Origin of the sequence: Halogranum gelatinilyticum (assembly GCF_900103715.1) — an archaeon.
Taxonomy (GTDB): Archaea; Halobacteriota; Halobacteria; order Halobacteriales; family Haloferacaceae; genus Halogranum; species Halogranum gelatinilyticum.
Genome location: NZ_FNHL01000008.1, coordinates 57672 through 102506, shown reverse-complemented (window position 1 = coordinate 102506; position 44835 = coordinate 57672). Strand labels below are relative to the sequence as shown.

The 44835-nt window shown below is 64.1% G+C and carries 40 protein-coding genes (1 of these 40 cut by a window edge); 14 read left to right on the top strand and 26 right to left on the bottom strand.

Features of this window, described 5'->3' with window-relative positions; translation table 11 throughout:
- The coding region (locus BLR57_RS18170; protein ID WP_139173399.1) for an RNA-guided endonuclease InsQ/TnpB family protein at positions 1–815 on the top strand (815 nt) is incomplete at its 5' end.
- A gap of 19 nt (positions 816–834) precedes the next feature.
- Here the strand turns inward: BLR57_RS18170 and BLR57_RS18165 are convergent.
- The 4 genes from BLR57_RS18165 to BLR57_RS18150 form a co-directional block, all read right to left on the bottom strand.
- On the bottom strand, positions 835–1515 hold the full coding sequence (locus tag BLR57_RS18165; protein WP_089700010.1) for a DUF1028 domain-containing protein: 681 nt from the start codon (positions 1513–1515) through the stop codon (positions 835–837).
- Positions 1516–1860: 345 nt separating this feature from the next.
- The gene (locus BLR57_RS18160; RefSeq protein ID WP_089700008.1) at positions 1861–2901 is read right to left on the bottom strand and encodes an NAD(P)-dependent alcohol dehydrogenase; all 1041 of its coding nucleotides are present in this window, start codon (positions 2899–2901) and stop codon (positions 1861–1863) included.
- A gap of 162 nt (positions 2902–3063) precedes the next feature.
- Positions 3064–3834, bottom strand: coding sequence for an iron-sulfur cluster assembly protein (locus BLR57_RS18155; protein ID WP_089700006.1), 771 nt, complete (start codon positions 3832–3834; stop codon positions 3064–3066).
- Complete coding sequence (locus tag BLR57_RS18150) at positions 3834–4892, bottom strand: amidohydrolase family protein (RefSeq protein WP_089700004.1); 1059 nt, start codon at positions 4890–4892, stop codon at positions 3834–3836. Before BLR57_RS18150 ends, BLR57_RS18155 begins: the two co-directional genes overlap by 1 nt.
- Positions 4893–5418: 526 nt before the next feature.
- Between BLR57_RS18150 and BLR57_RS18145 the strand changes: the two genes are divergently transcribed.
- Positions 5419–6195 (top strand): IclR family transcriptional regulator, encoded by a 777-nt coding sequence (locus BLR57_RS18145; RefSeq protein WP_089700002.1) that lies wholly within the window; start codon positions 5419–5421, stop codon positions 6193–6195.
- Between the two features lie 104 nt (positions 6196–6299).
- Here the strand turns inward: BLR57_RS18145 and BLR57_RS18140 are convergent, their stop codons facing one another.
- On the bottom strand, positions 6300–7067 hold the full coding sequence (locus tag BLR57_RS18140) for an IclR family transcriptional regulator (protein ID WP_089700000.1): 768 nt from the start codon (positions 7065–7067) through the stop codon (positions 6300–6302).
- A gap of 512 nt (positions 7068–7579) precedes the next feature.
- Positions 7580–8434 carry a beta-keto acid cleavage family enzyme gene (locus BLR57_RS18135; RefSeq protein WP_089699997.1) on the bottom strand — a complete coding sequence of 285 codons (855 nt, stop codon included), beginning with the start codon at positions 8432–8434 and terminating at the stop codon, positions 7580–7582.
- Positions 8435–8673: 239 nt separating this feature from the next.
- On the opposite strand from BLR57_RS18135, the gene BLR57_RS18130 reads away from it, so the two are divergent.
- The 4 genes from BLR57_RS18130 to BLR57_RS18115 all read left to right on the top strand — a co-directional run bounded on the left by BLR57_RS18130 (position 8674) and on the right by BLR57_RS18115 (position 13533).
- Positions 8674–9450 (top strand): SDR family NAD(P)-dependent oxidoreductase, encoded by a 777-nt coding sequence (locus BLR57_RS18130; protein ID WP_089699995.1) that lies wholly within the window; start codon positions 8674–8676, stop codon positions 9448–9450.
- Between the two features lie 142 nt (positions 9451–9592).
- A complete protein-coding gene (locus BLR57_RS18125) occupies positions 9593–10948 on the top strand; it encodes a sugar ABC transporter substrate-binding protein (protein WP_089699993.1) in 1356 nt (451 codons plus the stop codon).
- Between the two features lie 15 nt (positions 10949–10963).
- Positions 10964–12538: a sugar ABC transporter ATP-binding protein gene (locus tag BLR57_RS18120; RefSeq protein WP_089699991.1), complete on the top strand. Its 1575-nt coding sequence runs from the start codon at positions 10964–10966 to the stop codon at positions 12536–12538.
- A 92-nt stretch (positions 12539–12630) separates the two neighbouring features.
- The gene (locus BLR57_RS18115) at positions 12631–13533 is read left to right on the top strand and encodes an ABC transporter permease (protein ID WP_089700027.1); all 903 of its coding nucleotides are present in this window, start codon (positions 12631–12633) and stop codon (positions 13531–13533) included.
- Positions 13534–13713: 180 nt separating this feature from the next.
- Here the strand turns inward: BLR57_RS18115 and BLR57_RS18110 are convergent, their stop codons facing one another.
- Both BLR57_RS18110 and BLR57_RS18105 read right to left on the bottom strand, forming a co-directional pair.
- Positions 13714–15393, bottom strand: coding sequence for an aldehyde ferredoxin oxidoreductase family protein (locus BLR57_RS18110; RefSeq protein WP_089699989.1), 1680 nt, complete (start codon positions 15391–15393; stop codon positions 13714–13716).
- Between the two features lie 73 nt (positions 15394–15466).
- Positions 15467–16222, bottom strand: a complete 756-nt coding sequence (locus BLR57_RS18105) for an SDR family NAD(P)-dependent oxidoreductase (protein WP_089699986.1) — start codon at positions 16220–16222, stop codon at positions 15467–15469.
- Positions 16223–16401: 179 nt separating this feature from the next.
- On the opposite strand from BLR57_RS18105, the gene BLR57_RS18100 reads away from it, so the two are divergent.
- Both BLR57_RS18100 and BLR57_RS18095 read left to right on the top strand, forming a co-directional pair.
- Positions 16402–17454 (top strand): amidohydrolase family protein, encoded by a 1053-nt coding sequence (locus tag BLR57_RS18100; protein WP_244510113.1) that lies wholly within the window; start codon positions 16402–16404, stop codon positions 17452–17454.
- Entirely contained in the window at positions 17451–17864 is a 414-nt protein-coding gene (locus tag BLR57_RS18095) for a metal-sulfur cluster assembly factor (RefSeq protein ID WP_089699983.1), read from the top strand. The genes BLR57_RS18100 and BLR57_RS18095 overlap by 4 nt, the downstream gene beginning before the upstream one ends.
- Before the next feature lie 116 nt (positions 17865–17980).
- On the opposite strand, the gene BLR57_RS18090 is transcribed toward BLR57_RS18095, so the two are convergent.
- The 5 genes from BLR57_RS18090 to BLR57_RS18070 all read right to left on the bottom strand — a co-directional run bounded on the left by BLR57_RS18090 (position 17981) and on the right by BLR57_RS18070 (position 23392).
- Positions 17981–19993 carry an AMP-binding protein gene (locus tag BLR57_RS18090; RefSeq protein WP_089699980.1) on the bottom strand — a complete coding sequence of 671 codons (2013 nt, stop codon included), beginning with the start codon at positions 19991–19993 and terminating at the stop codon, positions 17981–17983.
- An 81-nt stretch (positions 19994–20074) separates the two neighbouring features.
- On the bottom strand, positions 20075–20575 hold the full coding sequence (locus BLR57_RS18085; protein WP_089699978.1) for a gamma carbonic anhydrase family protein: 501 nt from the start codon (positions 20573–20575) through the stop codon (positions 20075–20077).
- A 31-nt stretch (positions 20576–20606) separates the two neighbouring features.
- Entirely contained in the window at positions 20607–20990 is a 384-nt protein-coding gene (locus BLR57_RS18080) for a Zn-ribbon domain-containing OB-fold protein (RefSeq protein WP_089699977.1), read from the bottom strand.
- Positions 20990–22156, bottom strand: a complete 1167-nt coding sequence (locus BLR57_RS18075) for a thiolase domain-containing protein (RefSeq protein WP_089699975.1) — start codon at positions 22154–22156, stop codon at positions 20990–20992. Before BLR57_RS18075 ends, BLR57_RS18080 begins: the two co-directional genes overlap by 1 nt.
- A 66-nt stretch (positions 22157–22222) precedes the next feature.
- Positions 22223–23392 (bottom strand): MFS transporter, encoded by a 1170-nt coding sequence (locus BLR57_RS18070; protein ID WP_089699973.1) that lies wholly within the window; start codon positions 23390–23392, stop codon positions 22223–22225.
- A 109-nt stretch (positions 23393–23501) separates the two neighbouring features.
- Here BLR57_RS18070 and BLR57_RS18065 point away from each other — a divergent pair, with 109 nt between their 5' ends.
- Positions 23502–23900: a universal stress protein gene (locus BLR57_RS18065; protein ID WP_089699971.1), complete on the top strand. Its 399-nt coding sequence runs from the start codon at positions 23502–23504 to the stop codon at positions 23898–23900.
- 605 nt (positions 23901–24505) lie between these two features.
- Here the strand turns inward: BLR57_RS18065 and BLR57_RS18060 are convergent.
- On the bottom strand, positions 24506–25360 hold the full coding sequence (locus BLR57_RS18060; protein ID WP_089699969.1) for a beta-keto acid cleavage family enzyme: 855 nt from the start codon (positions 25358–25360) through the stop codon (positions 24506–24508).
- A gap of 188 nt (positions 25361–25548) precedes the next feature.
- Here BLR57_RS18060 and BLR57_RS18055 point away from each other — a divergent pair, with 188 nt between their 5' ends.
- The gene (locus BLR57_RS18055) at positions 25549–25851 is read left to right on the top strand and encodes a protoglobin domain-containing protein (protein WP_089699968.1); all 303 of its coding nucleotides are present in this window, start codon (positions 25549–25551) and stop codon (positions 25849–25851) included.
- 48 nt (positions 25852–25899) lie between these two features.
- On the opposite strand, the gene BLR57_RS18050 is transcribed toward BLR57_RS18055, so the two are convergent.
- Positions 25900–26853, bottom strand: coding sequence for a VOC family protein (locus tag BLR57_RS18050; protein ID WP_089699966.1), 954 nt, complete (start codon positions 26851–26853; stop codon positions 25900–25902).
- 234 nt (positions 26854–27087) lie between these two features.
- Between BLR57_RS18050 and BLR57_RS18045 the strand changes: the two genes are divergently transcribed.
- From BLR57_RS18045 to BLR57_RS18035, 3 genes are all read left to right on the top strand, one after another.
- Positions 27088–27912: an alpha/beta fold hydrolase gene (locus tag BLR57_RS18045; protein ID WP_089699964.1), complete on the top strand. Its 825-nt coding sequence runs from the start codon at positions 27088–27090 to the stop codon at positions 27910–27912.
- Positions 27913–28039: 127 nt separating this feature from the next.
- Positions 28040–29053: a TatD family hydrolase gene (locus tag BLR57_RS18040; RefSeq protein WP_089699962.1), complete on the top strand. Its 1014-nt coding sequence runs from the start codon at positions 28040–28042 to the stop codon at positions 29051–29053.
- 82 nt (positions 29054–29135) lie between these two features.
- Positions 29136–30056, top strand: a complete 921-nt coding sequence (locus BLR57_RS18035; protein ID WP_089699960.1) for an AEC family transporter — start codon at positions 29136–29138, stop codon at positions 30054–30056.
- A 416-nt stretch (positions 30057–30472) separates the two neighbouring features.
- Here the strand turns inward: BLR57_RS18035 and BLR57_RS18030 are convergent, their stop codons facing one another.
- From BLR57_RS18030 to BLR57_RS18005, 6 genes are all read right to left on the bottom strand, one after another.
- Complete coding sequence (locus BLR57_RS18030) at positions 30473–31576, bottom strand: Gfo/Idh/MocA family protein (protein WP_089699959.1); 1104 nt, start codon at positions 31574–31576, stop codon at positions 30473–30475.
- A gap of 98 nt (positions 31577–31674) precedes the next feature.
- Positions 31675–32406: a sugar phosphate isomerase/epimerase family protein gene (locus BLR57_RS18025; protein WP_089699958.1), complete on the bottom strand. Its 732-nt coding sequence runs from the start codon at positions 32404–32406 to the stop codon at positions 31675–31677.
- A gap of 108 nt (positions 32407–32514) precedes the next feature.
- Positions 32515–33957 carry an MATE family efflux transporter gene (locus BLR57_RS18020; protein WP_089699956.1) on the bottom strand — a complete coding sequence of 481 codons (1443 nt, stop codon included), beginning with the start codon at positions 33955–33957 and terminating at the stop codon, positions 32515–32517.
- A gap of 99 nt (positions 33958–34056) precedes the next feature.
- A complete protein-coding gene (locus tag BLR57_RS18015; protein WP_089699954.1) occupies positions 34057–35100 on the bottom strand; it encodes a GDSL-type esterase/lipase family protein in 1044 nt (347 codons plus the stop codon).
- Between the two features lie 220 nt (positions 35101–35320).
- Positions 35321–37069, bottom strand: a complete 1749-nt coding sequence (locus BLR57_RS18010) for an ABC transporter substrate-binding protein (protein ID WP_089699953.1) — start codon at positions 37067–37069, stop codon at positions 35321–35323.
- Between the two features lie 196 nt (positions 37070–37265).
- Complete coding sequence (locus BLR57_RS18005; protein ID WP_089700025.1) at positions 37266–38195, bottom strand: NAD-dependent epimerase/dehydratase family protein; 930 nt, start codon at positions 38193–38195, stop codon at positions 37266–37268.
- A 175-nt stretch (positions 38196–38370) separates the two neighbouring features.
- Here BLR57_RS18005 and xacR point away from each other — a divergent pair, with 175 nt between their 5' ends.
- Positions 38371–39126 carry an HTH-type transcriptional regulator XacR gene (gene xacR / locus BLR57_RS18000; protein ID WP_089699951.1) on the top strand — a complete coding sequence of 252 codons (756 nt, stop codon included), beginning with the start codon at positions 38371–38373 and terminating at the stop codon, positions 39124–39126.
- A 342-nt stretch (positions 39127–39468) separates the two neighbouring features.
- On the opposite strand, the gene BLR57_RS17995 is transcribed toward xacR, so the two are convergent.
- The 5 genes from BLR57_RS17995 to xacF form a co-directional block, all read right to left on the bottom strand.
- The gene (locus tag BLR57_RS17995; protein WP_089699949.1) at positions 39469–40248 is read right to left on the bottom strand and encodes an SDR family NAD(P)-dependent oxidoreductase; all 780 of its coding nucleotides are present in this window, start codon (positions 40246–40248) and stop codon (positions 39469–39471) included.
- A gap of 93 nt (positions 40249–40341) precedes the next feature.
- Entirely contained in the window at positions 40342–41709 is a 1368-nt protein-coding gene (uxaC, locus tag BLR57_RS17990) for a glucuronate isomerase (RefSeq protein WP_089699946.1), read from the bottom strand.
- Positions 41710–41798: 89 nt separating this feature from the next.
- Positions 41799–42749 (bottom strand): mannonate dehydratase, encoded by a 951-nt coding sequence (locus BLR57_RS17985; RefSeq protein WP_170830704.1) that lies wholly within the window; start codon positions 42747–42749, stop codon positions 41799–41801.
- A gap of 49 nt (positions 42750–42798) precedes the next feature.
- Positions 42799–43254, bottom strand: coding sequence for a universal stress protein (locus BLR57_RS17980; RefSeq protein WP_089699944.1), 456 nt, complete (start codon positions 43252–43254; stop codon positions 42799–42801).
- A gap of 171 nt (positions 43255–43425) precedes the next feature.
- Positions 43426–44835, bottom strand: partial view of a 2,5-dioxovalerate dehydrogenase gene (gene xacF, locus BLR57_RS17975; protein WP_089699942.1) — the 3' portion only. Its footprint extends 39 nt past the window's final position; the window shows 1410 of its 1449 coding nt (coding positions 40–1449); its start codon lies beyond the right edge, outside the window — the gene reads right to left on this strand; it ends in the stop codon at positions 43426–43428.

Genomic DNA, 44835 nt, shown 5'->3' with positions numbered 1-44835 from the left:
AGTACGACCGCCAAACGGAGTCGTTCTACCTCCACGCACGGATGCGCCGAACCACAGACGAGCAAGAACAGTCCACAACTGATTCTCCCGACGCCAAGCACAGAACAGTCCTTGGTGTTGACCTGAACGTGGACGGCTCGCTCGCCGTGACTTCCACAGGCGCGTTCTTCGGGAACGCCGACGAGATGAACCACCGACGCCGAGAGTTTGAGAAGACTCGCGGGTCGATGCAACAGATAGGCACTCGGTCGGCACACCTGTCGATTCAGTCGATGAAAGACCGCGAACACCGCTGGATGCAGGACGAAATCCACCGTGTCTCGAACCAGATTCTCGAAGAAGCCTGCGACCACGGGTGTACGCATATCGCGTTCGAGAATCTTACCGATATTCGTGAGCGGATGGTTGGTGCAAAGCGATTCCATGCGTGGGCGTTCCGACGGCTCTACCAGTACGTCGACTATAAAGCCGAAATGTTCGGCGTCTCTGTTGAGCAGGTGAGTCCTGCGTACACGTCTCAGCGGTGTTCGTCATGTGGGTTTACGCATGAGTCGAATCGGCGGTCGAAACACCAGTTCGTGTGTCAGAAGTGCGAGTACGAACTGAACGCGGACTACAACGCGAGTAAGAACATCGCTCGCAAACTTCTCAAGAAACTCCGCTCGGGGCAGAAGTCTCCGAGTGGAGGCGCACCCTGTCAGTGTGCGCTCGCGTCAGGGACGCTGAACCTGAATGGTGATTTCCACACCTACTCCATTACGGAGTCAGAAGGGGAGTCCACTGACAAGCCCACGACTTCAGTCGTGGGTTACTGACACCGGCGAACCACCGCAGTCAGTGCTTGTGGCCGAACGCCAGGATTTCTTCGGGATACGCACCCGAACCCAACTGCTCGTCCGTCGACTCGACGAGTGACGCCTGTGCCTCGACGGCCTTCTCGTACGTCGTCCGGAGCCGGTCGACCGGCTCCTCGGCGTAGTCGACCCGGAGGTTGTGGAAGAGTTTCGGCTCGGGCGCGTGGACGAGCAGTGCCGCGCTCACCTTCCCGCGCTTGTCGCCACCGGCGGCCTGCCCGGCCTCCAGTGCCGCTACCAGCCGCTCTGAGAGCCTACCCTCGGCCGCCTCGAAGGCGTCGGCGACGCGCTCGACGACCGACTCGCCGACGAGCATGTTTCCGGCGACTGTGTAGTTCTCGCCCGTTCGCGAGCCAGCCCACTCGACGCAGTCGTCGCCGGTGAACGTGAACGCGCGCTCGCTGTCGACGCCGTGGACCTGCCGGTAGCTCGCGTGCTCGTCCGCGTTGAGGAGTGCGGTGCAGGCGTCGTCGACGGCGTCGCCCTCGGCGATTCGGCGGAGGGCGTCCGCCCCGTGTTCGGTCTTCGTGAACGACTGGGTGAGCACGGCAGCGTCGGCACTGACGTACGGACAGACCGCCCCGACGGCGACGATACCCGTCGTGACGGCGACACCGAACTCGTCCGCTTCGGGGTCACGCGCGGCGATGGAGAAGGTCATCGAGCGAGTGGACTCGGCGCGAGTGCAAATACGTATCGTGACTGTGGCTGCCCGCCCGCTGTCGACCATCGGTTACCACCGCACACAAATTTGGAAGTAATTGGACTCAATTAGGACACCGGCCACTCTGTCGTTCGGTCGTGTAGCAGCTATTCGATCTGAACTCCATCCAGTAATAGCGGTTAGATTCCTTTTGAAGCGAACTATTTGAGCGTTCTTCGATTCGAGACATATACTATGTACTTATTGTGTGAATATATGGCGTACTTACGATCACCGACTTCGTTGGCTGTGTGGTGGATTTCTTGCTCAAATATACAATAAATACTGATTCGGACCGGCCGGTCAGGGAGTGATGACCGCGCGGCCTTCGATCTCGCCGTGTTCGAGCTTCTCGGCGACGGTGTTGATGTCGTCGAGACCGTAGCGGGTCGTCCGCAGGTCGACGTCGCCGCGGTCGACGAGCGCGACGAGTTCCTGTAACTCGGCGTAGCGTCCCACGAGCGTCCCCTTGTAGGAGAACTCGCCGTCGACCAGCGACTGGGCGGGTTCGTGGATGTGACCGCCGTAGCCGACGATGTGATGGTCGCCCCCACCGGCGACGATGTCGGGTGCGAGTGCCGTCGTCTCGTCGCGGCCGACGAAGTCGACGACTTGCTGTGCGCCCGTCCCGTCGGTGATGTCGTCGATGACCGACGCGACGTCCTCCGCGGAGGGGTCGACGGTGTGGTGCGCGCCGAGTTCTTCCGCGAGATCGCGGGCAGCCGCTTTCGGGTCGATAGCGGTGATGGTCACGGCGCTCGTCGCGTCCAGACACTGAAGTCCGATGTGGCCGAGGCCGCCGACACCGATGACGACGGCATGGTCGCCGGGGTTGAGCTGTCGCGTCGCCTTCTTTACGGCGTGGTAAGCCGTGATGCCGGCGTCGGCGTGTGGCGCGATGTCGGTCGTATCGACGCCGTCGGGGAGCTTGATGACCGAACGCTCGGCAGTCAGGAGTTCTTCGGCGAACCCGCCGTCGGTCGTCAATCCGGGGAAGTCGAGGTTCTCACAGTGCATATCCTCGCCCAGTCGGCACGGCCGACATTTCCCACAGGTCATCACCGGATGGCAGATGACCTTGTCACCCTCCTCGACGAGCGTGACCTCGTCGCCCGTCTCGACGACGGTCCCGGCGTTCTCGTGGCCGAGTGTCAGTGGCAGCTGCTGCTCGACGTAATCCGTCCACATCCCCTCGATGATGTGGTTGTCCGTCTGGCACCAGCCCGCGCCTTCGACCTCGACGACGACGCCGTCCGACCGCGTAATCTGCGGGTTGTCGACCTCGTCGATGCTGAGTGCCTCGCCCATCTCCTCGGTGTACTCGTGCAAGCGTGCTGCTAGCATATTACAGTGTACACTACTCATCTATCATTATAAACCTCTGGGTCGGACCAATCCACGCGAAAACGGTGCCCCTACCGTCTGTCGACGAGCCCACTCGCTACCGCCGACAGCCGCTGGATTCTCCGGACGCTCCGAACGCTCTGAACGCTCCGAACGCTCCGCTTATCCGAGTCTATCCTCGGCGAACCGCGCCTCGTTCAGCGCGTCACAGATGTTGCCCTGCCCACTCATGTTCACCTTCGCGAGCCGCGTCCGCTTGTGGACGATGTCGAACCGGTCGGGGTCGATGGGTTCGCCCTCCGGCGTCCGAAACAGGAGGTCGTCGTGGGCGTCGAAGACGCCGGACGCCTTTGCTTTCTCGACGTAGCCCGCGAGGACGTCACTGTCGACGGCGATGACCACCGTGCCGTCGCGGACGGAGACGACCGCCTCGTCGTCGGTCTCGTCGCCGAGCGAGAGATCCTCTCGGACGAGTCGGACGATCTGTCTCTCGGTCAGCCCCGCGTCCAGCAGTTCGTTCATCGCGTCGTACTGCCGACCCACTCGCGCCTTGTCATCGAGCGACGCACGGATGCTCTCGACGCCGCCGTCGGCGTCCGGGAAGACGGAGCCGAACGACTCGCGGCCGTTGACGCCCTCCGTGATCTCCGTCTCGTGCATATGCTCGCGGAGCGTGACTGTGGCCCGGTCGACGCCGTCGAGTGCCTCGACCTCGTCGCGGGCGTCCGTCGCCATCATCCACGCGAACGCCGGCGAGCACCACGCCGTCGGGAGCGAGAAGGTCACGTCGACCATCGACCCCCGGACGGTGATGTCGTCGACGTAGTCCAATTTCACGATAGACTCGTCGAGTTCGGGGTCCGTCACGTTGTCCAGTCTGTCACGCACCTGCCGGACGGTCGGCTGCGCGTCCGTGTGTGTTCGACTCGACATCAGTCCGCCGTGGCGTCCGTGGCGCCGTAGTGGTCGGCCAGTCCGAACTCTTCGGTGACCGGGTCGGACCGGAACTGCTCTTTCTTCGCCTCGATGTCGATGTCGTAGAGGTCGGCGATGTTCTCGCCCATGATCTTCTTCATCACGTCCGTCGTCAGTTCGATGCCGTACTCGTCTTTCTGCTCGTCGGTGAGTTCGGCGTTCATCACCGTCTCGACCAGCCAGTCCGGATTCCACAGCGCGTAGTCGGAGCCGAAGATGATGCGGTCCTCGCCGAGCCAGTACAGCAACTCACCCATGATCTCGCCGAACTTCCGGGGTCGGTTCTGTGCCATCGGCGCGGCCACCGCCAGCCCGCCGTAGACGTTCGGCTCCTGGGCGGCGATCCAACAGAAGTCGTCGAGCCGTGGCAGTCCCACGTGTTCGACGACGAAATCCAGTTCGGGGAACGAACTCGCCGCGTCGTCGACGTCGGCTACGTCGAACGCGTCGCGGTTCAGGGGTCGAATCGTCGGTCCCTTGTGCGCGTGAATCTTGTCGATGCCGAGGTCCGCACATTTCTGGAGGAACTCGAAGGAGTCGTCGCTGTCGAGCCGCCAGCCCTTCGACTCGCCGCGCCACTCCGCAGTGTACACCTTGACGCCCTCGATGTCGTACTGCTCTTTCTTCCGTTCGAGTTCGCGCATCCCCTCCTCGCCGTCGCGCGGGTCGAAGCTGCCGTTGAGGACGAACCGTTCGGGATACTGCTCTGCGAGTTCGGCGTTCTGGTCCGTCGTGTTGAACCCCTCGTCGTAGAAGTCCGTGAGATACGTCGGCTGGAAGATTGCCATGTCGGCGGCGGCATTGCCGAAGAGGTCTTTCGTCATCCGTTCGGCCCCGTAGTGGCGGTACTCTTCGAGGCTCCACTGTCGCTCCTCCGGTGTGAACCCCGTGTGGTAGTCGTAGAAACACTGGATGAACTGTTCGCCTCCTTCGTGCTGGATGTTCTCCTCACGAGCGTCCCACAGATGGACGTGGCCGTCGATGACGAAGATCTCCTCGCCGTCTTGATAGTACATCGCATATGCCACACAGGACCATATGTTAATAATTGTTTCCCACACTACTCCACCCTACGAGACGGTTCGAGCGACTGTTCGGCCGAGCGTCTCGTTCACTCCTGTAGAACGCTCTCCCGTCTCTCTTCTCCGGCTACCACTGATCATCGACGAACTCCTCGCCGATTTTGCCTAGGAACCGTGAGAATCGCCCCCGAAATCTGTGTGTTCTCTCCACCCTCCCGGGTCAACAAGTCTCATACACGACGTTCACTCCCGTTGAATCTCCGTCTAGGTGTAACCTCTGTAGAGCGTGGCAGTTCACGACTTCCACATCGACGACGGATTCGCGATCTCCTCCTCGCCTTCGAGTGGTTTCGACCGACGAACGGATAGAAGAGTCGCGCCCGTGTCAACGACTCTATACTCTCGTCTCCCGGCCGAGTCCTCACCGTCGACCGTTCCGGTACCGCTCACTGCAACCGTGGTGTCGCCACCCGTTCAACTGTGGTGAACATTCATAATAGTTCGGCCCATTCGACCGTCTATGAGCGAGAACCGGACGGGAAAACGGATCGAAGCCTCGGGGCGAACCCTCGAGCTACTCCGGACAGTCGCCGCTATCGGACCGGCGTCGGCGACGGAGATTGCCACCGAACTCGGCTTCGCGAAGAGCACGGCGTACTACCATCTGGAGACGCTGGCCGACTTCGAGTTCGTCGTCCGTCGGCACGACGGCTACCAACTCAGTATGAACTTCCTCAGCATGGGCCACGACCTGGTCAACCAACTCGACATCTACCAGGTCGGCAAGCCGCAGATCGACCGACTCGCGGAGGAGACCGGCGAGCTGTGTATTCTGATGACCGAAGAACACGGCTACGGCTACTACATCTACGACAACCGCGGCGAGGGTGCGGTCAACTTCGACACCATCGGCCACCGGAAACATCTCCACAACAACGCGCTGGGAAAGGCCGTGCTTGCGCACATGGACGAACGCCGCGTCGACGAGATCCTCGACCGTCACGGTCTCCCGCCGACGACGGACCGGACCATCACCGACCGAGCAGCCCTCAAAGAGGAACTGGCGACAGCCCGCTCCGAGGGCGTCGCGTTCGACCGCGAAGAGCAACTGAACGGACTCTGTTGTATCGCCGCCCCGCTCTTGGACTCCGACTCCGGTGACGACCGCGAGGTGAAGGGTGCGATTAGTGTCGCCGTCCCGGCGAGTCGTGCGCGAGGGACGTACTTTAACGAAGAGTTGCCGATGGCTGTCTCCGACACGGCGAACCTCGTCGAACTGGAGCTACAGGACTACTGACCGACGGCTGCCGACTCGGCAACGCGGTGTGACACGGTTAGGTTCGTAACGGTGGGCGTGGTGTCTCACGTGACTGGCGTTACAGTTCTACACCTGTAACAGTTCTACGACAGTGAGTATTCGAGTTCGAACTCGTTGGCGACGCCGAGGACGACGTTCGGCAGCTCCTCGGTGAACCATTCCCCAGTGAGGCGGTTGGCGGGGCTGGCGACGCTGAACGCGCCGAGCACCTCGTCGTTCGGGCCGGTGACCGGGACGCCGACCGCCTTCACGCCGTCGAGCTGTTCTTCGCGGTTGACCGAGTAGCCGCGCTCGCGGATCTCGTCGAGTTCGTCGAGCAGTCGTCCCCGGTCGGTGATCGTGTTCTCGGTCTTCTGCGGGAGCCCCCACTGGTCGACGATGTCGTCGACTCTGTCGGCCGAGAGCTGCGAGAGCAGTGCCTTCCCGGCGGCCGTCTGATGCAGGTAGAACCGCTTTCCGACGGTGGAGTACCGCCAGACGGCGTGTTTCCCCGAGTAGGTGTGGAGATAGACCCCGCGACCGTTCTCCTCGACGACGAAGACGGCGCGGCACTCGGTCTCCTCGGCCAACTGCTCGGTGTACGACTTCGCCATCTTGTACGCTTCCTTGCGGTTCTGGACGTAGTCTCCGAGTTCGAGGACGTGCAGCCCGAGATAGTAGATGTCGCCCTCTTTGACCACGTACTCTTGGGATTCCAGCGTCGCGAGATGGCTGTGAACCGTGCTCGGGGCCCGGTCGAGCAGTTCCGCTAGTTCCGTCACGCGAGCACCGTCGCGCTCCTTGAGCAGGTCGAGTATCTCCAACGTCGTCTCGGTCGATTTGAGCGTCCGTCGCCCGTCTGTCGTGGTCATGCTAGCAATTACCAGCCACCGGTATATAATATTCCGCACTGTCGAATCGGCCACCCCTCTGAATTTGTTTCTCCCTGGTCTGGACGAAATAACTGTCCCTCGCGCCTTCCGGTCTCGGACTGCGGGGGCACCGACCGACGATCAGTATATAATATTCGCCAACGATGAATAATCGTGTATAATTCCCGAACCCCGACTAACGGGGTTGAAACGGTGGAAATCCGGCAATGACTCGGTCAACAGCCGATCAACAGAGTTCCTTCTGTACGCGCCTGTGTATTGTGTAACACACAGTCACGATTGTTGTCACGGCTTTCCGCGTCTGTGGTTCGAGGTCTCTGCCCTCGTAGAACCACTCTGTTGGCTCCTCGAAACCCCCGATATCGGGGTTTGAGGGACTGTCTCTCCTGTGTTCTTCGCTCCGGATTCGACGGGTGAGCCTCGCTCCTGCCGCTGTCCGTTCGCGAGTATCGAATGCCGCAGAACAGGGAAACCGAACGAGAGGGTCGCCGTTACAGTCCGAGGATGTCGCGCGTCTCCGCCGGTGTGGCGACCGGCCGTTCGAGCTCGGCGGCGATGCGGGCGGTCCGCTCGACCAACTGGGCGTTGCTTTTGGCGAGTTCCCCCTTCCGGTAGTAGATGTTGTCCTCCATCCCGACCCGGACGTGGCCACCCGCCGCGATCGCCGTGGTCGTCAGCGGCAGTTGGTGGCGACCGAGTGCGAGCACCTGCCACTCGCTCTCCGTAGGCAGGTTGTCGGCGAAGGCGAAGACGTTCCGCGGGTGGGCGGGCATCCCGTTCTGCATCCCGAAGATGGTCGTACACCAGTAGGGTGGTTCGAGCAAGTCGAGATCGACGAGATGCTCCATCTCGGGGATGTGGCCGGGGTTGAACAGTTCCATCTCGGGCTTGACGCCAGCGTCGAGCATCGCTTCCGCGTACTCCTCGTTCTGCTCGCGGGTGTTCACCGCCGTCCGCGTCTGTCCGAAGTTGACCGGCCCGAGGTCGACTGTCGCCATCTCCGGTCGGGGGTCGGTCTCCAGAATCGGCGCGATCCGTTCCTCACGTGACCAGATACCGCCGCCGCCCGTGGTGAAGTTCACGATGATGTCGTCGCAGTGGGCGTCGATGGCGTCGCGGATTTCCTGGAACCGCGCGACGTCTTTGGTCCCGTCGCCGTCGTCGTCGCGGGCGTGGATGTGGACGATAGAGGCTCCCGCCTCCTCACATTCGGCGACGTCGCGGGCGATCTCCTCGGGCTGTTCGGGCAGGTTCGGATTCGCCTCTTTGCCTTGGTGACCACCGGTGGTCGCAACGCTGATGATCAGCCGCTTGTCGAAGTAGTCGCTGTAGCCTTGGTATGGCATCGGTTGACTGTGTCATCTTCGACTATTAATCACTTTGGGCGTGAGAGTGACCGCCCGTTCGGTGCAGTTGCGGCCCGCTTGCCAGAGCTCTCGTCGCACGCGACACCGCTCACGTGACACTCCCGACACCCGCCTCGTCCTCTTCGATTCGGCCGTCGTCTGTGGGTTCTGGCCGGTTCTCTCACATCGATTGTGAGGGATACAGTAGAATTATATACCAGAGCGTGGCATGAGGGAACATGGTGTCCGATAGCATAGCCGTCGTGACCGGCGGTGGTCGCGGAATCGGCCAAGCCATCTGTACACGGCTTGCACAAGACGGAGCAGACGTGGTTATCGCTGATCTCGACGCGGACGAGATGCAAGAGACGAAGCGACTCGTCGAAGCTGAGGGGCAGCGCGCGCTCGCAGTCGAGACCGACGTCTCCGAGCAAGAGAGCGTTCGGTCGACCGTCGACCGCGTGCTCGACGAGTTCGGCCAGATCGACATCCTCGTCAACAACGCGGGCATCGCCGGCCCGACGAGTCCCTGCGAGGAGATCGAACAGACCGAGTGGGACGCGACGATGGACGTCAACCTCCGCGGCCCGTTCTTCATGTGTCGAGAGATACTGCCGGTGATGAAAGACCGTGGCTTCGGCCGTATCGTCAACATCTCGTCGGTGACGGGCAAGAAACCGCTGTTGAACCGGACGCCCTACGCGGCGACGAAGATGGGACTCATCGGCTTCACCCGGACGCTCGCGCTCGAAGTCGGCGAGTACGACATCAACGTCAACGCCATCTGTCCCGGTTCGGTCGACGGCCCGCGCATCCGCGGCGTCTTCGAGCAACAGGCGGAGGCGACAGGGCGGAGTTACGACGACGTCCGCGCCGAGACCGAAGCGCAGAGTCCACGCAACGAACTCGTCCAGCGGGAGGACATCGCCAGCGTCGCAGCCTACCTCTGCTCGGAGGAAGCCGCCCGAATCACTGGACAGGACATCAACGTCTCCGCTGGCAAGGTGATGTACTGACCATGACGACGACTACACAGCTCCGCCCGCAGACGACCGTGTGCGGCTCCGAACGACGCCGCTCGGCTGCTCTCACATCAACAAACGTGACGATTCCCCCAAGCTATTTATACTCCTACTCGAAACCACGTGGTGAACACACATGACAAGGGATAGCACCGACCATTCGAGACGGCAGTTTATCAAAGCAACCACCGCAGCTGGCTCGGCTGGCGCGCTCGCCGGTCTCGCTGGCTGTACCGGTGGCAGCGACGGCGGTGACGGCGGATCTGGCGGGGGAACCAGCGGTGACGGCGGCTCGACCGGGAGCGGATCCGGTGGCGACGGCGGGTCCGGTCAGCTCACGTCGATGGGCTCCATTGCGAACCGACAGAACTCCTACTGGCTCAGCTGGGAGAAGGGCTACCTCGAGGCGTGCGAAGCCTTCGGCTACGAACCGAACGTCCAGACGAACAACGGTGAGGTCCAGACACAGCAACAGCAGTTCGACACAGCGGTGTCGAACAACGCGGACTTCATCGCCGGACAGACCTACACCAACGCCGCCGCAATCACGCTGGCGGAGACGCTGGTCGAGGGCGAAATTCCGGGTGTTCTCGCAGTCACCATCGCCGACTGGTTCGTCCCGCAGGACGCCGGCGACGAGTACGTGACGTTCTTCACGCCCCACTTCGTCAACCACGCCTACTCGGGCGCGAAGATGCTGTTCGAGGCGATGGGCGGTAGCGGAACGTTCGTCCACATCGAGGGCAACCGCGGTACGGCCCCCAACATCGGTCGGAACAAAGGTGTCGACCTGGCACTCCAGGAATATCCGGACATCGAGATGGCGGGGCCGCGCCAGCCGGGCAATTTCATCCGCTCGGACGCCCGTAGCGTCATGAACGACAAGGTCTCGCAGTTCGGCGACGAGATCGACGGCTTCTTCGGTCAGAACGACGCCGTCGCGCTGGGTGGACTCACCATCCTCGAGGAGAACGACATCGACGTGCCCGTCGTCGGCATCGACGCCAGCGAACCCGGACTCGCGGCCATCGCCGAGGACCGGATGACCGGCACCGTCTCGGGTATGGGCCCGTGGCAGGCCGGCTGGTCGGTCGCGAAATGTCACGACTACATCAACGGGCACACGCTCAGCGACGCGGAGAAGATGATGTCGTTCAACGCGCCGGTCTGTGTGAAGAACCCCGACGAGTGGACCGACGTCATCGACCGGCTTCCGGTCGTCGACGCCGCCGACTACAACGAGGCGATCTTCTCCGGCGAGACGCCCTACGATTGGACGAAGATGTCCGTCGTCGAGGCCGGCGAGGACGCGTGGGACCCGCAGATCGACATGCAGCCCATGAACCTCGAAGACATGAAGGAAGTCCTCGACTGGAAGGACGCGGACAAGCCAAACGGCTACGAACTGCCCGGCGTCTACACCGACGAAGCGACACAGGAAGAGACGACCCAACTGTACCGTGACCGGTTCCAGTCGAACCCGCTCAAATAACGCTTACAACCCCACATGGCATCAGAGATACACACGGACACGACAACTGCCGAGGGAACCACCTCGACACGCGGAGACGACCACAGCTTCCGCGTCGAGGGCATCTCGAAGTCGTTCCGCCACGTACAGGCCCTCAAGGACGTGTCGCTGGCGGTCGACCACGGCGAGGTCATCGGCCTGGTTGGCGAGAACGGCGCGGGAAAGAGCACGCTCCTGAACATCCTGACCGGCGTGCTGGAGGCCGACGAGGGGCAACTGTACGTCGACGGCGAAGCGGTCACGTTCACGAACCCGCGGGAGGCGGCGAACTACGGCGTCTCGCTCGTCCACCAGGAACAGGACGTCATCACGACCATGCGGGGCTACGAGAACCTCTATCTCGGGCGTGAGATGGAGCGCTTCGGCGTGCTCGAGAAGGAGCGGATGCGCGAGGAGGCGCAGGCGTTCGTCGACGACCTCGGCATCAACATCGACGTCGACGAGCGTGTCCGCAACTACTCGTTCAACGAGCGGCAGATGCTCGAAATCGCGAAGGCGTTCCACGTCTCCCAGAAGTCGGAGAACCCCGTCATTCTGCTCGACGAACCGACGGCAGGTCTCGAGGAGAGCGGTCGAAAGATACTGTTCAACCTCGTCAACGAACTGCGGGACCGGGCGACGTTCGTCTTCGTCTCTCACGAACTCGACGAGGTGCTGCAGATCTCCGACCGTATCTACGTCCTCAAAGACGGCGAGCGCGTCGACGAGACCGCCGCAGCCGAAGCGACCACCGAGTCGCTGCAACAAGCGATGGTCGGTCGAGAGACCGCAGACGAGTATTACCGCGTCCCCGACCAGCGACGCGAGAGCGACCTCGGCGAGCCGACGATGACCGTCGACGGCGTGACCCACGACGACACGGTCGGGCCGATCTCCTTCTCGCTTCGCGAGGGCGAGATATTCGGCATCGTCGGTGTCGAGGGATCCGGCAAGCAGCGGTTCGGACGGCTGCTCGCGGGCGACCTCAACATTACCGATGGCTCGATCTCCGTCGACGGGACTACCTTACAGAACCCGACGGTCTCTGACATGGTCGACGCGGGCGTCGGCTACATCCCGAAGGACCGGAAATCCGAGGGCCTGCTGCTCTACCAGTCGGTCCGGGTCAACACCTCCCTGGCGATGGTCCGAGACATGAACGGCAATCTGCCGCTGCTCGATCTGGACGCCGAGGAGGAGGCGACGCTCGACGCCATCGAGGAGCTGTCGATCAAAACGCCCGGTCCCGACGCGCTGGTACACGGCCTCTCCGGCGGGAACCAGCAGAAGGTCGTCATCGCCCGCTGGCTGGCCCAAGAGACCCCGGTGCTCGTTATGGACAACGTGACCCGGGGGATCGACGTCGGTGCCAAGGAGGAAGTGTACCGGCTCTGCCGTGAGCTGACCGAGCAAGGCGTCTCGATCGTCTTCATCGGCGACGAGCTGCCGGAGGTTATCGGGATGTCGAACCGCATCGCCGTGATGGCGAAAGGCGAGTTCGTCGGCGAGACCTTCGACGCCTCACCGGGGAACAAACCGACTGAAGAAGACCTGATACAGGAGATGATCTAACAATGAGTACAAGCAGCGTCAGCAAGTGGATTACGGCACAACGAGAGCAACGCACCCTCCAGGACTGGATTCAGGACCTTGGCCCGTTCGTCATGCTGTTCGGGCTGATGCTCATCTTCACGTTCACGACGGAGCGGTTCTTCACCGAAGCCAACCTGCTCGACAACGTCGCGAAGAACGCCGTCACACTGCTCTTGGTGGCCTTGGCGGGTACCTTCCCCATCCTCCAGCAGAGCATCGACCTCTCGGTCGAGTCGGTCGTGTTGCTGACGGGCGTCGTGACCGTCGTCCTGATTTCGCAGTTCGGACTCGGCCTGTTGGCCATCCCGCTCGCCATCGGCGTCGGGATGCTCGCCGGCCTCTTCAACGGTATCGTGTTCACGAAGCTCAAGGTACCCTCGTTCCTGGTCACGCTCGGGACGCTCTCGGTGATGGCCGGGGTCGGGAAGATCATCACCGGCGGGTCGACGATCACCTTCCGGAATCCCGCCATCCGCACTATCTCGACCGGTGACGTCCTCGGGATTCCCAACCTCGTGCTCTGGGGCTTGCTCATCTACGTCATCACCATCGTCTTGGCGTTCCGGACGAAGTTCGGCCGCTACTGCTTCGCGCTGGGCGAGAACGAGCGCGTCGTCGAACTGGCTGGCGCGAAGGTCGACCGCTACAAGATCTACCCCTTCGTCCTGTCGGGGCTGCTCTGTGGTATCGCGGGCGTCCTGCTGACGCTGCGTATCTCGTCGGCCTCGCCGAACATCGGGAGCGGACTCCTCCTGCCCAGCATCGCCGCCATCGTCATGGGCGGGACGGCGTTGACCGGCGGCGTCGGTGGCCCGCACCGGACCATCCTCGGCGTGCTCGTCATCGCGGTGCTGAACAACGGGATGAACCTGCTCGGCATCGACTCGTTCGTCCAGGAGATCATCCTGGGACTCGTGGTCGTCGCCGCAGTCGCACTGTCCATCGACCGCGCGAAGATCGACGTCGTGAAGTAGCGGTCTTCGTTCGTCGGCTCTCTCTTTCTCCGTCGCGCTCACCGACACAGACACCAGTCTCCAACAGAGACACCAGTCTCCAATAGAGACAACACTCACTGACACCGGCCAGCGGCGGCCCCGAGTGCGTGGCTGTCGCTTCGGGGTCGAGAACGGCAAAAAAAGGGTTCGTGGACTCGTTTAGTCGGCCGAGACGGGCGCGTCGTCGACGTATCCGTCCGGGACCGTTCCGTCCTCGTTCCAGTCGCGCTGCGCGTAGTAGTCGTCGAGTGCGGCCTCGAAGTCCGGCAGGTCGTATGGGAGCGTGTCGTCTGCGCGGTCGAAGCCGCGCTGGTTGTTGAAGTGACGTTCGAGTTCGACCACCTTCGAGCCGACTGCGAGCAGGTCGTCGTAGTCGGCTCCGAACAGTCCCTCGAAGCGTTCGGGCGTCATGAAGCCCCGCGAGAAGCGACAGACGATACCGCAGTCCTCCAGTGCTCGGGCGTTCTCCTGGCGGACGACGTGTGGTGCCTTCCCCTCGAGACCGGTCGGCTTCAGGGCCTCGTCCTGGGCGACGAGCGGATACTCCCAGGCGTATATCGTGGTGAACATGTGGTCCGCGCCGCGGTTGGCGACGGCGTAGGAGAGACCCTGTCCGTTCAGGGTGCGGCCGTCGTGGGCCGCGAAGTCCAGCCCCTTGACCGTCCAGTTGTCGACGCCGAGTTCGTCGTGGAACCGGGCGATGCCTTCCGCGAGCAAGTCGCCGACGCCCTCGCGGAACGCGATCTTCTCGACCAGTTCGTGGATGAGATCGACGTTGCCGAACTCGTCCTCGCTCGCGAGGTAGGCGGCGACGGCGTTGCCACCGCTGATGGTGTCGATCCCGTAGCGGTCACACAGCTCGTTCGACTTCATGACGTCGACGATGTCGTCGACCGAGCAGTTCGAGCCGAACGACATCACCGTCTCGTACTCCGGGCCTTCGGTTTCGACGCCGCGCTCCTCGTCTCTCGTCGGGAGCTTGCAGGCGAACGCACAGGACGAACAGGTGCCTTTCTTGTACTTCTTCTCGGCGACACGGTCGCCGTTGATGCCCTCGACGCCCTCGAACTTGAGCTCGGAGAAGTAGCGCGTCGGCAGGGCACCCACCTCGTTGGCGAGGTCGGTGACGCTCGTCGTCCCCTGCTGTTTCATGATGTGGTCGCTCGTGGCGGCCTCGCGGTGGACGTCCATCTGGACCGGCGGAATCTCGACTGCTCGGCGGGAGTCGCCTGCGAAGGTGATTGCTTTGACGTTCTTGGCACCGAGGACGGCTCCGAGACCGCCGCGGCCGAACGCGCGACTCTCCGTGGTCATGATAGAGGCGAAGCGGACGCGGTTCTCGCCAGCCGGGCCGATGCAGGCGACGTGCTCTTCCGACAGCCCGTGCGTCTCTTCGATGTACTCCGTCGTCTCGGGGACCGTCGCCTCTTCGAGGTCCGGCACCGGTTCGAACTCGACGCCGTCGTCGCGGACGTGGACGACGACCAGCTCGTCGCTCACACCGGTGAACTCGACGACGCTGTAGCCGGTGTCCGCGAAGTTTCGCGACATGAAGCCGCCGGCGTTCGACGAGAGTAAGCCACCGGTGAGCGGCGACAGACTCGTGCAGTTCATCCGCCCGGTGAAACTCATGTTCGACGTCTGCATCGGTCCGGTCGAGAAGAACATACTGTTCTCCGGGCCGAACGGGTCGGCGTCGAACGGGACGCGCTCGTGCGCGAGGCGGGTGGCGACCCCACGCCCACCGATGAACGTCTCGAGTACGTCGTCGATGTCGGTCTCTACCGTTTCCTGTTCTCCCACATCGACCGTCAACATTGGCCCCGTAGCGTGTAGCATACGCGTGTATCACGTTGGCACAGTCTATTAAAAATACCTCCAGCCGTCACGTCGTGGGGCGGTCAGTCCGTCACTACGCCGTGAAGCCGCCGTCCAGCACGAGATTGTGGCCGGTGACGAACGACGACTCCTCGCTCGCGAGGAACAGTGCGGCGTCAGCGACCTCTTCGGGCTGCCCCGCACGGCCCAGCGGTGTCTGGTCGAGGATGCCGCCCGCCGTCTCGCCGTCCTCCATCGTCATCGCCGTCTCGATGAAGCCGGGGTTGAGCGCGTTGACGCGGATGTCGTTCTCCCCGTGTTCGACGGCGAGTTCGCGGGTGAGATTGGTGACGCCGCCCTTCGAGGTGCAGTAGAGCGACGAGTTCGCGAGTCCGCGGATGCCGGCGATGGAGGACATGTTGACGATGGTCCCTCCTCCGTCTTGCTCGAGCATGGTCTCGATGGCGGCCTGGCAGCCGAAGTAGACGCCCTTGAGGTTGATGTCCATCAGCCACGCGAAGTCCTCCTCCGTCGCCTCCTCGATGGGCAACTGCCGTTCGACGCCTGCGTTGTTAACCATCACGTCGAGACTCCCGTAGGCGTCGACCGTCGCCTCGACAGCGTCCCGAAGTGCGTCGACGTCGGTCACGTCGGTCTCGACGTATTGTGCCTCGCCCCCCGCTGCTTCGATGACTTCGTGTGTCGGGTCGCCACCGAGACGCGGGTCTTTGCGGACGTCCGCGACCGTCACGCTCGCCCCTTCTTCGGCGAATCGCCGTGCGATTGCTCGTCCGTTCCCCGACGACGCTCCCGTCACGAGTGCAGCCGTTCCACTGAGTCGTCCTGTCATAGCTCGATTGTCCTGCGACACCGTATCACATTAAATCTTCGTCGCCGCCGACGCCAGACTCTCGGTCCGACTCCGCCTCTCTATCCTGTGTCCACTCGCAAGTGCCGTATTCATCCTAAACTTTAATACACGATGTGAGAGACCACCATACGGCCATGCTAGACAATGGAGCGCTAGTGGTGGATTCCGTCTCCCACTGCTTCAACCATACACCGGAGAACCACAAACACGACAACGCCCAGCGGTGGGACGACGAGACCTTCGAACTCGGCGAGAAGCTCCTCCCCGACAGCCACGTCCCCTCGGAGGAGGTCTTCTACCGCGACCACCAGCCCGAGGAGTTGGCGCGACTGCTCTTCCTCGAGAGCCAGATCGATTACACGGTCTATCACTCGCTGCCGCTGGACGACTACTTCCACGACGGCTACGTCTCCCGCGAGAAGGGCTTCGAGTTCCGTGACAACAACCCCAACCGCGTCGGGATGTACGCCGACATCAACCCGCTCGAAGACGACGCGGTCGACCAGGTCGAACACTTCGTCAAGGAGCGCGACGTCGACGGCATCAAGCTCTACCCGGCGCGCTACCAGAACGGACAGGACCTCTCGCTGCAGCTGAACGAGCGGTCCGTCCAGCCCATTCTCGACAAGGCCGACGAACTCGACGTCGACACCGTCGCCATCCACAAGTTCATCCCGTTCGCGAAGGCCCCGACCAAGTACTTCCGTATCGACGACGTCGAGGAAGCGGCGAACAAGTATCCCGACCTCAACTTCGAGGTCATCCACGTCGGCTTCTCGTTCCTCGAAGAGACCATCTGGGCGATGGCGAGCAACGACAACGTCTACGCCAACCTCGAGAACTCGGTCTGTCTCGTCAACACCCGCCCGCGGAAGTTCGCGAAGATCATGGGCGAACTGCTCTACTGGGTCGGCTCCGACCGCGTGCTGTTCGCCAGCGGGGCGACGGCGCTCCATCCACAGCCGCCCATCGAGGGGCTCTGGAACATGGAGATGCCCGAGGACCTCAAAGCACAGTACGACTACCCCGACATCACCGAACAGGACAAGCGCAACATCCTCGGCGAGAACGCGCTCGAACTGCTCGGGAAGGACCCCGACCAGGTCCGGAAGGACATCAAGAACGACCGCTGGGCGAAAGCACGCGAGGAACTCGACCAGTACCCCGCCGAACCGTGGTCGACCTACGAGGTCCCTGCCCCCCAGACATGAGCACCGAAACCCACGTCACCCCGGACCAGGAGTTCGACAGCGAACTCAAATCACGGATCAAGACCGAACTCGGCGAGGTCCTCGACCCCTGTAGCTGTATGAGCGACCACCCCATCAGTATCCTCGACCTCGGACTCGTCGAGCGAATCGAGGTCGACGACCGCGAGGTCACCATCGACCTCCTCCTGACCTCACAGCTCTGCACGTACTTCCTCGAGATGGCCGACGAGGTCGTCGACCGCGTCGAAGCACTCGACGGCGTCGACACCGTCGAGGTCCACCAGGACACGAGCGGCGAGGTCTGGACACAAGAGCGGATGGCCGAGGAGGAACGCACCGCCCGTCGTAACCGACTGAAGACCCGGATGGAGGAGGCTGGTCTCGAACCGTACGCCGAACGCGCCGAGTAATCACCTGTCGCTGTCGACTGCAGTCCGATCCGGATGTCACCCTGCCGTGGCGGCCTGTCCCCCGTCACGACTCAGCCGTTGCTGTTGCCTTTTCAAAAGTATCCGTCGTCTGACCGTCAGCGCGCCGCTTCGATGGCGTCCAGTGCCTCGGGGTTTTCGATGCTGCTCATGTCGCCGAGGTCTTCGCCCTGATAGATGGACGAAATCGCGCGGCGGATGATCTTCCCCGACTGGGTCTTCGGGAACTCGTCGACGAAGAGTATCTCGCGTGGGCGGAACGGCTTGCCGTGTGCCTCGCCGACGAGCGCGCGGAGTTCGCTACGGAGGTCGTCAGACTCCTCGGCTCCGTCCTCCAGCACGATGTAGGCGACGACGGCGGTCCCGGTGGTGTCGTCGGGGACGCCGACTGCGACCGCCTGATTCACCGCCTCGTGTTCGATGAGTTCGCCTTCGATTTCGGCGGGACCGACCTTCCGCCCGGCAACGTTGAGCGCGTCGTCGGCGCGGCCGTGCAGGAACCAGAAGCCGTCTTCGTCTTTCTGCGCCCAGTCGCCGTGGTCCCAGAGGTCTTCCCAGGTCGACCAGTAGGTGTCCAAGTAACGCTCGTCGCCCTCCCAGAGCGACTTCGTCATCGAGGGACACGAATCACGGGCGACGAGGAAGCCGCGTTCGTGGTCGTCGGCGACGGACTTGCCCTCGGAGTCGACGATGTCGATGTTCATCCCCAGTCCCGGCCCACCGAGCGAGCAGGGTTTCAGCGGCTGGGTCGGCATGGGCATGAGGAAGCAGCCGCAGATTTCGGTGCCGCCGGAGATGTTGATGATGGGTGCTTCGCCTCCACCGACGTTCTCGTAGAACCACTGCCAGGACTCGGGGTCCCAGGGTTCGCCGGTCGAGCCGAGCAGGCGGAGACTCGAGAGGTCGTGTTTCTCGACCCACTCGTCGTCGTACTTGCGGAGTGCACGAATCGCAGTGGGTGAGATGCCGAACGTCGTTAGCTTGTGGCGGTCGATCATCTCCCAGAAGCGGTCCGGCTCGGGATGGTCGGGCGCGCCCTCGTACATGAAGATGGTGCCGCCGAAGGTATGGTTTCCAATCAACGTCCAGGGTCCCATCATCCAGCCGATGTCTGAAACCCAGAAGAACCTATCAGAGGGCTTCTGGTCGAAGCCGAAGTGGATTTCTTTCGCTGTTTGCAGCTGGACGCCAGCGTGGGTGTGGACGATCCCTTTCGGTTTGCCCGTCGTGCCTGAGGAGTACAGCAGCATCGACTCCTGGTCCGAAGGCAGTTCCTTGGTGTCGTAGGCGTCGTCCTGCGTCTCGATGGCGTCGGTCCACCACTCGTCGCGGTCAGCGTTCCACGGAACGTCGACGGTGCTGCCGTCGTTGCTGGCACCTAATCGGTCGAAGACCACGGTGTGCTCGACGTAGCCCGCTTCGTCGATGGCGTCGTCGGCCGAGCTTTTCAAGAGAATCTCGCCGCCACGGCGCTGGAAGCCGTCACCAGTGAACAGCACCGAACACTCCGAGTCTTCGATGCGGGTGGCCGTCGCGTCGACGCCGAAGCCCGAGAAGATGGGGACCGCGATGGCACCGACTTTGAAACAGCCGTAGAGGATGGAGATGACCTCGGGGACCATCGGCATATACAGCCCCACTGTATCGCCCGTCTCGATGCCCGTCGATTCGAGGTAGTTCGCGACTTTATTCGCCTGGCGATGCAGTTCGTGGTAGGTCACCTCGCGGACGGTACCGTCCTCGCCCTCCCAGATGCAGGCGACTGAGTTCCGTTTTTCCGAATCGACGGCGGCGTGACGGTCGAGCGTGTTGTGCGCGATGTTGATGCGGCCGCCGGGATACCACTCGGAGAACTGTGGGCCCTCGGAATTGTCGCGAACCGTCTCGTAGTCCTCGTAGAAATCGATGCCGAGATAATCGACGAGTTCGTCCCAGAACCACTCGACGCCGCTCTCCTCGACGCCCTCTACATCTGTGCAGGTCCGTTCGATAAGCTCGTCGTAGTCCTCGATACCGTACGTCTGCATGAACTCCCAGACGTTCGTCGACTCCACGAACTCCTGACTCGGCTCGTGGACGATGTCTCTCTCTTCGTTGGCTTGAGCTGTCATAGGTGCGCGTACCAATGGGTGGCAGAGCAACCAACATAAACTATCGGGAAGGTGGCAGCGATTCGCGGCGAATCCGACGCCCTATTCGAAGCGACCGGCCGACTTGTACTGCTGGCCGAGTTCGACGTAATGTTCGTGGACGCGTGCGATCTCGTCGAGCTGGTCGTCGGTGAGCGGCTTCGTCTCTGCGGGCGCGCCGTAGGCCATGTGCCCCTCGGGTATCGTCTGCCCCTGCAAGACGACGGCTCCGGCGGCGACGATGCAGTTCGATTCGACGGTCGCCCCGCGCAGTACCGCGCTCTGCATCCCGACGAGCGAGTGGTCCTCGACGGTGGCGTAGTCGACGACGACGTTGTGGCCCACGGTCACCTCGTCGCCGAGTTCGGCTCCGTGGAGCATCGTGAACTCCTGGACGTTAGTCTCGCTGCCGACGACCGTCGCCCCACCGTCGCCGCGCAGGCAGGTGAAGGGCCACAGGCTCGCGCGCTCGTCGACAGCGACGTCGCCGACGAGGTAGGACATCTCCGAGACGAAGGCTGACACTGCGACCGCAGGTTGGTGTCCATCGAGTGGATGCTGCATGGTCAAGATGCCGAAGGACTGGGGCTTAGTGCTACCGGCGCTCGCTGGGCTCTAACGCGAGATGTCGCTCACCCGCTTTCGACGTCGCGACCGTCGGCGACACCCGCACACCGACCTCGACGTCAGCGACCTCTGCTTGCACCCGCCCAGTCAGTCGCACCGGGCCGAAGTCGGCGATGGCGACGACGGGCGTCTCGCCGTCGAACCGTGGCCCGGGAACGTGGACCTGAGTGTAGGTTTCGACTGCTCCGGTCTCCGGGAGCGGTTCCTCGGAGAGCGTGTCGTCGCCACACTCTGGGCAGACCCGACGGGGCGGCAGCGAGCCGTGCCCCTCGGTGCAGGCGAGGTAATAGCCCCGTCCGTCGTCGACGGCGTCCAGGAGGTCGTCGTAGCCGGCTGCTCGCTCGGACGGCATCACGCCGACACCTCCAGCACGTGCACCACCGCGCTGGCGACCGTCCCACCAGCGTTGTGCGCGAGTGCGACCGAGGCGTCCGAGACGGCGTCGCTGTTGACGTGGTCGCCGCGGAGCAGCTTGGTCAGTTCGACGACCTGCCCCACGCCCGTCGCGCCGACGGGGTGGCCCTTCGCCTTCAGCCCCCCGGAGAGGTTGACCGGCAGTTCTCCCTCGCGGGTGGTCTCGCCGTCGGCAGCCGCAGCGATCGCGGTCCCCGGTTCGTAGAGACCGAGCCCCTCCAGCGCGAGGACCTCGGCGATGGTGAAGCAGTCGTGGACTTCGAGCAGGTCGACCGAGTCGGCCGTGATTCCCGCCTCGTCGTAGGCGTCAGCTGCGGCGCGTTCGGTCGCCGGCGTGCGGGTGAGCGACTCGCGGCCCTGGAGCGCGAGCGTGTCGGTCCCCTGCCCGGACCCGGTGACCGAGACGGCACTGTCGATCCCGTGCTGGTCGGCGTAGTCGTCGCTGACGAGGACGGACGCACTCGCGCCGTCGGTGATCGGACAGGCGTCGTAGAGACCGAGGGGGTCGGCGACTCTCGGTGCCTCGAGCACATCGTCGACGTCGATGGCCTGCTGGAACTGTGCGTTCTCGTTGTCGAGTGCGTGCGCGTGGTTCTTGACGGCGACGGCCGCGAGTTCCTCGCGGGTTCCCCCGAACTCCTCAAAGTACGCACGGGCCATGAGGGCGTAGGCACCCGGGAACGTCACGCCCGCCCGACTCTCGTAGAGGTCGTCCGCCGCCATTGCGAGCCCCTTCGTGGCTGTCTCGGTGTCGAGGTTGGTCAGCCGTTCCATCCCGCCGACGAGGACGACGTCGGCGGTTCCCGCCCGGAGCATATCGATGGCACCGGCGAGCGCGACACCACCCGAGGCACAGGCGCTCTCGTACCGTGTTGCTGGGGCAGTCACCCCAGCGGCCTTGGCCATGAGCGGGCCGTGGTGGCCCTGCTGTTCTGCGACGGGTCCGACGAAGTTCCCGTAGCAGAGGTGGTCGATGTCGGCTCGGGGCACTCCTGAGTCGGCGATTGCTGTCTGGGCGGCCTCCGCGAAGAGGTCACGGCCGGCGCGCTCGGTGTGGACACCGAACGCTGTCGACCCAACGCCCGCTATGCGGACTGGTTGCATACAGCAAGCACACCGCTCGCACGAATAGTAGGTGTTGCGGTCTCTCGCCGATGCGACAGGCCGGGACTACGCTTCGACGCTCTTCGCGGCGCGGCCGTTGATCCGGAATCTCGTCACTGTGAGGACGATGGCGAGAATGCCGACAGTCGGAAGGAGCAGCCCCATCCCTGTGGCGATGTCGTACTGGTCGGCGACGACGCCGACGACGACGGGGGCGGCCGAGAGACCCACGTAGTTCGCCGCCGTCGCGATGGCGTTCACCGGGCCGCTGTACTGCGGGACGGCACTCACACCGAACGCCGAGAGCGTCGGGAAGAAGCCGGAGACGAGGAGACCGAACCCGAGGACACCGGCGACGAGTGTGGCCGTCGTCCCGCCCAGAAACGCGAGGGCGACGATGGGGAGTGCGAGCACCGCGAGACCCAACACCAGCGTCAGCGGTGGGAGGCGGTCCGCGAACAGACCGTAGGCGAACCGCCCGGGGATGTACATCACGAGATAGCCCGAGAGCAGCAGGTTCGCGGTCGACTGCGGGAAGAAGGTCCCGGCGTAGTACGGCAGCCAGGTGAACATGATTCCCTCGATGCCACCGCTGACGACGAGCGCGAGTGCCATCCCTCGGACCGACGGATGGCGAAGGACCGTCCGCAGTCCGTCCCACGAGAGCGACTGTTCGGCCCCCGCGACCTCGGGACGGTCGAGTCGCGTGACACCGAGACCGACGAGGAGGAAGACGCCCGCGAGAAGTGCGTACGTCACCCGCCAGTCGGTGACTGCGAGGACGGCGTTCGCCACGAGCGGCCCGGCCGTCGCCCCGACCGCCCACATCAGCGCGTAGAGGTTGAATATCCGACCGCGGCCGTCGGGATAGAGATGGCCCAACAGCGGCCGGTCGAGCGCGCGGACGACACCGATGCTCGCGCCCTGCAAGAGAAAGAGCGCGAGGAGCAGCCCGTAGGAGGACGCGATGCTGACGACGCCGAGACAGACGGCGGTGCCGACGGCCCCGACGAGCACCGACCGTCGGACGTCAAGGCGGCCCGAGAGCATCCCGACGACGAGGACGGCGACGACGAGACCGACCGTTCCCGCCGGTGCGACGAACCCGAGGAGCCGTTCGGAGACCTCGAACGTCCGCTGGAAGTTCGGCAGCAGCGCGCCTCTGAGCTGTGCGGTCATCCCGTCGGCTACGACGCACAGAAAGAGTACGGCCGTCCACCGCCGTCGCGAGGTCATTGCTTCCCCTGTCGGCAGTGTGGTTGATAAAGCCGGGGCCTTTCGCCAAATCCCGCCACGCACCCCGGTCGGGAGAGGATTCAAATACGGCGTCGCCGTGTACTGTTGTATGTACCAGATAGTGGTACCTGTCGACGACGATGTCGACCGCGCAACTGCACAGGCACAGTACGTTCTCGACCTTCCGACGGACGACGGGGCAGTTCACGTGACAGTCGCCCACGCCTACCACGAGTCCGCGACCGACGACCTCCCCGACGAGGAGAGTCCGGCCGTCGCCGCCACAGTCCAACGGCTCCGCGACGCCGGACTGTCCGTGGAGAAACGCGAGGTCTACGTCCCTGTCGCGGAGGGAATCCTCGACCTCGTCGACGAACTCGACGCCGACTCCGTCGTCATGGGCGGGCGGAAACGGAGTCCGGCGGGCAAGGCACTGTTCGGCAGTGTCACCCAGTCGGTCATCCTCGATTCGACCGTCCCAGTGACCGTCGCCGCAGTTCATGTCTAGTCGCGTCGCGTCGTGTCACGAAGCCCAGTGACGGACGTGGGTACGCTGCCGCCGACCGACTGCCCGGACCGATAGGGTACGCTCTCCCCGGACACCAGCCACCGGTGAGCACGCCGAGCAGCAGCGTCCTTTGATTTCTCCGTCCGTGTTCTCCGAGTCCACAGTACCCGCTTTGCCAACCTCCGACTGCTCTCTGAGGCGTCGTCGTCTCTCGACCCGCCTCCCCTCGGACTCTATCCACAAGAAAAATACAACTACTACTGAATACATGTGTCTCAGCGCGAATCTGCGTTTCTCCGTGAATAAATCGAAACACACTAACTAGAACGTCAATTAAATGAATAACGATGATTATATCTGGTTTTTTATTTACGGTTGTACTGTTTATCCAGACTAGGCTCGACAGATGTTATACCACGTATTATTCCATCTCATCGGATCGACGACTGCCACTGTCATCCTGTGTCTCTCCTATGTCATGGATAATACCACCCGGACGTTGTATTCGTGCCAATTTCTAACGAATTTTAATGAACAATATAAGTTGGACACTACAGTGTGGCCCGAACCCGGCCCAAACCCGGCCCCGACATCGCCCGTCGCCGTTACAGTCCGAGGATGTCGCGCGTCTCCGCCGGTGTGGCGACCGGCCGTTCGAGTTCGGCGGCGATGCGGGCGGTCCGCTCGACCAGTTGGGCGTTGCTCTCGGCGAGTTCGCCCTTCCGGTAGTAGATGTTGTCCTCCATCCCGACGCGGACGTGGCCACCCATCGTGATGGTCATCGTCGTCAGCGGCAGTTGGTGCTTGCCGATGGCGAGCGTCTGCCACTCGCAGTCGGCGGGGAGGTTGTCGGCGAAGTTGACGACGTTCCGCGGAGCCGGTGGCATCCCGTTCTGGAGGCCGAAGATGTTCGTACACCAGTAGGGTGGTTCGAGCAGGTCGAGGTCGACGAGATGCTCCATCTCGGGGATGTGACCGGGGTTGAACAGCTCCAGTTCGGGTTTAACACCGGCGTTGAGCATCGCTTCCGCGTACTCCTCGTTCTGTTCGCGAGTGTTTTCCGCTGTCCGCGTCTGCCCGAAGTTGACCGGCCCGAGGTCGATGGTCGCAAGCTCCGGCCGAGGGTCCGTCTCCAGAATCGGCGCGATACGGTCTTCGCGTGAGAAGATTCCGCCGCCGCCCGTGGTGAAGTTGACGAGGATATCGTCGCAGTGGCTGTCGATGGCGTCGCGGATCTCTTGGAACCGCGCCACGTCCTTCGTCTTCTTGCCGTCGTCGTCGCGGGCGTGGATGTGGACGATAGAGGCTCCCGCCTCTTCGCAGGCCGCCACGTCGCGGGCGATCTCTTCGGGCTGTTCGGGCAGGTTCGGGTTTTCTTCCTTCCCCTGAAACCCGCCCGTCGTCGCCACGCTGATGATCAGTTTCTTGTCGAAATAGTCGGCGTACCCTTGATATCCCATCACGCAGTCTTCTCGTGAATGCGACTTAGCGGTTTGGTGCGTTTCCGGCAACCGACGCAGTGTTCGGCGGCGTGTCGACGGGGTAGCGTTGGCTCGGCTACGCGAAGCCGCGTGATTTTTTACGACCTATTATCGAATTCTGTAATCGGGTCTGTAACAATATCTCGTTCCTCTCCTGGTGAACTGCTATGGATATTATCGTTCCCGATGGCTCGATCGGGTTGGGGACCTCCGCGGACCAACTGGCTACCGAGATCGGCTTGACGGCCGACGAAGTGGCGTGGCGAACGGATTTCGTCGACTTCACCACCGAGGACGAGACGCGCCTGGCCTCGATGAGCGATGTTGTCGAAGACAACATGGAGGCACTCGTCGCTCGACATTCGTGGCTCAAAACAGTCCGCTGCGACAGTCGACTGGACGTCCGCTTCTCGCGGCCGTCCGTCGTCACACTGCTTTCTCTCGGTGCCGGGCGGCGTGCCAGTTCCTGACACCGCCCGACGACTCTCTCGTTCTCGTCGGAGGGTTCTCCGACGGACTTACTTCGTGTTCAGTGGCGGGAGCATCTCCTCGATGCGCTCGAGATCAACGTCGAGCCAGTCGGGGACCTTCAGCTCCTCGCCGAACTCTGCGGGGTCTTGGTCCAGCGTGAAGCCGGGACCCATCGTCGCGAACTCGAAGACGGCTCCGCCGGGTTCGGTGATGTACCGCGAGTGGAAGTAGTCGCGGTCCTTCGTCGAGGTGGTGATGTAGCCGTTCTCACGCAGGATGTCGCTCACGCGGTCCTGTTCCCAGTCGTTCTCGACCTGGAACGCCACGTGGAGATACGTCCCGATACCCATGACGCCGTTCGGCGCGTTGGGGCGGATGAGGACGTCGACCTTCCGGGCGCACGGGCCGCCCTCGGGTGCCTCGTAGCGGATACGGTCGCCCGCCTGCGGGTGGGTCGCCTCGCCGATGCGGTCCCAGCCGAGCGTCTCGAGGACGTCCATCGTCCCCGCGGGGTCCGACGAGTGAAGCGTGACGTTGTACATCCCACGGATGCCGTGTTCGGTCGGGACGTCGCCGCCGTCCCACGGCTCGATGTCGGATTCGCCCGTGACGAGCTCGTACGGGAGGCCGTCGGGGTCGGTGAAGCCGACGACGGTCTCACCGAAGCGCTCCTCGACGGTGAACTCCATGTCGTGCTCCTCGAACCGGTTGGTCCAATAGTCGACAGAGCCTTCGGGGATCGTCAGCCCCACCGCACTCATCATCCCCTTGCCGACCATCCCCCGCTCCATCGGCATATTCGTCATCGGGAAGTAGGTGATGACGGTCCCTGGCGTCCCCATCTCGTCACCGTAGTACAGGTGATAGATCTTCTCCGGCACGTCGAACCGGACCGTTCGCTTGACGAACCGCAGGCCGAGGACGTCCGTGAAGAAGTCGTAGTTCTCCTGGGGGTCGTCACAAAAGGCCGTTACGTGGTGTATTCCATTGACGTCTGGCATATGTCTTACCGAACTCCAGTATGGACGTTCATTAAAAATAGTTGTTGTTATCCCCCTTACTTCTCTCGTGAACGATACGTTATATTCGTTGACGTCCATACGTACTAGGTCAACGGCCTGGACTGCCGTCGGACACTCTTGGCTCGTTTCGTCTCATTCCGTTTCGCTTCTTCTCGTCTCGTTCGAACGCGACTCGGGCGGAAGAACAAAGAGCACACCTCGACAGCTACTGGTATGCGAACGCACACCGTCCGCGGTGGGAACGACGTCGCGCTCCACGTCCGAGAGGCCGGGCGTGGCCGACCGATACTCTTCGTCCACGGCTTCTCGCAGAGCCTGCTCTCGTGGCGACATCAGTTCGAGTCGTCGCTCACAGACGAGTTCCGGCTCGTCGCGTTCGACAGCCGCGGCCACGGCGAGTCCGACAAGCCCCGAGACGCCTACGACGACTCGGAGCTGTGGGCGCAGGACGTCCGCGCGGTCATCACCGAACTCGGTCTCGACGACGTGATCCTCGTCGGCTGGTCCTACGGCGGGCTCGTCGTCCTCGACTACGTCGACTCCTTCGGGACCGACCGGCTCACTGGCGTCACCCTCGTCGGTGCCATCTCCACCATCGGTACCGACACCGCGACGGAACGGCTCGGCCCCGAGTATCTCGAACTCGTCTCGGGGTTCGTCTCGACCGACGTCGAGGAGTCGACGGCGACGATGCGGCAGTTCGTCGACCTCTGTGTCTTCGACGACCTCGACCCCGACGACCACTACTTCATGCTCGGCTACAACGTCGTCGTCCCGCCGCACGTCCGCGACAGCCTCCGCGACCGGACGGTCAGCCACGACGCCGAACTCGAAGCACTTGACGTCCCGGTGCTGCTCACCCACGGCACCGAAGACGCTGTCGTGCTCCCCGAAGCGTCGGAGGCGTACGCCGACCGCGTCGCCGACGCGGAACTCTCGTGGTATCCGGAGACCGGCCACACCCCCTTCTGGGAGCAGCCGGCGCGGTTCAACCGCGAACTCCGTGCATTCGCCCGGGAGACGCCCCCGTCCGAGTGAGTCCCCCGTCCAGGTAAGTCGAGGATCACTCGCCGTCGGAGTGGACCTCGTTCGACACGGGGGTCGCTCGCCGACCGGTTTTCCGCTTTGCCCAACGATTCAAGCCGTCGCGGTCAGTATCCCACGTATGTCTTCGGAGTATCCGACGCGACGCCCCACGGACGAAGCCTACCTCGACGCCGAGTCGTTCGACCCGCCGACGTCGCTGTTGAACCTGCCGTGGATCGACCCCCACAACCACGCCCACACGCTCTCCTTCGAGGACCGCGAACGATACGCGCTCTCCGGCTGTCGGGAGATGGTGATGGTCGCGTCGGGCTACCACTGGACGCCGTACAAGCCCGTCGAGGCCGACGACGTCCGCTATCTGTGGGACGACGTCCTCAACCGGAAGCGCGCCATCGAGCGCAACCACTTCTTCCGCACCAACCTCGCGCTCGGCATCCACACTGGCGTCCGTATCACGGACCCCGACGAGCTGCTCGACGCAATGGACGAATACTGTCGGCTCGACGACGTCGTCGCCATCGGCGAGACGGGTGTGACGCCCGCCCAACATGCCGAAGCTTGGGACCTCGACGAACAGCGCGCCGTCGTCCAAGCGCAGATGGAACTCGCGGACACCCACGGGCTGCCGGTCATCCTCCACACGCCGAACGTCGGTGTCGACGACGCCCCGGACTACCGCCCCGAGTTCGGTCTCCCCGGCTTCGAGAGCAACGTCTCGCTCGGCCAGGAGCCGGTGTTGACGGGGAAGAATCCCGCGCTCGACGCGGTGAAGATCGACATCGAGGCCGCGGCCGACGCCGGGCTGCCCGAGGACCGCATCGTCGCCTCCCACGCCGACCCCAACAACATCGACTACCTACTCGGTGAGACCGACTGCTACGCGAGCTTCACGGTCAGCTATCCGTGGCTCAACGGCGTCGACGCGGCAGACGTCGCCAAGGCGATTCAGGAGTACGGTCCCGACCGCGTCATGATGGACACCGACTGTGCGAACATCCTCCGCACGGACGTCTTCTCGGTCAAACGCGCGATCTTCGACCTCTACCGGCTGGGCATCGACGAGGACGACATCCGCCAGGTCGTCTTCGAGAACCCAAAGCGGGTCCTCGGTCTCGGTGACGCCACCGAGTGACCGGTTCCGAGTGACTGCCGTCCCGAACGGCGGCTGCTGCCCGAGTCGAAACCACCATCAGTGTCCCCCGTGCAGTTCGGGTATGAGCGTCGCGTCACAACTCGCCTATATGCTGGCTCTGCTGGCTGTCGGTGCCGGACTCCGTGCGGTCGGGGTGTTGAACGAGCACCGTCGCGACCGGCTCACGGCGGTCGCCTTCTACGTCGCGCTTCCCGCACTCGTCTTCTCGTCGACGGTCACCCGGTCGCTCTCGGACGTCCTCGTCTGGCGGCTCTTCGTCGGCGTCACCGTCGTCCTCCTGGCCGGTGCCTGCATCGGCTGGCTGGTCCACCGTAACCACGCGACACCGGCGCGACGCGGCGTCGCCGTCGTCCAGTCCTACCACTCCAACCTGGGCTTTCTCGGCGTTCCCTTCGTCGCGGCCACCTTCGGCGGTGTCACCGCCGGGAAGGCCAGCGTCGTCCTTGGTATCGCCTCCATCCTCCAGGTGTCGCTGACGGTGCTGCTATTGACGCGAATCACCAGCGCGGACGCGGACGTCTTCGACGAACTGAGCGGTCTCGCCCGCAATCCGGTGCTCATCGCGCTCGCACTCGGTCTCGCCGGTGGTGCCGTCGGCGTCGATCTCCCCGGCGTGGTTCGGGGGTCGCTCGACGTCCTCGGTGCCCTCGCGCTTCCGATTGCACTCCCGGCCGTCGGGGCGTCGATCACGGCTGAGAACGGTCTCGTCGACCCGCCGACGGTCGGTGCTATCGCGGCAGTGAAACTCCTCGTCATGCCGCTCGTGGCGGTGGTGGTGTTCACTGGACTCACCGCGTCGCCGACGACGCTCCGTGCGGGCGTCCTCATGCTCGCGATGCCGACCGCCGTCTCGACGTACATCTATTCGAGCGAACTCGGCGGCGACGGCGAACTCGCGTCCGCGGGTGTGCTCGCGACGACGGTCGCCGCCGCCGCGACGCTGTTCGGTGTCGTGCAGTTGCTCGGCATCCTGACGCCATGACTTGCTTCGATTGCCCGATACTGTCGACGCTTTTCGACTACTTCGTCTACAAGTAATTGTACTACTACTACCAAGGAGTGTCCGTTCCGGACACGAGCGGGTCGACTGCCCGTGGCCGAACCGCCTTCGACGGCGTGCGATAGCGTCGGCCGACGGAGTGTGATAACGCCGACCGACAGAGTTCGGTGGCTGCCGGTACGCTCCCGGCTGCTGTGGCGACTTTTCGGTTCCTGATGAGGTTCAATGAACGGCCGGGATTCGGCTGGCTGTCGGACGACGAAACAGCTGAACGACCACGACACGGCTCGGCCTACGGTCCATTCCCTCGTCGGTCATCCGCCACCAAAAAATCCGACCACTTTTCTTCTCTACGGTCTAACGCTCTCTACTGGTCGTATCGAGGGGTCCGAGAGAGGTTACTCTTCGTCCTCTGCAGGCTCGGGCGTGAGGGCTCCCGACTCCACCATCGCTTCGAGCGGGTTGTCGTCGAGGTCCAGCGGGAGGTCGACGCGGCCGCGCGAGCGGACCGACTCGTAGCCCGCGAACAGGATTTCCGCGGTGTTGAGTCCGCGCTTGCCGCTCAGCACGGGTTCGCGCTCCTCGTCGAGCGCGTCGAGAACCTCCGCGACGGCGCGGTCCTGGAAGTGCGACCCGAACCGTCCCTCCTCCTCGCCGCTGTGGTGCATCGTCTCGTTGCCGACGTCGATAGCCTCGCGCTCACCGCCGCGCTCCAGTTCGAGCATCGGGCCGTCGTCGACGTCGATGCGGATGACGCCCTCAGTGCCTCGGAGCAGCAGTCCGGCGTCGTGGATGTCCGACCCCGCGCCGGTCGAGGAGACGCCGTAGACGCCGTTGTCGTAGCGCCACTGCGCCCACATCTGGTTCTCCTGGTGGGTCCCGAACCGGACGTCCTCCTCACGGTAGTCGAGCTGGGCGATGACCCACTCGGCGGGCCGCTCGTCGTTGAACATCCCCGCGAGGTCGACGGTGTGGGCACCGGTATCGTAGAAGTCCCCCCACGTGATCTCCACGCGCTGGAGGTCGCCGATTTCCCCCTCGTCGAGCAGCCGCTTCGCCTCGGTGAACGGCTTGCCGAACCGTCGCTGTCGGTTGAAGGTCAACTGAACGTCGTGTCGCCAACACTCCTGGACCATCGTCCGGGCGTCGGAGAACGTGTCGGCCATCGGCTTCTCGCAATGGATCGCGCTGACGACGCCGCTGCGGGCGCAGTCGACGACGACCCGGCGGTGGATCGCGGGCGGGACACAGACGCTCACGACGTCGGGTTCGAGTGCCGTGAGGAGTTCCTCGTAGTCGGTGAACGTCGCCTCCTCCGAGAGGTCGAACTCCTCGGCGAAGGCGGCGGCGTTCTCCGGGACGATGTCGGCCGCGCCGACGAGTTCCGCCCGGTCGTCGGTGGCGTACGCTTCCGCGTGTCTGTAGCCCATCGCGAACCCGTTGAGACTCGGGTTCGACGGGTCCGGTCCGGTACCGATGACTGCGACTGTGTAGGTGCTCATCCGTCTCCTGTCAGTGTGTCGTGCCGTGGCATAGTGGTTTCGCCTCGGCGAGCGCGCCGCGGCACGAGGACGAGTGAACCGTGGTGACTCCGCCGCCGTTACCAGTACGTCTCGACGACGTCGGCAGCGTGGTCCAGCGTGCCGTAGGAGTCGGGACGCTCCTCGGCCTCGTAGACCAGCCAGTCACAGCCGTGGTCGCGGACGGCGTCGACCGCCGCAGCGATGTCCAGGTCGCCGCCGCCGACCTCGACCACGTCGCCCGTCTCGGCGTCGTAGTCCTTGAGGTGGACGATGCGCACGCGGTCCGCGTAGTCGTCGAGCACGGCGAGGGGGTCGTATCCGGCCGCGCCGACCCAGCCGAGGTCGAGTTCGAAGCCGACGTTCTCGGTCGCAGCCACGAGCGTCGCCAGCGCGGGCTCGCCGTCGAGGTCGGTGAACTCCTGGTCGTGGTTGTGGTAGTGGAGGGCGAGTCCGTGGTCGTCGAGGGCCGCGGCGGCGGCGTCCAGCCGCTCGGCCGCCGCCTCGACCGACTCGGTCGAGGCGAAGTGCTCGGGGTCGAGCCACGGGACGACGACGTCGTCACAGCCGAGCGTCCGGTAGGTTTCGGCGACGGTCTCGGGGTCGTCCTCGATCTCGTCGAGACCGACGTGCGCGCCAGCGACGTCGAGGTCCGCGGCCGTCAGGGCCTCGGCGACCTCCTCCGGTCTGTGACCGTCCAGCCCAGCGAGTTCGACGCCCTCGAACCCGGCCTCGCCGACGCGTTCGATGACGTCGGGAAGCGGGTCGTCGACGCCGTGCAGACTGTAGAGCTGAAAGCCGATCGATGTCATACTCGGCGTTCACGGCTCAGCCGTATAAAGCGTCGGTGAACGGACAGGCGTTGCCGAAAGCGGTGGGGCGGTGATTTCGGTGGAGCGGCACCGGAACCGACGGTCGACTCAGTCGTCGCTGGCTGTCCCCGGCCGGTACGCGCGGCTGATCGCCTTCCACTTCCCGGAGCGGAAGCGGTACCAGTTGACGAGCATCGAGGGGACACTCTCGCCGAGAAACGACAGCGAGACGGCGAACAGGCCGAGCGAGGTCGTGGTGGCGAGATACGTCAGCGGGATGGCGAAGCCGAACATCCCCAGCGCGCGGCCGTAGAACGGCCACCGGGTGTCGCCCGTGGCGTCGAGTGCCCCGGCGATCCCGTTGGTCACGCCCGCGGGGACGATGGCCACGCAGGCCGCGTAGACGAAGTCGACGGCGACGGGCACCGCTTCCGAGGTCGGGTCGCCCACGAAGAGCAGGACGATTGGGCGGGCGAAGGCGGCGACGAGGAGTGCCGCGAGCAGATACGTCGCGACGGTGAAGTAGGTGATCTCGCGACCGTAGGCCTCGGCGTTCGTCTCGTCGTCCGCGCCGAGTGCCCGTCCCACGAGGCTGCTGGCGGCGAGACCGAACCCCCAGCCGGGCGTGTTCATCAGCCCCCAGATACGGCGGCTGATGACGTAGGCGGCGACGACGTTCGGGCCGAGAAGCCCGACGAAGATCAGGATGGGGAACCGCGCGACTGTCCAGACGGAGCTTCGGCCGACGACCGGCAGCCCGATGGAGAGCAGGTCGGTGAAGACCTCGCGGTCGACGTACCGGGCGGTGGGGTCGACGGTGACCGGGAACGCGCCGATGAACGGCAGTCGTCCCGCGACGAGACCGACGACGAACGCGACCGTGACGAGGACGCTCGCGACGACGCTCCCCGCGGCCGCGCCGACGACGCCCATGTCGAGCACGAAGATGAAGACCGCGTTGAGCGCGACGTTGGTTGCGGCTCCGGCCGACCGGACGACCATCGGCGTCCACGCGTCGTCGACGCCGATGAGCACCCGGCTGCCGATCTGGTTGACGATGGCGAAGGGGACGGCGAGTGCGAGGACGCGGAGATAGTCGGCGCCGTAGCCGACGGCGACGGGGTCGTCGCTCAGAAGCGAGACGAGTTCGGTCGGGACGGTCCAGAACAGCACCGTGACGGGGAGTGCGACGAGCGTCACGAGTAGCGCGCTCGACCGGACGACGCCTTCCAGTTCGTCGTAGGCGTCCGCCCCGTACCGTTGGGAGACGAGCGCGATGGTACCCGCGGCCATCCCGCCGCCGATGGCGAACGTCATCCCCCAGTACGGCCCGGCGAAGCCCATCCCGGCGATGGCCAGCGGGCCGACGGCGACGCCGACCATCGCCGCGTCGACGACGCTGTTCGACATCCGCGCGAGTCCCGTCAGGATGCGCGGCCACGCGAGGTCGGTCGCCTCGCGGGCCTTGTCGGGCGAGACGAGACCGAGACGGCCGAGCACCGCGCCGATACCGACGAGGAGCAGTCTGAGTGGGTTCGTGTCCCGTACCACTACTGTCGACTCGGTGTCGACACGACGTTAAGTGTTTGGTGACGGCGACCACAGCGGCCGGGAGTCGGAGTGGTACTCACTCTCGATAGCGGGACAGCGTCACCGCGACACGTCGACGATATCCTCGAGCCGTCGCGCGAGGTTCTCACCGATGGCGCGCATCCCTGTGTCGCCCGGATGCAGTAGGTCGGCGGCCAACCCCGAGACGGGCAACAGCTCCTGCCCCTCGACCAGCGAGAGGTTGTCGTGAGGCGACCCGCGGACGATCTCACGGAGCGTCTCGCGGTACGCCCCGGCGAGGTCGGCGTCGCCAGCGTCGGTCAGGTCGTCGAAGTACGGAAACAGCGTGATGCAGACGACGGGCTTGTCCGGGTGGGCGGCCGCGACGGTGTCGACGAACCGCTCGGCGCGGGCTTCGAACTCCTCGACCGGGAAGCCGCCGGTGTTGGCCATGTTGACCGAGAGCGCGAGCGTCGCCACGTCCCAGTCGTCGCGAGCGGCGATGTGTTCGGCCATCGCAGCCTCGCAGTAGGCCGACCCCGAGCAGCCGAGGTTCAGCGCGTCGTAGCCACAGCCCCGGGCGACCTCCGAGACGTAGTTCGTCTGTGGTGCCGACGACGTCGCCCCCTCGGTGATGGACGTGCCGTACGCGAGATACCGGATGTCAGGAAGTTCGTCGCCATCGGGCGGCCGACAGTCGCCGGTGACGTCGTGAAGGGCGACCGGCGTGAACCGCTCGAACCGGAGTCGGCAGACCCGCGGGTCGAAGCGGCCGCCGAGGTCGGTGTCGGCCTCAGTCTCGGAGGCGAGGTCGGCCACGCGCTCGGGGACACTGAGCGTGAGTGTCTCCTCCTCTGGCCCGAGTTCCGTCGGCTCCCACGGCTGAAACGGTCCCCAGAAGACTCTGACGCGTGTCGGCTCGGGGGCCGAGAGCGTCACCTCGATCTCGGTGTCGTCGTCCGCCGGGACGAACCGCAGTTCGCTGTCGGTCGGATGGCGGACGCGGTCGCGGGCCATGTCGTTCAGGCCCGCGCCGACCGTGTCGGGGACGCGGCACAGTCGCTCGCCGCTGTCGGTCCACTCGGCCGGGACCGTCTCGGCGACGTTGTGCAACGAGATGGACGGGTCGCTGTCGGCGTGCATATCTGTACACTCGCGTCCACTCACATGACGCTACTGGACGCCGTCGAATCTTACGGCGGCTCGACGGCCAGCCGCGTCCCGTAGTCGTCGCTCTTCTCGTGGTCTTGTACTCGCTACGACTCCCGTTCGGCGAGTCGGTGGACGGGGCAAAAAATCTGCAATGGGACAGTCGCACACGACGGTCGATGACCGTCGGTCGTCGGTTCGTCGGTTTGCGACCCTAGTTCGGGTCGTACTGCAGGTCGCCCTCGTGGACCCACCAGAACTGGGGCCACTTGACGCGACGGTTCGTGTTGTCCTGTGCGGGCTCGGTCCACTCGTCGTTGGTGGTCCACGACTGCTCGTACTTCGAGACCAGGCCGAGGAACGGCAGCTCGATGTGGCTGTGCCACGCTGCCTGCTGGACGAACGGCCGTGCTCCCTCGTCGTCGGGCTGTTTCGCGATCTCCTCGACGGTGCTCAGCGGCGTGTCGAGCGTCATATCCTCGCCGTCGGGACCGGGGATGGTCTGTTCGGACTGCGCGAACTGGCGGTACGCGTGGCCGCCACCGATGTCCGACGCCCACAGCTGGTAGTACAGCGGGAAGTAGGGGAACGCCGAACGCGATCCACCGGGCAGCCAGTAGAACGAACCCATCTTGAAGTTCCCGCCGGAGTACTGGCCGAACCAGTCGTTCGTCGGTTTCGTGGTGACGGTGAAGTCGAAGCCGAACTCGTTGAGCTGGCTGACGACCGTCTGGGTCATCGTCGTCCAGTCGTTCCAGCCGGCCGGCGAGTAGTATCTGCCGCCGAGGGTCTCGCCTTCACTGTCCTGCCACGTGCCGTCTACCTTGGTGTAGCCGGCCTCTTCGAGCAGCTGCGTCGCCTCTTCGGTGTTCTGGGTGTCGACGCCGTATGTCTCGAAGTCGTCGTACCAGTCACCGAGCCAGTACTCCTGGTCGCGCGGCGCGATCCCACAGGGGATCGGCGCGGTGAACTTCGTCCGCGGTCCTGCGTTGTCGACGATCGACTGCCGGTTGATGACGTGCGCGATCGCCTGCCGAACCTTCCGCTTGCCGAAGTCGGGGTCGTCGTGGTTGAAGACGATACCGTAACCCCACTTCGCCGGAATGTTGACCTCGACGACGTGGTCCGGGAACTGCTCGGCGATCTCCGGCGGCGTGAAGGAACTCGTTGCCGCGTCGACATCCGTCCCCGCCATCAGTGCCTGGTGCTGGGCAGACCCGCCACCGGTGTTTTCGAGGAGGTAAGTCTCGAAGTTGACGTTGTCGGACTTGTAGAACTCGGGGTTACGCGAGAACTCGAAGGCCTGGCGGTCTTTGTTCTCGAACTGGAACATCCCACTCGCGACAGGGTCCTCCCATGCCCACTGGAGGAACTCCGCTTCGCCCTTGTCGACCCACTCCTCGTGCGTCTCTGCCTTCGTGTCGACGAAGAAGTTCGTCAGCTCGAAGCGGATGATACGCGGGTTCGTCGGCCCTTCGAGGATCAGCTTCGCCGTCTTGTCGTCGACCATCTCGAAGTCGTCGACGTAGCCGAACAGCGAACTACCGGTCTTCTGGGCCAGCTGGAGCTGGATGTCCAGGTCCTCTGTCGTCCACTCGTCGCCGTCACTCCACGTCAGGTCGTCGCGGAACGTCAGTGTGACCTCTTCGTCCGTGATTTCGAGGTCGTCCAGCGCGCCGTAGAGGAACTCGTCTTTGTTGAACGAGTATTTCAGGAACGGTGCGAACACTGCGCGCCCCGCGGGCCAGCTGTAGTTCTGGCTCGCCGAGGAGTTGAAGTGAAGGTCGACCGGGTTCCCGTCGTACGCGTTCTTGAACGTCGCGTCGTATACCTGTCCACCCGACCCGGACGTCGCGGTGTTTGCGGTGTCGGTCGAATCGCTCGATGTCTCGCCACTGCCGCCGTCGCCCCCAGCACACCCGGCGAGTGCGGCGATACCCGACGACCCAGCCACGGCCAACATCTTCCGGCGGCTGATCGACTGTCTAAATCCCTCTCTGTCACTGTCTTCCGACATATCGTCTTGTGTTATAAAATACCATAGATTAAGTCTTACGGACCGGACACGTTTTGGCACCTTCTTGATTATAATTTTACTGATACGAAGATAGTTGCTTCAGACTCCGTCGAAGCTGACGGACCCGGTGCCCTCCGTCGGTTTAGCCGAAGTCCGGTCCCGCTACGTCGGCGTCGGCGGCCTCGCGCCACGTGTGTTCGGCCGTCCAGCCCAGGTCGCGCTCGGCCTTCTCGGTGGTGAACGCCGACGCATCTCCCTCGATCGGGCACGGCGGTGCGTCGTCGTAGAGCGCGTCGAACAGTTCGCTGGTCTCGACGCCGAGATAGTTCTCCGGCGCGTGACAGAGGTAGGCCTCGTGGCCGGTGACGTCCGCCGTCAGTGCTTCCGAGAACATCGACGCGAGGTCCCGCACGTCGATGTAGGACCAGAAGTTGCCCGCGCCACCGCTCGGAGAGCTGCCCGCGGGCGACGCGGCCAACTCGTCGAGGTCGAACGCCTCGCGGTTGCTCGTCGTCTGGTACGCGCCGGGATACTGTACCCACGAGGGGCGGACCGACAGGACCGGGACGCCGTAGCGTCGAGCGGTCATCGCCGCGACCGCCTCTCCCGCGACCTTCGAGACGCCGTAGGGGTCCTCCGGCCGCAACGGATGCGACTCATCTATCGGGAGATAGTCCGGCACGAGCAGGTTGTGCGCGAAGGGGAAGCCGTACGCCGACTCGCTCGACGCCCAGACGACACGGGCACCGGCTCGTCCGGCCGCGTCGAGGACGTTGTACGTGCTCAGGATGTTGTTCGAGAACACGCGGCCACCGGCGTGGTTCGTCGGGTCGGGGATGGCCGCGAGATGGACGACAGCGTCGGGGTCGAAGGCGGTGACGAGCTCGGTCGTCTCACCCTGGTCGGTCAGATCGACCTGGAAGAAGTCCGCGCCGTCGGGACCGCCGTCCGCCGGAAGCCGTTGGTCCAAACCGACGACGTCGTAGCCGTCGGCGAGCAGTCTCTCTACCGTCCACTGGCCGGCACCACCGAGTGCACCGGTGACGACGACACTCGTATTTTCAGCAGTCACACCGGACACGACGGCGAACGACCACTTGAAGCCTCGGAAGCGTCCCACCCAAACCCCCCTTTCCCTGGTAGTCAGACCCGTCTACCCCCGGATTCGCTGTCGAACTGTCGTGTCTGAAACGACAGTCTGTTCTCTAAACCAGAACGCTTATGCCTGAAACGTGGTAGGTTATACCATGGACGCCAAGCACCCGGTCCGAACGACCGAGAAGACACTCGCGGTCATCGAGCAGTTGATGGAAGACGGTCCGTGTGGAGTGACCGAGCTATCGGCCGAACTCGACATGGGAAAGAGTGCCGTCCACAACCATCTGACGACGTTACAGAGCCACGGTTACGTGCTGAAGACCGACGGCGAGTACCGCCTCGGCCTGAAGTTCCTCGAAGTCGGCGGCCGCATCCGGAAGTCGATGGAGTTCTACGAGGTGGCCGAACCCGAGGTTAAGTCGCTGGCCGCCGAGACAGGTGAACTCGCGAACCTCCTCGTCGAGGAACAGGGGATGGGCGTCTACCTGATGCGGGCGAAGGGTGACGACGCTGTCGACCTCGACACCTACGCCGGTCTGCGGACGAACCTCCACACGACCGCGCTCGGCAAGGCGATCCTCGCCTACCTCCCGAAGTCGCGCGTCGAGGAGATTGTCGAACACCGCGGGCTGGAGACGAAGACACCGAAGAGCATCGGGACGCGCGAGGAACTGTTCGACGTGCTCGACGACATCCGCGAACGCGGCTACGCCATCGACGACGGCGAACGGCTGGAGGGGTTACGCTGTCTCGCCGCCCCCGTCAAGGCCTCGTCCGGCGAGGTGTTGGGCGCGATCAGCGTCTCGGCTCCCGCCAGCCGCGTCAGCGACGAGGACCTCTACGGACAGCTCCCCGAACGCGTCCTCAGTGCTGCCAACGTCGTCGAACTCAACATCAACTACTAACCCTCCGTTTTCTATTAGAGAACGTAGCGACAGTCTCTCACTCTGGGTTCTTCCCCGTACCTTCCGTCTGTTATGGTTCTCGGTTCCTCAATCATTACAGCTCTAGTACTGTAACTTTCTGGCTGGGGACTGGCTCTCGTGTGTTCTGAGATAGAGAATAAAGCGACGGCACGGCCAAAGACGCTACTGGCGCGAGAGACGGACGCCGCTCCGCGGGTGCTGTCTCCCACCGACTGAGACCGCTCGGTGCGGTGAGATGGGGTTGCGGTAGAACAGGAGTGAGAAACGAGTGCTATCGAACGGAATGTCGCCAATCCGCCAGGTTGGTGTTTGGTGGGTTGGCTACTGGTCGCCCGCGCCCCAGCCGTAGGCCTGCCAGCCGCCGTCGGCGTAGAGCACTTCGCCGGTGACGAAGTTGTTCTGACCGACGAGGAAGAGCGCGCACTCGGCCATCTCCTCGACGGTGCCGAACCGGTTCAGCGGCGTCCGGTCGCGGATGTCGTCGTTGGTGTAGCCCGCAGACCCCTGTGTCTGTTCCGTGATCTCCGTCCAGATGAAGCCCGGCGCGAGCGCGTTGACGTGGATGTCGTGTTCCGCCCACTCGACGGCGAGCGTCTGCGTGAGGTTGTTGACGCCTGCCTTGGAGGCGCAGTACGGCGAGCGCAGCTGGAGACCACGGCCACCCATCAGCGAAGACATATTGAGAATCGCGCCACCGTCGCCCTGCTCGATCATCTGGCGGCCCGCGGCCTGACAGCCGACGAACGTACCGACGAGGTCGACTTCGATGACGTGCCGCCAGTCGTCGACGTCGAACTCGGCTGCCTCGCCGAGGATCGTCATCCCGGCGTTGTTGACCATCACGTCGACGCTGCCGAACTCTTCGACGGTCGTCTCGACGAGCGCTTCCATCGCGTCCTCGTCGGTGACGTCGGCCTCGATGCCGACGGCCGTCCCGCCGTTCTCACGGATCTCCGCGGCGACCTCGTCGGCGCGCTCCTGCGACCGGGAGTTGACGACGACGTTCGCCCCCTCGTCGGCGAAACGCTCGGCGATTCCCTTTCCGATCCCTTTGCTCGAACCGGTGACGATAGCGGTCTCTCCACTGAGCTGTGATGACATACGTTTCGTTCCACCCACGAGCGTCACTTCACTGTATCGGTGGCGGGCACCGTCAGCCGACGGCTACCGCCTCTGAACCTACGTCCGCGCGTCTCAGAGCCCGTACAGTTCCTTCGGTCTGTCGTAGGCGACGTGCCGCACGAGCCGTTCTGCGTTGTCGTAGGGGATCTGTCCGCGTTCGACCATCTCGCCCACGACGTCCGCGAGGGTTCGGCGGAACATCTCGAAGCGCGAGCCGTACGAGACGAGCTTCCGCGAGTCGCTGACCATGCCCGCGTAGTTGGCCAGGAGGTCGACGGCAGCGACACGCTCCAGCTGGTTCTCGATACCCAGCGGGCTGTCGTTGAACCACCACGCCGGGCCGATGCTCACGTTGGGGTACGCGCGGGCGACGACCGTTGCGCTCGGATAATGCGTCGGGTCCAGCGTGTAGAGGACGATCTCCATCTCGCCGTCGAAGCGGTCGAGGAAGTGGTCCAGCCCCGCGACGAGGTCGACATCCTGCGTCGACACGTCGCCACCGGCGTTCGGGCCAACGTCCTCGTACAGGCTCTCGCGGTAGTCGCGGACCGCCCCGATGTGGAGCTGGGTCGTCCAGTCGGCCGCGGCGTTCAATTCACCGATGTAGTCGAGGAGATACGCCTTGAAGTCCCGGACTGCGTCGGCAGCGATGTCGTCACCGCGACGGGCCGCCGCGTAGACCTCGCTGGCACGCTCGTGGCTCACGGGCTTCGAGACCGGCTCGGTCCCCATGCCGATGTCGCAGGCGACACAGCCGTGGTCGACGAAGTAGTCGTGCGTCTCCGCGAGCGCGTCACAGAAGCCGCTGAGGTCGCTCACGTCGCTCTCTGTCACCGCATCCAGTTCCGCGACGAACGTGCTCCACTCGTCGTTCTCGACCTTCAGGGCGCGGTCGGGCCGCCACGTCGGCCGGACGTCGACGCCCTCGACCTCGGTCTCGGCGCGCTCGTGGTACGCGAGTCGGGAGGTCGGATCGTCGCTGCTACAGAGCACTTCGACGCTCATCTCCCGCAGGACCGCCTGCGGCCGCTTGTCGGCCTCGGCCAACTGGGCTTTCGTCTCCGCCCAGATGTCGTCGGCCGTCTCCGCGTTCAGCGGCTCGTCGATACCGAACCGCCGCTTGAGGTCGAGATGGAGCCACTCGTAGGTCGGGTTGCCCGCGAAGTCCGGGGCGACCTCGGCGAGCGCGTCCCACTTCTCGCGGTTGCTGGCGTCGCCCGTGATCTTCCGTTCGGGGACGCCCCGCTTGCGCATGAGCTGCCAGACGTAGTGGTCGGTCGCACCCTCGACCTCCCAGATGTCGCTCCACGGCTCGTTCTCGACGACCTCCGCGAGGTCGATATGATTGTGCGGGTCGACGACCGGCAGGTCGGCGACGGCGTCGTAAAGGTCACGTGCCGCGGCTGTGCCGAGAAGATAGTCCTCGTCGATGAATCCCATGGCTGAATCTGTTCGGACGGCAAGATAAATCCTCGTTCCTTCCGCTCAGTCGTCTTCCGTTCAGTCGTCGGCGAGGCGTCGGTCCGGGACTACTCTCCCTGCTCCAACAGCCCCTTCATGTAGCCGACGGCGAACAGCCGCCCCATGTCGGTGTAGCCGGACATCGTCCCCGAGCGGTCCTCCTCGCCGAGCATCCGCGGGACGTGGTCGGGGCGGATGGGACCGTCGAAGCCGATCTCCTGATACGCCTGCATCGTCGCGAGCATATCCGTCTGTCCCTCCTCGTGCCAGGTCTCGACGAAGTCCTCGGCCGTCCCCTCCACGTCACGGAAGTGGACGAAATGGATGCGGTCGCCGAAGCGGTGGATGGTGTCGACGACGTCCGCGCCCATCGCCGAGAAGTTGCCCTGACAGAAGTTCAGCCCGTGGTTCGGGCTGTCGTGCAGGTCGAGGATACGCTGGACGTTCTCGACGGAGTTGACGAGTCGAGGCACACCACGGACGGACTCGACGGGTGGGTCGTCGGGATGCAGCGCGAGTTTGACGCCCGCCTCCTCGGCGACGGGGACGACCTCGTCGAGGAAGTATTCGAGGTTCGCCCAGAGTTCGTCCTCGGTGATGTCGACGGGGTAGTCGGGCGCGCGCTCCGATTGCTCGTGGCTGTAGGCCGTCGTCCGCGAGTCGCCACGGAGCGGGACCGAGTCGGAGGTCCGAATCACGCCGACGGGGTTCTCCGTCCAGACCCACGAGTAGACGTCGATGCCAACGCGACCCATGTTGCGGATGAGCTGCTTGACCGTCTCAATCTCCTCGTCGCGACCCTCGCGACCGAGGACGGTCTTCGTCATCGGCGGGCGGTCCTCGACTACGTCAAGTTCGAGACCGTGGTCGGCGAAGCGGTTCGCCGTCTGCAACAGCGTGTCGTAGGTCCACCACTCCTCCTCGCCCCAGAATCGGACGACTGCGGTCGAGAGTCCCAACTGTTTGGCGATGGTCCACCGGCGGTCAGGCTGCGGTGGGAGCATCAGCGTCGTATCCATACCAGTGGCTTCGGAAAGGGGTGGCAAATAGATTGGGCTGGCGGCCGAGTTAGTTCATCTTCGTCGTCACGTAGCCCGGGAAGTTGAGGATGAGCCGCTGGGTCCTGTCGCCGAAGACGGCTTTCCCCGTCGGCGACCGTTGGCTGCCGAGCGTGAAGACGTGGTCGCAGTCGTGCTCTTCGGCGACGTCGACGATGTGGTTGGCCGTGCGTTCCTCGACTACGTCGGCGACGATGGACCATTCGACGTCCATATCCTCCAACGCGTCGCTCGCGAGTTCGCGGGCGAAGGTGAACGCGACACCGAGTATCTCGTCGTCGTTGTACTCACGGTTCTCTACGCGCCCGATCTCGTCGAGTGTCGAGGCGGCCTCTTCGAACTCCTCTGTTGTCAGCGGCGAGTAGAGCACGAGGTCACGGTCCGCGCCCTTCGCGTACATGGCTGCCTCACGGAGCAGGTCTTCACAGGCGTCTCTGTCTTCTAACACGACAAGTGCGTCGTTCATATCCCCGTGTTCGACAGCCCCCCATATAATTACTGGGCCAACTCACGGGGGTCGAGCCGCAAAAAATCGGTGAATCGGAGAGGCTGTTGTGGGTGTGACGTGACTCGGACTGGGGTCGGCGAGCGTCGTCTGCGACGGATGGGGCGACGCTCGCGCGTCGCTCAACCGCGTTCAGTAGTTGTCGTAGACGGTCTTCTCGATGGTGTAGAAGTCGAGACCGGCATCCCCCTGTTCGCGCCACGTCTCCGAGGAGGAGCGCTTGAAGCCGCCGAACGGGACGTGCAGCTCGAGACCGGTCGTCTTCTCGTTGACCTTCACCACGCCGGCTTCCGCCTCGTCGATGAAGCGGTTTGCCTCGGTGTGGTCGTCGGTGACGACGCTGGCCGAGAGACCGTACGGGACGTCGTTGGCGACGGCGAGGCCCTCTTCGAAGTCACTGACCTTCAGGACGGCGACGACCGGCCCGAAGACTTCCTCCTGGGCGATGCGCATGTCGCTCTCGACGTCGGTGAAGACGGTCGGCTCGACGAAGTAGCCGTCTTCGACTTCCTCGCCCTCGGGCTGGCCGCCGCCCGCGACGAGCGTCGCGCCCTCGTTCTGGGCGATCTCGATGTAGTCGAGGGTCCCTTCGAGTTCGCTCTCGCTGGCCTGCGGGCCCATCTCGTGGTCGTTGCCGGGACCGACGTCGATGGACTCCGCGCGGTCGACGAGTTCCGCGACGAAGTCGTCGTAGACCTCCTCGTCGACGATGGCACGCGAACAGCCGGTACACGACTGGCCGGTCGTTCCGAAGCCGCCGGTGGCGACGATTTCGGCCGCCTCTGCGGGGTCCGCCGAGTCGGTGACGACCGTCGGGTTCTTGCCGCCGAGTTCGGTCTGGACGCGCTTGCCCGAGTCGGTCGCCTGCTCGTAGACCATCTCGCCGACGTGGCTGCTGCCGGTGAAGGAGACGGCGTCGGTGCCCTCGTTCTCGATGAACTCGGAGCCGACCTCGCTGCCGGGACCGGTCACGACGTTGAACACGCCGTCGGGCAGGCCTGCCTCGTCCAGAGCCTCGGCGACGTCGAGGACGACGCCGGGAGCCTGCGACGCGGGCTTCAGGACGACCGTGTTGCCAGCGGCCAGTGCCGGTGCGAGCTTCCAGACCGGGATGGCGATGGGGTAGTTCCACGGCGTGACCAGGGCGGCGACGCCGACCGGCTCCTGGCGGATGTAGAGGTTCTTCTGTCGGCCACTGGGGGACTTCGTCGTCCCACCGAGGTCGGAGGCCTTGACGGCGAAGTAGTGGAAGATGTCGATGGCGCGCTGGACTTCACCGGCTGCCTCGGCACGGGCCTTCCCCTCTTCGGCGACCAGCGAGTCGGTCAGCTCTTCCTTACGCTCCTGCAGGATAGTGCCCGCCTCTCGGAGGATACGGCCGCGCTCCGGGCCGGGTGTCGTCGCCCAGTCGTCCTGTGCGGCGACGGCGGCGTCGACCGCGTCGGCCGCGTCCGCCGCGTTGGACTGCTGGTAGCTCGCGACGACTTCACTCGGGTTTGCGGGGTTCTCTACGTCGATGGTCTCGCCCGTCTCCGAGGAGAC

Excerpts from the sequence above, each read along its gene's own strand:
- BLR57_RS18165 (WP_089700010.1), bottom strand. The coding sequence starts at position 1,515 with ATGACCTTCTCCATCGCCGCGCGTGACCCCGAAGCGGACGAGTTCGGT.
- BLR57_RS18160 (WP_089700008.1), bottom strand. The coding sequence starts at position 2,901 with ATGCTAGCAGCACGCTTGCACGAGTACACCGAGGAGATGGGCGAGGCA.
- BLR57_RS18155 (WP_089700006.1), bottom strand. The coding sequence starts at position 3,834 with ATGTCGAGTCGAACACACACGGACGCGCAGCCGACCGTCCGGCAGGTG.
- BLR57_RS18150 (WP_089700004.1), bottom strand. The coding sequence starts at position 4,892 with ATGTACTATCAAGACGGCGAGGAGATCTTCGTCATCGACGGCCACGTC.
- BLR57_RS18145 (WP_089700002.1), top strand. The coding sequence starts at position 5,419 with ATGAGCGAGAACCGGACGGGAAAACGGATCGAAGCCTCGGGGCGAACC.
- BLR57_RS18140 (WP_089700000.1), bottom strand. The coding sequence starts at position 7,067 with ATGACCACGACAGACGGGCGACGGACGCTCAAATCGACCGAGACGACG.
- BLR57_RS18135 (WP_089699997.1), bottom strand. The coding sequence starts at position 8,434 with ATGCCATACCAAGGCTACAGCGACTACTTCGACAAGCGGCTGATCATC.
- BLR57_RS18130 (WP_089699995.1), top strand. The coding sequence starts at position 8,674 with ATGGTGTCCGATAGCATAGCCGTCGTGACCGGCGGTGGTCGCGGAATC.
- BLR57_RS18125 (WP_089699993.1), top strand. The coding sequence starts at position 9,593 with ATGACAAGGGATAGCACCGACCATTCGAGACGGCAGTTTATCAAAGCA.
- BLR57_RS18120 (WP_089699991.1), top strand. The coding sequence starts at position 10,964 with ATGGCATCAGAGATACACACGGACACGACAACTGCCGAGGGAACCACC.
- BLR57_RS18115 (WP_089700027.1), top strand. The coding sequence starts at position 12,631 with ATGCTGTTCGGGCTGATGCTCATCTTCACGTTCACGACGGAGCGGTTC.
- BLR57_RS18110 (WP_089699989.1), bottom strand. The coding sequence starts at position 15,393 with ATGCTACACGCTACGGGGCCAATGTTGACGGTCGATGTGGGAGAACAG.
- BLR57_RS18105 (WP_089699986.1), bottom strand. The coding sequence starts at position 16,222 with ATGACAGGACGACTCAGTGGAACGGCTGCACTCGTGACGGGAGCGTCG.
- BLR57_RS18095 (WP_089699983.1), top strand. The coding sequence starts at position 17,451 with ATGAGCACCGAAACCCACGTCACCCCGGACCAGGAGTTCGACAGCGAA.
- BLR57_RS18090 (WP_089699980.1), bottom strand. The coding sequence starts at position 19,993 with ATGACAGCTCAAGCCAACGAAGAGAGAGACATCGTCCACGAGCCGAGT.
- BLR57_RS18085 (WP_089699978.1), bottom strand. The coding sequence starts at position 20,575 with ATGCAGCATCCACTCGATGGACACCAACCTGCGGTCGCAGTGTCAGCC.
- BLR57_RS18080 (WP_089699977.1), bottom strand. The coding sequence starts at position 20,990 with ATGCCGTCCGAGCGAGCAGCCGGCTACGACGACCTCCTGGACGCCGTC.
- BLR57_RS18075 (WP_089699975.1), bottom strand. The coding sequence starts at position 22,156 with ATGCAACCAGTCCGCATAGCGGGCGTTGGGTCGACAGCGTTCGGTGTC.
- BLR57_RS18070 (WP_089699973.1), bottom strand. The coding sequence starts at position 23,392 with ATGACCTCGCGACGGCGGTGGACGGCCGTACTCTTTCTGTGCGTCGTA.
- BLR57_RS18065 (WP_089699971.1), top strand. The coding sequence starts at position 23,502 with ATGTACCAGATAGTGGTACCTGTCGACGACGATGTCGACCGCGCAACT.
- BLR57_RS18060 (WP_089699969.1), bottom strand. The coding sequence starts at position 25,360 with ATGGGATATCAAGGGTACGCCGACTATTTCGACAAGAAACTGATCATC.
- BLR57_RS18055 (WP_089699968.1), top strand. The coding sequence starts at position 25,549 with ATGGATATTATCGTTCCCGATGGCTCGATCGGGTTGGGGACCTCCGCG.
- BLR57_RS18050 (WP_089699966.1), bottom strand. The coding sequence starts at position 26,853 with ATGCCAGACGTCAATGGAATACACCACGTAACGGCCTTTTGTGACGAC.
- BLR57_RS18045 (WP_089699964.1), top strand. The coding sequence starts at position 27,088 with ATGCGAACGCACACCGTCCGCGGTGGGAACGACGTCGCGCTCCACGTC.
- BLR57_RS18040 (WP_089699962.1), top strand. The coding sequence starts at position 28,040 with ATGTCTTCGGAGTATCCGACGCGACGCCCCACGGACGAAGCCTACCTC.
- BLR57_RS18035 (WP_089699960.1), top strand. The coding sequence starts at position 29,136 with ATGAGCGTCGCGTCACAACTCGCCTATATGCTGGCTCTGCTGGCTGTC.
- BLR57_RS18030 (WP_089699959.1), bottom strand. The coding sequence starts at position 31,576 with ATGAGCACCTACACAGTCGCAGTCATCGGTACCGGACCGGACCCGTCG.
- BLR57_RS18025 (WP_089699958.1), bottom strand. The coding sequence starts at position 32,406 with ATGACATCGATCGGCTTTCAGCTCTACAGTCTGCACGGCGTCGACGAC.
- BLR57_RS18015 (WP_089699954.1), bottom strand. The coding sequence starts at position 35,100 with ATGCACGCCGACAGCGACCCGTCCATCTCGTTGCACAACGTCGCCGAG.
- BLR57_RS18010 (WP_089699953.1), bottom strand. The coding sequence starts at position 37,069 with ATGTTGGCCGTGGCTGGGTCGTCGGGTATCGCCGCACTCGCCGGGTGT.
- xacR (WP_089699951.1), top strand. The coding sequence starts at position 38,371 with ATGGACGCCAAGCACCCGGTCCGAACGACCGAGAAGACACTCGCGGTC.
- BLR57_RS17995 (WP_089699949.1), bottom strand. The coding sequence starts at position 40,248 with ATGTCATCACAGCTCAGTGGAGAGACCGCTATCGTCACCGGTTCGAGC.
- uxaC (WP_089699946.1), bottom strand. The coding sequence starts at position 41,709 with ATGGGATTCATCGACGAGGACTATCTTCTCGGCACAGCCGCGGCACGT.
- BLR57_RS17985 (WP_170830704.1), bottom strand. The coding sequence starts at position 42,749 with ATGGATACGACGCTGATGCTCCCACCGCAGCCTGACCGCCGGTGGACC.
- BLR57_RS17980 (WP_089699944.1), bottom strand. The coding sequence starts at position 43,254 with ATGAACGACGCACTTGTCGTGTTAGAAGACAGAGACGCCTGTGAAGAC.